The following is a 54,063-nucleotide window of genomic DNA, read 5'->3' as shown; positions in this document are numbered from 1 at the left end:
CCCGCGCATCGATCAGAAGCAGGCACAGATCGGCATCCTTGATGGCCATCTCGGTCTGGGTGCGCATCTCGGCGTCCAGACCGTCCTTCTCGGCATCGTCGTATCCGGCCGTGTCGATCAGCAGCAGGCCCATATCGCCCAACCGGCCACGCGCCTCCCGGCGGTCGCGGGTGACACCCGGCCGGTCGTCGACAATGGCCAGCGGTTTGCCCGCCAAGCGATTGAACAGGGTCGATTTTCCCACATTCGGCCGTCCGACGACGGCGATGCGGGGCAGAAGGTTGGTCATGTCTTGCGCCTATCTCAGCGCGATCAGCCGCGCCTCGTCGGTGAGCACATATACGGTTTCATTGGCAATCACAGGCCCCACGAACACATCGCCGCGCAGGTCCCACTCGCGCATCACGCTGCCGTCATAGGCATTGATCAGCGCCGCGCCGCCATCACTGGACGCGACGAAGAGCCGGCCGCCGGCCAGAACCGGCCCGGTCCAGGCGATGCGGTCGCGCCGCTTGCGCGGGTTCTCGAACAGTTCCAGCTGGGTGATCCAGTACACCTCGCCGGTATGCCGCTCGATGCACACGATCTCCGCTTCCGATGTGGTGACGTAGAGGAAGTCCCCGGCCACGATCGGTGCCGACACGCCGCCCGCAGGCTGGCTCCAGCGCCGCTCTCCGGTGCGCAGGTCAATGCCCGCCAACAGGCCGGAATGGCTCATCGCATAGACCATGTCGTCGACGATGACCGGGCTGCCGGCGACATCATTGATGTCCGACAGCGCCGTCAGGCCACCGGTCCGGGTCAGGCTGTCCGACCAGACCGGGTTGCCGTTCTGCACGCGCAGCGCAATCAGCTCGCCGGACGCGAACGGCGCGACCACGATATCGCCCAGCACCGCCGGGCTCGGAGCCGTGATCAGGCGGGCCGATTCGACAATGCCCTGATAGGTCCACATCACGGTGCCGGTATCGGCTTCCAGGGCCAGCAATTCATTGTCATCGCTCGACACGAAGACCCGGCCGTCCGTCACAGTCGGAGCGCCGTGGAACGGGACCAGCGTGTCGCTGCGCCACACTTCGCTGCCGGTGCCGGCGTCCAGGGCGACCATGTAGTTGAACCCGGAGTGGGCGTAGATGCGGCCGGAATCATAGGCGATGCCGCCGCCGAAGGAATCGCGGTCACGCCGGCTCGGTGGTGCCAGTCGGGCGCCCCAGACACGCACACCGGTATCCGCGTCGCGCGCTTCCACCCGGCCGGTGGCGTCGATGGTGAAGACCTTGCCGTCGGCGATGACCGGGCGGGCATTGAGGCGGCGCTGATTGTTCGAGCCCTCACCGATCCGCTCCTGCCAGATCGGCGCCAGCGAACCGCTGGCCAGGGTGTGCTGCACCGAATTGGTCGGATAGCCGCCCGGCTGCGGCCACACGGTGTTGGCATAGGCGGTCGGCAATTGGACCGGCCCGCGCTCGGCTTCGCCATCAAGGCGCAGGCCCTGCTCGAAATCGAGAATGGAAATCCGGTTCTCGTTCGACACCTCACCTTGATCGGCCTCGTCCTCATTGCCGAAGCCGGGAATGGCGTTAAGCGGGTTGGGAATGTTGGGCACCGACGAACAGGCGGCGAGCGGTGCCAGCGCGGCAGCGGCCAGCAGATTGCGGATACGCATTACATCAATCATTGCCTGTGTCCCCGGCATTGCCTGTGTCCCCGGCCTCATTGCCCTCGTCATCGTCGGCCGCGTTTCCGGCTGCCTCGGTGGTCGCCGGCACGCTTGTCGCGCCCGGCCCGGCCGTCGCGGCATCGGTGGCCGGAACCCCGCCCAGCTGGTCGATTCGGGCCAGGCCTTCCTGGGCCCGGCGACGCAGGCCTTGCGGCGTGTCGAGGGCGAAGCTCAGGAACTGGTATTCGTCCTGCGCGCGCTCCAGATTGCCGGCCTTGAGCGCGGCAGCTGCGATGGTCTCGCGCGCCAGGTAGCGATACGGCGAATTGTCGCCGGCCAGCGGCCGTAGGCGCAATTCGACATCATTGAAGCTCAACTCGTCCCACATCGCCCAGACCGATTTCAGCTCGGCCAGGTCGGACAGGACAATGTCCGAGGTGCGCGCGGCAGCCTGGTCGAACAGGGCCGCGGCTTCCGCGCCATTGCCGGCCTCGAGCGCCAGCGCGCCGCGCTGCATCAGGGCCAGGGCGGGATAGCTGCCGGTGCTGCCCTCGGCCAGCTCCGCAAAACGCGCATCAGCCCGCGCCAGGCGGTCGGCCTCGACAGACGCCATGGCTGCCATGTAGCGGTCCGCGCTGGCCTGCGACTGCGCCGTGCTCCAGCTTCTCCAGCCCTGATACCCGGCGGTGGCGATCACGATGGCTGCGGCCCCTCCGAGGAACCAGGGTCCGTACTGGCGCAGCAGGACCTGGTATTTGTCGCGGCGAAGTTCTTCGTCGACTTCTTCAAAAATATCGACCACGTCGGGCGGGCTCCGTCATTACAAGCGAGGGCCCGCGCGAGCGGGCCGTTTCAGTGTTGCCGGACCCTAGCGCCAGCCGCGCGTAGCGGCAACCAAGCTCAACTGTCCGAACGCTTCAGCGTGTACACTTCGGCAGCGGAGGGAAAGGCCCGTTCGCGCACCTCGTCGGCATAGCGCGCCACCGCGGCCTCGGTGCGCTTGGCCATATCGTCATAGCGTTTGACGAATTTCGGGGTCCAGTCGAACACGCCCAGCATGTCCTGTGTCACCAGGATCTGGCCGTCGCAGGCGGCGGACGCGCCGATGCCGATGGTCGGCACATCGACGGTTTCGGTGATTTCGCGGGCAATGTCCTCGGCGACACCCTCGATGACGATGGCAAAGGCCCCGGCATCGGCGGTGGCGCGGGCCTCGTCGAGGACGCGCTGGCGTTCCGTCTCGGTCCGCCCCTTGGCCTTGTAGCCGCCATCGGCGAGCGCCGCCTGCGGCCGCAGGCCGATATGCCCGATCACCGGGATGGAGCGTTCGGCCATGAAGGCGATGGTGTCGGCGGCATAGGTCCCGCTTTCGATCTTGATCGCCTGGCAGCCGGTCTCCGCCATCACCCGGGCGGCGTTCTCGAACGCCTGCTCGGGCGATTGCTCGTAGGACCCGAACGGCATGTCGACCGCGACCAGGGCCTTGCGCGCGCCGCGCATCACCGCCTGGCCGTGCAGGATCATCATGTCCAGCGTGACGCCGATCGTGCTGTCCAGCCCGTGCACCACCATGCCGACACTGTCGCCGACCAGCAGCAGGTCGCAATGCCGGTCCAGCAGGCGCGCCATCGGCGCGTCATAGGCAGTCAGGCAGACCAGGGGCGCGCCGCCCTTGCGGGCACGGATGTCGGGCGCCGTCAGGCGGCGGGTCTGGGTCTGCACGGACATGTCGCGAACTCCGGAAAACTGTCGGGGCGCAGCCTATCCCAGCTTGTTGCACTGCAAAAGAGACGATCCCGCCCCTGGCCAGCGCGCGCCCGGCTAGGCCAGCCGACGCGGCAGCAGTGTGGCCACGAGGCCCAGCGTGCCGGCCATGGCCAGGGCGATCACGGCTTCCGGCCCCGCCATCTGGGCCGTCTCCGCCCAGAAGTTCTCGCCACCGGGCAGACGCAGACCGCCGAGCAGCCTGATCAGCTGCGAACCGGCCACGGCGGCACCCGCCGCGGCAGCGCCGCCGAGAATCAGGATGCGCTTGTGATCCGGCTGCGCCAGTCGTTGCGCCACAGCGTGACTGAAGGCCCGTGCCTCGCTGTCGCGCTCGAGCGGTCTGGCGGCATCGGCGAAGGCGGCCCGCAAACGGGCGTCGAAGGCATCATCCATGGTCATCAGCTTACCACCTCGGCATCTGCAAAATAAGCCCGGAGCTTGGCGCGGCCCCGGTTGACGTGTGACTTCACCGTACCCAGCGGCATCCCCGTCGCCTCGGCCGCATCGCCGTGCGACAGGCCGCAGGAATAACACAGCACGACGGCGATGCGTTCCTCCTCCTTCAATGTGGCAAGCGCCCGGTCGAGATCAACCACATTGCCCATGTCGCGTGGCGCCTCGCTGTCCTCCACATCACCCTTGAAGCGGTCTAGCATGCGGTCCGAGGATTTGCGTTTGCGGGCCGATTTGAGGAATTCGGTATAGGCGATCGAGCACAGCCACGACTTGAAGCTCCCCGTCCCCCTGAAACTGCCGATCTTCTGGAAGGCGTGCAGGAAGGCATCCTGCGCCAGATCATCGGCCAGCGCGTGATTGCGGCACATGCGCTGCAGCATGGACCGCACCAGGCCCTGGTGTCGCCGGACCAGCTCGCCGAAGGCAGCCGGATTTCCCGTGGCGACGACCAGGGCCGTCAGATCTTCATCTGTCGCGGACATGTCTCAGGCGTTCTCAGACCGCGTCCTTGTCTTTTTTCCCCGTCAGCCCGAAGGCCACCAGGACCAGGCCGATAAAGCCCGGGAAAGCGGCCACGGCCGGCATGATGTAGAGCGGCTCCGGATCGCCTTCGACGGCGGAAATGGCGAAGCCGAGACAGATGAAGGCCACGGCAACGGCGATCAGGATGGCGCCGGCCTTGAGGTCGCCGCGGCTGTCCTTGCGCGGCATGCCCAGCGCCCGGACCGTTTCCGGGGTCAGCGGTTGGCCACTGCGGATCGCCTCCTCGACCACGCCCAGCGTCTTCTGGCGCGTCTTGGCAGCGTTGAATACGGCGATCCAGACGATGGCCACGACCATCAGGAAGGGCGCCAGCGATACGAGCATCACGGAAGTTGGCATGACGTTGTCCTTTGTTCTTCATCGACCACGTGCTCAGGCACGTCTGACCCCTTGATGCACCCCATCCTGGATTTGGATGCAGGCGATCAGCCGATAATCGCGACACCGAACAGGTACATGTGCACATTCATAAGGATCAGGGCGGCCAGCACGCCCAGGATGATGGCGGTCAGGTCACCGCCCCAGCCCTTGATCACCGGCGGCGGCGTCTCGCGCATCCAGGCCGAAATGAAGGTCACCAGCGACCACACGAAGAAGGACCCGAACAGCACCATGGCGTGCAGCTCGCCATTGGCCAGCAAATGCGCCCCGGACCACAGGATGACCCCGGCCAGCATCGGATGGCGCACGGTGTGGCGGATGTGCCCCGGCGCATAGGCGGAGACCAGCAGGATCAGCCCCAGCGGCACCAGCAGGAAGGCGACATGCCGGGTCCAAACCGGGGGGGACCAGATCACCGGACCCGGATGAGCCTGGATCATGCCGAACACGATGAGGGCAAAACCCGCCAGGGTGACCAGCGAGTACAGGCCGCGATACGGCCCCGGACCGAGGCGGTCCAGCAGGGCAGGTCGCACGCCCGGTATGACCCGCACCAGGTGCGGCCCCAGAAACAAGACCAGTCCGGCAATCAGCCAGGCCATGACATCCCCTCCCCCAGGGTCTTCTCGCCCCGACTATAGACGATTCACCGGGCGAGGAAGGTCAAGCGTCAGGGAATCCGGATCCCCGCCGGCAACAGAGCCAGGATGCGGCCCGGCCGCTGCCAGACGGCGTGCAGGAACAGGACCGACCCCACCACCAGCGCCGGCAGCAGCACGCTTTCCACCAGGGCCGGGGCCAGGCTGGCGGCCAGGGCCTGCAGGGCGGGAGCCGACAGCATCAGCGCCAGGAGGGCCAGAACACCGCCGCCAAGCGCCCGGCCCGTCTCCAGCAGGAAGCGGCGCCGGGCGATGAGCGCCATCACCCGTCCGCTGAACACGCGATCACGGTCCGGCACGGGATAGTCGACACTCAGGGCGGCCAGTGAATCAGGCTGCGTCATTGTCATCTCCCAAGATCTCGACCAGGCGGGCCCGCCCCCGGGTCACATGCGATTTTACCGTGCCCAGCGGCAGGTTCAAAATCTCCGCCGCGTCGGCATGCGACCAGCCATTGCCCAGGCACAGGGCGACGGCGGCGCGCTGGGCGGCCGGCAGCTGGGCCAGGGCCTGCTGCATGGCCAGCTGCACCTCGTCGGCGCGATCTGCCCGGTCCGGTCGCTCGACCTGCCAGCTGGTCTCCCGCTGGCGCGCCCGCACCCGGCTGCGGGCCGCTCCCTTGGCCTTGCGCCAGGCAATGGAAAACAGCCAGGCCTTCAACCGGTCCGCCTCCTTCAGCCCGCGCAGCCGGGTCCACGCGGCCAGGAACACGTCCTGGGCAATGTCGTCGGCATCGGCCGGGTCGCCGCACAGCCGCCAGACAAACGCGCGGACCGGTTTCTGGTAGCGGTCCACGATCTGTCCGAAGGCCGCATCCGACCCGGCCCGGGCCGCCGCCACCAGGGCGGCGTCCGAGGCGTCCCCCCGCATCCTCCCCTAGCCGCGCTTGAACAGGCTGGACGCGAGGAAGGCGAGCGACAGCACACCGAGAATGAGGGCGATAAAGTAGAACTCCTCGCCGACATCGGCGATCAGGCCGGTATAGCCGGAATAGGCGAACACGCCGGCCAGACCGGCAAACAGGATGACCAGGAAGGCATTGCCACCCCCGGACTTGCCGGATTCCTCATCACTCCCGCTGTCCCAGTCGCTGTCCTCGTCCTTGTCGAGCGCGGCAACCAGCTCGGCCGGCGGCTCCTTGCCAGAGGCGGCGTAGGACTTGAGCAGCTCGATCTTCGCCTGGGTCCGCTTGTAGCGCATGAAGCTGTTCCAGCCCCCGGCAATGAAGAAGCCCAGCGGAAACAGCAGCCACCAGTAACTCTCGAAAATCTCGGCCATGATCAGTCCTTCCCGTTTCGGCACCCCGTGCGCCGTTCGTGAATAGGTCGCCACCGACCCGGTCTGTGGATGCAGCCCCCGCAAAAAAAGTTCAGCGCCCGACAAAACGGTCGCCCACTGCCCGGGGGGAACCCTGCCAGAAGCCAGTCGTTACTGGAACAGCACCGGCTTGGGAGGATGTTGATATGCCCCTGGACAGACGAGACTTCCTGACCGTCAGCGGTCTGGCCACGCTTGGCGCACTCGCCGCCTGCAAGGAACCACAGGAAACACGCTCTCCGTCGCCCGCCGAGCCTTCCTCCGAACCACCACAGACCGAATCGGCCGTCGAAGCCCTTGATGGCCTGAGCGGCGGTGATGAATGGGATGATGTCCGCCGCCTGTTTTCGATTGAACCCGGCCTCATCGACCTGGGCACATCGGCCGTCACCGCCCACCCGCGCCCGGTCGCCGAAGCCATTGCCGGCCACCGCGACGCCCTCGACAGCCGTCCGACCGCCTACCTCGCCACGGAACGCGACCGCCTCGACCAGGCAGCCCGAAGCGCCGTGGCCAGATATCTCGGCCTGTCCGCCGACGCCGTCACCCTCACCGGCAGCGCCACATTCGCCGCCGGCCTCCTGTTCGACAGCCTGCCGCTGGTTGCCGGCGACGAGATCCTGACCACCAACCGCGAGGACTTCGTCATCCACGAAGCAGCCCGCCTTGCCGCCACCCGGACCGGGGCCAGCCTGCAAGCCGTGGATCTGCCCGACGACCCGAGCGAGCTGCCCGATCCGCTCCTGGTGAGCCGACTGGTGTCCGCAGTTACCCCCCGCACCCGCGTCCTCGCCCTCGGCTGGGTCCATCCCGACACCGGCCTGCGCCTGCCGGTGCGCGCCATCAGCGACGCCATCGCCGAGCTCAACGCCCAACGGGACGACCGGGAGCGTATCCTCGTATGCCTCGACGCCACGCACGGCCTGGGTGTGATCGGTACGAGCTTCGAGGCGCTTGGCTGCGACTATGTCTTCGCCGCCTGCGACCGCTGGCTGTTTGGTCCGCGCGGTACCGGTTTCATCGCCGGTCGCACCTTCGAGCGCCTGCGCCCGCCCTTCCCCAGCGATCTTGATCCGGCGATGCGCAATGCCTGGCGTGCCGGGCAGGCTCCGAGCGGTCCTGTCACGGCGGCCCGCCTCACCCCCGGTGGCACTACCGCCTTCGAACACGTCTGGGCCCTGCCTGCAGCCTTTGCCCTGCACGCCGAGCGCGGCCCGGACCTCATCGCCGAGCGCACGCTCGCCCTCGCCGCCCAGCTCAAGGACGGCCTGCAGGCGATGGAGCACACGCGCCTCTGGTCACCGCTCGAAGCGGAGCGCGGGTCAGGCATCGTCGCCTTCGACATCAACGCCTTCTCACCGGCCAATGTGGTTGGCCGCCTGCGCGAGGAAAACATCATGGCGCTGGTCTCCGCCTCGCGCCGACCTCGCGTCGTGCTCGCCCCCTCGATCCGCAACACCCCGGCCGAGATCGACACCGTGCTCGCCGCCATCCGGGCCCTGCGCGACTGACCGGGAGACCAGCCCGCAGGGCCCGACGGCCCCATCAGAACGGCATCGCCCTCAGGTCCGGCAGCTCGACCTCGATTTCGAGCGACCCGACATCCTCCCCGCGCATGAAGCGGTGCATCGCCTCGGCCACCTGCGGCGAGGTCATGAACAGGTTGTGCCCGGCATGGCGCACCGTCACCGCCGTGACATCCGACAAGCCCGCCACGGCCTCCATCTGGCTTTCCGGATAGGTCCGGCCGTCCAGCGTGCCGGTCAGCACCAGCACCGGAACGTCGCCGTGGGGCCCGGCCCGGAAGTCATCCCCCAGGTCCATGTCGGGCCACAGCCCGGCGAGCTGCGGCATCGGGAAGTTGAGATAGGGGCCGACCGGACTGTCGGCGAGCTGCGCCTCGAACCGGGCCAGCCGGGCCGGACTGATCCCCGACGCCACATCCATCGCGGTCGGCATGGTGCTCATGCTGATTGGCTCGCCCAGGCGCACGAAGCGCTGCAGCATGGCGAGGCTCAGTGACGGATCGCCGGCATCCAGGCTGGCATAAAGCGCCAGCAACAGCCCGGCCCGTTGCGGATCGGCGATCAGAGCGCCGGTCATCTGCTGCACATGATGCTTCTGCAACAGGAAGGGCCGCACCGTGCCATCCGCCTGCGCCACCTCCAGCACCATCGGCTCGGCCTCCAGCAGGTCCTGCACCCGCCGCATCAGGCCCAGAACATCCGGGTAAGCCGCCCGCGCCGCCGGCTGCGAATTGATCGCCGCCTGCAGGCGTTCGAAATAGCCCACCGTGCCGCTCGGCAGCTTGACCGTCTGGTCCAGGCCCTCCACCGACGCCAGGATCACCCGGCCGATCTCCTCCGGCATGGCATCAATCGCCGCCAGGCCGAGATGACTGCCATAGGAAATGCCCCACAGGTTCAGCCGATCCGCGCCCAGATGCTGGCGCAGGTCGGACAGGTCCGCCACGCTCTGCGCCGTGGTGTACCCGGCCAGGTCGATGCCCTGCGCTTCCCAGAAGGCCCGGCAGAAGCGGGCCGCGTCCCGATGCGCCTCGACAGTGCGCGCATAGCTCACGACCTGGTCTTCCGGTATGTAGGTCTGCGACACGCAGCGCGGCAGCGCCGTACTCTCTCCCGTGCCGCGCTGGTCAAAGGCAATCACGTCGCCGTGCTGGCGCATGGCCATGAACAGGGGGAAGCGCGGCCCGCGCGCCGTGCCGCTGCCCGAACCACCCGGCCCGCCGGCTAGGTAGACGATCGGCTGCGCCCCGACAGGCGCCTCGTCCGTGGCCACAAAGCGCACATAGGCCAGCTCGATCTCGCGGCTGGCCGGATCTGCCCGGTTCTCCGGCACGCTCAGCACACCCCGCCAGGCCTCGACCGTCTCCCCGCTCGACGCCTCGAAGAGGAAGGCCTGTTCGCCGGGCAACGGATCCGCCATGCCGGCGCTCGCGCCAAGTCCGAGCATGATCCCCGCGGCACTGCCAGCGATCCGTCTCCGCCATTTTGCGGTCTGTCCCATGAGAATTCCTTTCCTGTTCGTGTCACGCCCCCGGCGCACCGCCAGTGTCGTCGCCCGGCAGGCGCGGCGCCTGCGCCAATCGACCAGTGGCGCTGACTGATCTGCGAATGGCAGGGGCGATCGGCGAACGGCCGGCTATGCTGGACCAATGACACGCCTGTTCTTCTGCCTGCTGCTCGCCGCGATCGGCACCTGCCTCCTGGTCGCCCCGGCCCGCGCCCAGTCACCGCGCTCTATCGACACCCGCGCCGTCCTCGTATGCCCGGTCGCCCCGGGCATCGAAGGCCAGGACTTCAACGCGGACACCTGCGAAGAGCAGCGCTTCTGGGACATCGACCCCCAGGGGCGGCACCTCTGGCTGCGCGCCAATCTCACTCTCGACGAGGCCGTCCTCGCCCAACCCGGACCGCATGGCCTGCACATCACGGCCAAGGCGTCCTCCGAAGTCTGGTTCAATGGCGAACGGCTCGGGAACAATGGCGAGCCTGGCCCCAGCCGTACCAGCGAGATTCCCGGCCGCATGGACAGCGTCTTTCATGTGCCGCGCGACCTCCTGCGCGCCGGCGACAACGAGATCGTCCTGCGCCTGTCCGCCCACCACGGCTGGTTCGACCTCGCCTCGCCTCTGCACAGGGTCTTCCTGGGGCCCTATGACAGCCCGACGACCCAGCTAATGCGCGTCTACTGGCCCAGCCTGGTTACCTTCGGCGTGTTCGTCATCGGCGTGGTGTTCTTCGGCGTCACGGCGTGGCGCCGCGAGGAGCGTGCCGCCTCGGCCTGGCTGGCCCTCGCCAGCGGCTGTGCCGCGCTCCAGCTCTCGGCCGAAGTCGTGCGCGGCCTGTGGGCCTATCCCTATCCGATGCACGAAGTCCGCCTCGGCCTGATCCTCATCTTCGCCTTTGGCTTCGGGCTCAGCCTGCTCGGCTATCTCCTGGTCCGCTCCGCCGGCCTTGCTCCGCGCCCCATCGCCCTGCGCCTGGCCGCCATCGCCACGCTCGCCGTCAGCGCCGCCATCCTGACCCCAGGCTTTGACGGCAAGACCGGCTATGTCCTGCTCACCTGGCTGGGTGCGGCACTGGCCTGGAGCCTGGTCTGGGCGTGGCAGCGCAAGCCCGGCGCCCGCCTGTCGGTGATCGCCCTCGCCGGCGTCCTCGCCGTGGCAACGATTTTCCCGAACCTGTTCATCGACCGGCATTTCTACTACGCCGCCGCAGCCCTGCTCCTGGTCCTGTTCCAGGGCCAGGCCCGCAGCCTGGTCGCCGAGCGCCGCCAGCGGGCGCTGGCAACCCGGCGCGCCGACCGTCTCGAGGCGGCGCTGGCCCGGGCCCGTCAGGCCGAGGCCCCGGCCCGCCTGCAGCTGATCAGCGCCGGCCGCGTCGACTATGTCGCCACTGACGCCATCGTCCAGCTCAAGGCCGCCGGCGATTATGTCGAGCTGCACGGCGTTTCCGGTGAGCCGCGCCTCTACACGGCCTCGCTTGGCGGTCTCGAGAGTGAACTCCCGGCCACCTTCCTGCGCGTGCACCGCTCGCACATCGTCAATACGGCTTTCGTGAAAGCGCTGGAGCGCGATCCCGGCGGTGGTGGTCGCCTGCGCCTGACCAACGGCACGACCTGCCCGGTCAGCCGCCGCATCCTGCCCCGCGTGCGCAACGCGCTCGCCGAGACCTGACCGGGGTCAATAATGCGGCGGTGGCGCGTTGTGTGGTGCCGGAGCCTGCGATTCCAGGCTTTCCACCCGGTCGAGGAAGCGCCGCAGCCGCGCCGTCAGCGCCTCGATCTCACCCTGCTGACGCGTCACCACGTCATTGAGTTCGCTCAACAGCAGGTCCTGGTGCGCCAGGTGTTCCTCGAGCGCGTCGATGCGCGCGCGCTGTTCGTCGATCATCGCCCTATTCCCACTCGATCGTTCCCGGCGGCTTCGACGTCACGTCATAGACCACCCGGTTGACGCCGCGGCATTCATTGATGATGCGCGTCGCCACGCGGCCGAGGAAATCGTGGTCGAAGGGATAGTAATCCGCCGTCATGCCGTCGACCGAGGTCACCGCCCTCAGCGCCAGAACGTGGTCATAGGTCCGCTCATCGCCCATCACCCCGACCGTGCGCACCGGCAGCAGCACCGAGAAGGCCTGCCAGATCTCGTCATACAGGCCGGCCTTGCGGATCTCCTCGATGTAGAGACTATCCGCCTTGCGCAGGATGTCCGCCTTCTCGCGCGTCACCGCGCCGGGGATGCGGATGGCCAGGCCCGGTCCCGGGAAGGGATGGCGACCGACAAAGGCTTCCGGCAGGCCGAGCTCGCGGCCGAGCGCCCGCACCTCGTCCTTGAACAGCTCGCGCAGCGGCTCGACCAGGCCCATATTCATGCGCTCCGGCAGGCCGCCGACATTGTGGTGCGACTTGATCGTCACCGACGGTCCGCCATCGAAGCTCACGCTTTCGATGACGTCCGGATACAGCGTGCCCTGGGCCAGGAAGTCGGCACCGCCGGCCTCCTTCGCCTTCTCGTCGAACACGTCGATGAACAGCCTGCCGATGGTCTTGCGCTTGACCTCCGGGTCCTCGACCCCCTCGAGGGCATCGAGGAAGAGGTCACCGGCCTCGGCGTGCACCAGCGGGATGTTGTAGTGCTCCTTGAACAGGGTCACCACCTCGTCCGCCTCGCCCAGCCGCATCAGCCCGGTATCGACGAAGACGCAGGTCAGCTGGTCGCCGATGGCCTCGTGCAACAGCACCGCGACGACCGAGCTGTCGACGCCGCCGGACAGGCCGCAGATCACCTTCTTGTCGCCGACCTGGGCGCGCACCTTAGCGATCGCCTCGTCCTTGAACGAGGCCATCGACCAGTCGCCCTTGAAGCCGGCAATGGTGTGGGTGAAATTCTTCAGCAGCGCCGCCCCGCGCGGCGTGTGCACGACCTCCGGGTGGAACTGCACGCCGTAGAAACGGCGGCTCTCGTCGGCAATCGCCGCATAGGGCGCATTGCCCGACTTGGCGATCACCTCGAAGCCCTCCGGCAGCGCCGCGACCCGGTCGCCATGGCTCATCCACACCCGCTCGACCGTGCCGACCGGCCCGAAGCCTTCAAACAGCGGACTGTCCTTTGTGATCGAGATGTCGGCACGGCCGAACTCGCGCTCGTCCGAGCTCTCGACGCGCCCGCCCAGCTGCGCGCACATGGTCTGCTCGCCATAGCAGATGCCCAGCACCGGCAGACCGCGCTCGAACACCGAAGCGTCGGCGCGCGGGGAATTGTCCCAGTGCGTGGAATGCGGCGAACCGGACAGGATGATCGCCTTGGGATCGTACTCGTCGATGAAGGCGGCGTCGGCGCGGTTGTACGGATGCACCTCGCAATACACCCCGCTCTCGCGCACCCGGCGCGCAATCAGCTGCGTCACCTGGCTGCCGAAATCGATGATCAGCAGGCGTTCGTGGTTGTCGAGGACGATATCGTCAGTCATGCGCAAAATCGCCTGCCACCGCAGGCGTCCCGTGGGTCTGGACAGGGGAAGGGGCCGAGATTCGTTTCAGCATGGGGCCGGATAGCGCGGAATGCGCGTCAAGGCTAGGGCGTTTGCCGGGCGGGTGGGCTCCCTCGCCGCTCGATCTCCGGCTCGGCAGTCACACCCTCGCCATCTGCTCCGCTGGACCAAGATCGAATGACCAACTCCACCACGCCAGCCACTTCTCTCACCACCGATACAAAAAACGGGCCCACCGCGCCCGCACCTGCCCATTCATCTCTTGCCGAGATATCGCCTCAGGGGGCTTTCCAACTCAAGGGTGAAACCGCTTAGCGGCGGCTGCGCCGCCCTTGACTTGGAAAGCCCCCTGAGGCCCGCTGGCCGACAAGAGATCAATGGCCCTCCCCGCGCCTCAGCGCGCGTTTCCTACTACCAGTTGTCATCCCGGCCGCATGGCCCGCGCAGGCGGGCCGGAGGGCCGGGACCTATACGCTCGGTCTCTATCCAGCTCGCGCCGCCATCAGACACCGGGTTGATGGGTCCCGGACTTGCGCCCCGCATGCGCGGGGCATCCATCCGGGATGACACATCATCGGGGCACGATTACGGGCGCTCACCTCCCCGCAAACCCGATACGCCACACCCCGCCCCATTTCCGCCACATATTACCACCCGGTAATCTATTGAAGTTGTTTAACATTCCCGCCATGCACCCCCTCTCCCCGAAGCGTAGAACCCAAGCGGGACATGCGAGGGGATCCGGATGCTGCAGCTGGCCACACAACCACCCATCTTCATCGGCGGCGCACCGCGCTCCGGCACCACGCTGCTGCGTGCCATCATCAATGCCAGCCGCACCATTACCTGCGGCCCGGAACTGCGCGTCGTACCGGCCCTGTGCCAGCTCGCCGAACAGATCGAAGCCCGCCACCTGCCGGTCCTGGAGCACAGCTACGGCCTCGACCGCGACGCCCTGCACGCCAGCTTCGCCCGCTCGGTCGATGCCTTCCTGGCGCCGCTGCGCCGCCCCGGCGCACGGGTCGCCGAGAAGACGCCGGCCAACATCCTCCACTTCCGCCAGCTGCGCGCGCTCTTCCCCGGCAGCCCGCTGATCGCCATGGTGCGCGACGGGCGCGACGTCGTCGCCTCGCTCTTGTCGATGGACTGGACCGACGCCGCCACCGGCCGCCGCATGGACATCTGCACCGACCCGGCCGCCGCGGCCCGGCTGTGGGTCGCGAGCGTCGAGGCCGGCGCCGCCCTGCAACACGACCCGGCCTTCCTGGAGGTGCGCTACGAAGCTCTGGTCAACCGGCCACGCGACACCATAACCCGCCTGTTCGATGCCCTGGGCGAACCCGCCGACAGCGTCGCAGCGGCCCTCGAGCACTGGCGCCATTTCCGTCCCGAGGCCGGCCAGTCAGAGAGCAGTGCCGCCCGCGTCGCCCAACCCCTCGACGCCCGCGCCCTGGGCCGCTGGCAACGCGATCTCAGCGCCCAGCAGATCGCTGTCGTCGAACGCATCGCCGGACCGCAACTGGCTGCCCTCGGCTATGTCTGAGGCCGCCACCCCCGAGGACACCGCCCCCGATGCCACCGGCCCGGACGAGACCGGCCCGGCGCGCGGCCGCAATCTCGTCTTCGCCGGCGGCTGCCCGCGCTCGGGCCTGACATTACTGCGCCGTCTGCTCGACGCCCACAGCCGCATACATTGCGGCCCCGATACCGGACTGCCGCCGGCCATCGCCCTGCAATGGCAGCATTTCGCCCGCGGCCTCGGCGATCTGCACGCCCGTGATTTCGGTCTCCAAGCCGAGGCGGTGCGCGACACCATGGCCCGCCTGATGACGGATCTGATCGCTGCCCCGCTGCAGACCCGGCCCGACCACCGCCTGGTCGAGAAGACCAGCCTCAACATTACCGCCTTCGAAGCCCTCGCCCGCCTCCTGCCCGAGGCGCGCTTCCTCCACGTCGTGCGCGATGGCCGCGATGTCGCCCATTCCCTGCTGGAGCGCGACTGGCGCGACGCCCAGGGCCGTGCCTTTGCGCATGTCTGCCGTCCCGACGCAGCCTTCAAGTACTGGTCCGACTTGACCGCGATCGGCCTGCGTGCGGAACAGGCCATCGGCCCCGACCGGGTGCTGCGCGTCCGCTTCGAGGACCTGGTCCGCCGCCCCAAGGCCAGCCTGACCGAGATCACCCGCTTCCTCGGCCTGCGTTACGAACCGGCCCAGCTGCACTTCGCCCGTCGCCCGATCCACCTCGCCGGCCTCGAGCCCGACAGCCAGCCCTGGCTCGACCGTCCCCTCACCGCCAAACGCATCGGCCGTGGCAGCGTGTTGCCCCCACCGCCTGACACCGCCCGCCTCCTCGCCGAACTGGGTTATGCCAATCGAGCAAAGTCACCCGCGAAGGTTTGATCCCACACAAGAAGAGCGGACGCACGCGCGCCCCCTGAGGCCCGCTGGCCGACAAGAGATCAATGGTTCTTTCCGCGCACGGGCGCCTTGATCCCACCAGCCCCCCAGCAAAACCGACAGACCAGTCCCCGCCTCTATCCGTTTCCCCCGCCTTCATGGCGGGGCCTTCAATCCTCACCTCACCCCCAATGCCAGCCGCCCCTCACACGCAAATGATCCGAGGCCCTGCCGCAAAGGCGGGGAAAACAGGGGGCCGCCACCCCACCGTGGTTATCGTTCCGCCGCCCCACAATTCCCAAGCATGCCCAATCATATCCCCGGACAGACCCCGGCGGATTTTGCTCGCGATAAAAATTACAAGCATCTGATTTCGTTACAGAACGTGCAAAAAGAAACGGGGATATCGCAAAAGATATCCCCGTTTTCGCAAACCGTCGCTGGAAGCCCGTCGGCGATCAGCCCTTGGCCCGCTCCATCACGCAGACATAGAACCCGTCCGTATCCGTGCGGTGCGGCGTCAGCTGGATGGCCCCATGCGCCTCGACACACGGCGCCAGCGCCTCGGCGGCACCGGCCGCCAGCTTGCCGGTATTGGCCAGCACGTCGAGCACCGGCACCGGCTTGTACTCGGGATGCGCTTCGAGAAAGGCGCTGACCCGGTCGGTGTTCTCCTCCGGCAGCACCGAGCAGGTCACATAGACCAGCCGACCGCCCGGCTTCACATATCTCTGGCCGCGCTCCAGCACCGTGTCCTGCTCGCGCTGGCGCACTTCCAGCGCCGTCTCCCGCAGGCGCCATTTGGCGTCTGGCCGCCGCCGCCAGGTCCCGGTTCCGGTGCATGGCGCGTCGAGAAACACCACATCCATTTTGCCAAGAAAGTCGCCTAATGCATTGTCTTCCTTGCCGTCATGGACCTGAACATTGCGCACGTCGGCGCGTTTCAGGCGCGGCCAGATGGCGCGCAGGCGGCGCCAGTCGAGATCCCAGGCATGCACCTGGCCGGCATTGTCCATCAACGCCGACAGGGCCAGCGTCTTGCCCCCGGCGCCGGCGCAATAATCCAGCACCTGCAAGCCCGGACGTGCATCCGAAGCGAGCGCCGCGATCTGCGAACCGATGTCCTGCACTTCGACCCAGCCCTTGCCATAGGCCGGAATGCTTTCCGCCGAAGCCGACTTGCCGCGCGGATCGCGCTGCGGGATGCGAAGACCGAATGTCGTGAAAGGCGATTCGACCGCGCTCTTCAGTTTCGACGATACCTCTTTGAAAGCCCTGGCAAATTCGACCTTGGCCTCATTCACCCGCAGATCCACCGGCGCGCGCGAGGACAGGGCCTGCCCCTCTGCCGCCGCGGCCTCGCCGAAAGCCCGCGTGAAGCTCGGCTCGAGCCATTCGGGAATGTCCGCCTGGACGTGCAGGGGCGCGTCGCTAATGTCGCGGGTCAGCCCGGCCCGCTCGGCTTCGCTGAGCTTTTCCGGGGCGTGGTCATCGCCCTCGAACAGGGCGTCGATCTCGTCCGCCGACAGGCCCCACTTGCGCCCGACCGTTCCGAGCGCCAGCGCCCGCGCGCTGTCATCCTGCATGGCATGACCGACCGAGGCCTGGTGGCGCAACGCATCGAGCACCAGTCCGCCGATCCAGGCGCGATCACCCGACCCGGCAAAGCGGTGCGCCTTGCCCCAGTCGCGCACGGCGTCCTTCACCGGCTGGTGCTGGCGTTGCAGGGTGTCAAGAATCTCGATCGCCGCCGCGATCCGGGCCCCGTCTCTCATGTCATTGTCCTTTCGCTCCGCCCGTGGCGGCGGCTTTACTTCGGCCGCGCGCCGCCATGGCTGGCGGCCAGCTGGCGACAGATCGCCTTGGGGTCGGTCAGGATGCGTCGGCCGCTCACCATTTCGGTCTCGACATGCGCCTCGCTGTCGTCGGCGAGGATCAGCGTCGGCGCGTTCTGGTTATCCTCGTCCAGCAGGGCGACGATTTCCGGCCGCGGCCGCGCCGCCTCGACACGCACCACCGTGATGGCATCGCCCCAGTGCGGATTGAGCCGGAGCGCGCCTTCCATGGTGCAGCAATCGGCGCACAGCCAGGGGCCGCCATCGGCATCGTCCCAGATGCCGGTGAGCAGGAAGAGGATGTCCTTGCCGGTGTCGATGGGGGGCTGGACCTGCATCAGCTCGTGGTCGGGTAGTTGGGCGCTTCGCGCGTGATCTTGACGTCGTGGACGTGGCTCTCGCGCAGGCCGGCATTGGTGATGCGCACAAATTGCGCCCGCTCATGCAGGTCGGCAATGGTGCGCGACCCGGTATAGCCCATGGCGGCGCGCAGGCCGCCGACCATCTGGTGCAGGATCGGCCCGACCGCGCCCTTGTACGGGACCTGCCCCTCAATGCCTTCCGGAACCAGCTTCATGCGCTCGGTATCCTTCTGGAAATAGCGGTCGGCCGAACCGGCCGCCATGGCGCCCAGCGAGCCCATGCCGCGATAGGATTTGTAGGACCGGCCCTGGTACAGGAAGACCTCGCCGGGTGCTTCCTCGGTACCCGCCAGCAGGGACCCGACCATCACCGCGTCGGCCCCGGCGGCGATCGCCTTGGCCATGTCGCCGGAGAACTTGATGCCGCCATCGGCGATGATGGTGACATCGCTGTCGCCGGCGGCGCGGCGCGCATCCATGATCGCGGTCAGCTGCGGCACACCGACCCCGGCGACGATGCGCGTGGTGCAGATCGAGCCCGGCCCGATACCGACCTTGATCGAATCGGCGCCGGCATCGATGAGCGCCTTGGCGCCCTCATAGGTGGCCACATTGCCGGCAATGATGCGGGCCGTGCCGGAGGCCTGCTTGACCCGGCGCACCTGGTCGAGCACCGATTGGCTCTGGCCGTGCGCGGTATCGATGACGACAATGTCGACACCGGCATCGATGAGCGCCTCGGCGCGCTCGAAACCACTGTCGCCAACGGTCGTCGCGGCGGCACAGCGCAGCCGCCCTTCGCTGTCCTTGGCGGCCATCGGATGGGCCTGGGCCTTCTCCATGTCCTTGACCGTGATCAGGCCGATGCAGCGCTCCTGGTCGTCGACCACCAGCACCCGCTCGATGCGGTGCTTGTGCAGCTTGGCCCGGGCCTCTTCCTGGGACGCCCCTTCGCGCACCGTGACCACGTCGCGGGTCATCAGGTTGCCGATCTTCTCATTGGGATCGTCGGCGAAGCGCACATCGCGATTGGTGATGATGCCGACCAGCTTGCCCGGGCGGGCATTGGTGGCGCCCTCGACGACCGGGATGCCGGAAATCCGGTGCTGCTGGATCAGCGCCCGCAGGTCGGCCAGCGTCGCGTCCGGCGAGATGGTCACGGGATTGACCACCATGCCGCTCTCGAAGCGCTTCACGCGACGCACTTCCTCGGCCTGCTCGGCGATCGTCAGGTTTCTGTGAATGACCGCAAGCCCGCCGGCCTGGGCCATGGCGATCGCCATGCCGGCTTCAGACACCGTGTCCATGGCCGCGGCCAGCATCGGAATCTTCAGCTCGACACCCGGCGCTATGCGGGTCGAGACATTGGCGTCGGCGGGTAAAACTTCAGACGGGCCCGGTTGCAAGAGCACGTCATCGAAGGTGAGACCTTCGCGAATCTCCATGGGAGACTCCTCATCGCTGCTTGCGGCGCGGCTATAGGCGGGAATCGGGGGGCTGGCAAGGGGGCAAGCAGTGACCGGCGCGGAACACCGCCCGCCCCTTCGCGTTGCAAAGAGGACGCAGCAAAAAGAGGAGCCACCCCATGGGCAATCCCGCCAAGGAAAAGAAGCTCACCGACGACAAGGAAAAGCTCAAGACGGTGCCCGAGGATGTCGGCGCCGAAGCCGAGCCCGACACGGGCCAGCCCGGTCATACCCGCCAGGAACAGCTGGAAACGCCGTCGACACTCGGCGAGAAGGGCCGCACCGGCACACCGTCCAGCTCGGGTGGCGATCTGGCCCGCGACATCGGCACGCGCGACGAGAAGAAGCGCGCCATAGAACGCCCGGCTGGTGCCACGCGCGTCCAGGGCGCCGACGAGAAGATCGACTAGGTCACCGCAACGACCCGCCTGAGCGGCCGCGCCGGCCTACTCGCCCGACCGGAACCGGTTGGTGATCGGGTAGCGCCGGTCGCGGCCGAAATTCTTCGGTCCGATCTTGACCCCGGGCGGGGCCTGGCGGCGCTTGTACTCGGCCCGGTTGAGCAGGCCCTCGATCCGCAGCACCGTCTCGCGGTCATAGCCTTCCGCGACCAGTTCCCGCACCGACTTTTCCTCTTCCACCAGGGCGTAGAGGATGGTGTCGAGCACGTCATAGGGCGGCAGGCTGTCCTGGTCGGTCTGGTCCTCGCGCAGTTCAGCAGACGGCGGCTTGGTGATGATGCGCTCGGGGATGACATTGCCGGCCGGTCCGAGGCCAGGCGGTGAATTGAGGCCATTGCGCCACCAGGCCAGTTCGAACACCTCGGTCTTGTAGATGTCCTTGAGGGCGTTATAGCCGCCATTCATGTCGCCGTAGAGCGTGGCGTAACCCACCGCCATCTCCGACTTGTTGCCAGTCGACAGCACCATCGGGCCGAACTTGTTGGACAGCGCCATCAACACCACACCGCGCGAACGCGACTGCAGGTTCTCTTCTGTCGTGTCCGGCTCGGTGCCGCGAAACGTCGGGGACAGAATGTCACTGAAGGCCCCGATCGCCGGCTCGACATCGATGATGTCATAGCGGATCCCGAGCGCCTCGGCACAGGCCTTGGCGTCCTCCAGGCTCTCCTGGCTGGTATAGCGCGACGGCATCATCACCGCCCATACCCGCTCCGCCCCGAGAGCATCGGTGGCGATGGCCGCGCTGATGGCGCTGTCGATCCCGCCGGACATGCCCAGCACGACGCCCGGGAACCCGGCCTTGTCGACGTAATCGCGCAGCGCCAGCACCATGGCCCGCCAATCGGCCTCCAGTCCCGACACGACGCCGCGCTTGGCCCCGCCTCCGGAGCGCCAGCCCTGCGTCGTACGCACCCATTCAGCGCAATCCAGGGCCTCCTCGAAGGCCGGCAGGCGCTGAGCCTCCTTGCCGTCACTGTCGAGCGAGAAGCTCGCCCCGTCGAACACCAATTCGTCCTGGCCGCCGACCTGGTTGACGAAGATCAGGGCGCGCGGCGATTTCCAGGCATCGAACCAGGGCCGGAAAGCGCCCTGGCGCTCGCGCTCTATGGTGCGCCGCCAGGGCGAACCATTGAGCGAGATCATCATTTCGGCACCCTGATCGATCAGCGCCTTGGGCACGGCTTCGGTCCACAGATCCTCGCAGATCGGCAGACCCAGCCTGATGCCCCGCCATTTGACGATTTCCGGCAGCGGTCCGGGCTCGAACACCCGCTTCTCGTCGAACACCGCGTAATTCGGCAGGTCGTGCTTGAACCGGAGCGCCACGAGGTGGCCGTCATCGATCAGCGCCACCGCATTGTGCAGCCGGGTCCCCTGGCGCCAGGGCAGGCCGACCAGGATGGCCGGCGCGTCCTTGGTTTCCGGGATCAGGCTCTCAAGCGCCTTGCGGCAAGCCTCGACCGCCGACGGCTTGAGCACAAGGTCTTCGGGCGGGTAGCCGAGCAGAAACATCTCCGGAAACACGACGAGGTCGGCACAGCGCGCCCGGCCCTCGCTGTGCGCTGCGCGCACCTTGGCTAGATTGCCGGCGATATCCCCGACGACGGGGTTGAGCTGGGCGGTCAGAATGGAGATACGGCTGGTCATGACAGCGGCTTAGACCGGCCCGCCCGGCACGGCAAGAGGCTCAGCTCCCGTACACGCGCGCCCCGTCGATGGCCCGCGCGGCGTCCAGCGCCCGCAGTCCGGCGATCCCCGGGACCGCCACCGGCGCCCCGTCCAGGACCGAGGCGATAAAGGCCTCGACATTGGCGCCCAGGGAATCCTTGGCGCTCGGATCCTCGGCGAAATCGGGATTGAGATCGAACGGCGTGGTGTTTTCAAACGTCTTGGCGATGAAGTCGATGTCCAGCACGCCTTCCTCGTATTCGATCCGCATCTTGCGATCGCGCTCATGGTGCACACGGCTCGACACCAGCTCGGCGACACAGCCATTGTCGAAGGTCAGCGTGGCGTGGGCCACGTCCGGCTCGCCACTGCGGCCCGCCTCCGTGCGGCCTTTGACATCCTTGACCGCCGCGCCGGCCAGGGCGATGGCCAGGTCAAGATCATGCACCATCAGGTCGAGCGTCACGGAGACATCGAGATTGCGGTCCGAGGCCGGCCCCATGCGACGCGCTTCGATCCGCCTGGGTTTGGCGGGCACGCGGAACAGGCCCATGGCGTTGAACACGAAACGCTCCTGATGACCGACCTGGAGGATGCAGCCCTTCGAGGAGGCCAGCGCGATCAGCTCGCGCGCTTCCTCGACCGTCGAGGCAATCGGCTTTTCCACCAGAACATGCTTGCCATTGGCCAGCGCCGTGGCGGCCGCCTCGAAATGGTGTACCGCGGGGCTCGCCACTGTGACCACGTCGACCTCGCTGATCAGCTTGGCCAGATTGTCATAGGCGGCTGCATCATGCTTGGCGGCGAGATTTCTTGCCCGGTCACCGGTCGGCTCATAGACGCCGACCAGCTCGGTGCGGGGATTGGCCGCATACTTGGCCGCGTGGAAGCCGCCGAAAACGCCTGCACCCACCACGCCGGCCCGCAAAATCCTGTCACTCATGATCATCGGCTCTCTGTCTTGGTCGCGGGGTCAATAGCGGTCCGGGCGAAGCGATCAAGCTCAGCTTGCATCACCTCTTGTTTCAAACGCGCGCGGCATGGCGGCTCGACGCCGTACCGATTCATCGAACCATAGCATGGCGATTTGGTGACTTCCCCGCGTGAACTGCCAATTCGCTTGATCCCATGCCAACCCGCTTTACCATGCCCGATCAGGGACAAGGGGCCAGAATGACCACACAGACAGACTCGGGACATGAGGCGGGTGGCAGTGTCGCCCGACGGGACGCGCTCGACGGCGTAACCCTGGCCGCCTTCGATGTCGACATGCGCATTTTCCGCACCATGTGGCATTCCCTCGTCCACACCCCGCGCGTGGCCCTGGCGGCCATCCAGGGCGATTTCACGACCTATCTGTCGCCGGTGCGCGTCTTTGTCGCCCTGTTCAGCTTCCAGTTCCTGATTGCCGCCCTGTTCGGCATGCCTCTGACCATGGGGCTCGAACACCTCACCAACGACGTGGCAAGCGACGAGACCGCGGCCTGGCTGGCCGGCGGCCTGGACGCCGATGGGAACATTCCGGACGCGGACGCGGTCAACACGACACTGGAGAACTGGAACTCGATCCTGATCTGGCCGCTCACCGTGCTGGCCTCCCTGCCCTTCCTGCTCCTGTTGAAGCTGTACAAGCCCTCCCTGCCCTTCTGGGCCCACGTCCAGATGTACCTGGTGCCGAGCAATGCCAGCTATGTCCTGCTCATCGCGCTGATGCCGCTGGCCCTGCTCGATTTGGGCTTCCTGGCGCTCGGTCTGGCCTTGTCGCTGTTGCTCTACCTTGTCGTCCTGGGCCGGCTGATCGGGCGATTCTACAGTCGCACCCGGCTCGGCGCGACGCTGCGCCTGCTCGGGCTGATCCTCCTGCTTCCGGTCACGCTGGCCATCAGCACCGCGGGCCAGTTCATCACCACCCACCTCATCCTCGAAAACCAGTACGGCCTGTCGATGATCGGCCTGATCGAGGCCAACCTAGGAGACTCCGATGAAATCGCGTGAAGTCCACCTGAAATCCTACCTGAAGGGCGAGCCCAAGCCGGAAAATTTCGAGCTTCTCGAGGCCGAGATCGGCTCCCCCGGCGACGGCGAGGTCCTGGTCAAGAACCTCTACATTTCCGTTGACCCGTACATGCGTGGCCGCATGAGCGGCATCAAGACCTATGTCGACCCCTTCCGTCTGGACGCCCCGATGGAAGGCGGCGCCGTCGGCGAGGTCATCGAAAGCAAATTCGATGGTCTCAAGCCGGGCGACCACGTCAATTCCATGTTCGGCTGGCGCGAGGCCTACACGGCGCCCGGCAAGCTGGTGCAGAAGATAGATACCAGCCTGCTGCCGCCGCAGGCCTATCTCGGCATCGCCGGTCTGACCGGCATGACCGCCTATGTCGGCCTCAAGCGCATGATCGATCTCAAGGAGGGCGAGACCCTGTGGATGTCCGCTGGCGCCGGCGCCGTCGGCTCGGCCGGCATCCAGTTCGCCAAGGCCATGGGAGCGAATGTCATCGCCACCGCCGGCGGCCGGGAAAAGTGCGACTTCGTCAAGTCGATCGGCGCCGACGAAGCGGTCGACTACAAGGCCGAGGACGACCTCACCGCCGCCATCCAGAAGGCCGCCCCGAAGGGTATCCACGCCTATTTCGAGAATGTCGGTGGCGACCATTTCACCGCCGCCCTGGCCAATCTGAAACAGTATGGCCGGATTGCCTGCTGCGGCATGATCCAGCGCTACAATGATGCGGAACCGGCCCAGATCACCGACAACCTGACCTTCATCGTCGGCAAGTCGCTCAAGATCCAGGGTTTCATCGTCACCGACCACATGGACATTCTCGGCGATTTCATCAGCGATCTGGGAGCCTGGATGCAGGCCGGCAAGATCCAGCCGGCCGAGACCGTCAAGGACGGCATAGAGAATGCCACCGGCGCCTTCGCCGGCCTGTTCTCCGGTGAGAACACCGGCAAGATGCTGGTGAAGATCTGACCATGGGCGGCGACGGCAAGTCGGACCTCGAAGCGATCAGCGAGGACGCGCTGGGTTTCAACCTGCGCAGCCTGCGTACCCTGCGCGATCTCGTCATCCGGCCAGCGGCCGTGATGCACGCCTATGCGGCGGGGGACCGGGAGACCTACACCCCGGCCCTGCGCATCTGGCTCGGTCTGTTGGGTCTGCAATTCTTCTTCGCCGTGTTCAGCGGCGGCTATGGCGGCTTGATGACCCGCGAGATCGAGCAGGAGCCCGAACAGGCAATGGCCGGCCTGCTGGCCGAGGTCGGTGTCGATGCTGCCGCCTTTGCCGACCGGATGGGCGAGATCATGAGCTTTCTGCAGGCCCCGGTAGTCGGCCTGTTCACCGCCCTGACCATTTTCCTGCTCGGGGTCTGGAACCGGGAGCTGACCCGGACCGCACGCTTCAATATCGCTTTTGCCATCCTGTCGGGCGGGTCGGTCGTCGGGCTCTTCTTAGCGCCTGTCGCCGTGCTCAATCCCGGTGCCGCCGCATTCGCACTCCCCCTGATCGGCCTCGCCTATTTCATAACCTTCTATCGGGGCGGCCAGGGTTTGCTCGCGAGCACCCGGACCGGTGCGGCGGTGCGAGGTCTGGTGCACAGCAGCGTGACGCTGGCCCTGGTCTTGCTGGCCGGTGCCGTGGTCGGCATGGTGTCAGTCACGATCGCCATTTTCACTCTGGCTGACGTGACCGTGTGATGACCGAGCTGGTGACCCGCCTGCAGGAGCGGGGACGCGACCATCTCCCCGGTCTTCTCGGCCTCGAGCTGACCGCCGCCTCGAACGAGGCTATCGAGGCCCGGCTCCCGGTCACCGAACAGGTGATGGCCCCGAATGGGTTTCTCCATGCCGCCAGCGTGGTCGGCCTGCTCGATACGCTGTGCGGCTACGGCACGATGGCCAATCTGCCGGAGGGGGCCAGCGGCTTCACCACCATCGAACTGAAGTCAAACTTTCTCGGAACGGCTCGCGAGGGTGTGGTGCTCGGACGATCCACCCCGGTTCACCGCGGCCGCTCGACCCAGGTCTGGGATGCCCGGGCCTGGCGCGAGAGCGATGGCCAGACGATCGCCCTGTTTCGCTGCACGCAAATGGTGCTGTGGCCGAAGCCGGCCTGACCCGAGCCTAGTCGCGCCGGCTCAACCGACCCAGCGTCCAGCCGCCGACAATCGCCGCGAACAGGGGCGACATCATCTCGCCGGCACCGACCGTGTAGGCCAGCCCGTAGGCCGCCAGCGCCGCCGCAAGTGCGAAGGGCAGCATGCGAATCGGTAGATTGCGCGTGGTGGCGTTAGGAGGCGGTTCACCCTGATACATGCCTTGCAGGGTACGCAATTCAGGGGCCGAAGCCCAGTTTTCCCCGATTTCCGGCAGAAAATGCAGTAAATCGGCGCCGATTCACCTGTTGTGTCTTGCAATGAGGGAGCGTTGTCGGCCTTGATGGTGCGTCAACGAACACGTGGCAGCCGGCCGGGCGCGATGACCGTGCCTGCCGGACCACGACAACTGGGGGGAACCCTATGAACAAGTCTGATCTTGCCAAAGCCGTCAGCGATAAGACCGGCCTGTCCCGCACCCAAGCGGGCGAAGCCGTCGACTCGGCGATCGAAGCCATCATTTCTTCGGTCAAAGAGAATGACAGCGTGCAGCTGGCCGGTTTCGGCACCTTCTACGCCAAGCACCGCGAAGCTCGCGAAGTCCGCAATCCGCGCACTGGCGAAAAGATGATGTCCAAAGCCAAGACCCAGGCGGCTTTCCGCCCGGCCGCGGCCCTGAAAGACATCTAATCAGACCTTCAGGTTCTGAAACGAGAACGCCGCCCGGAGAAATCCGGGCGGCGTTTTCTGTTGGCGGGCCTGATGAAACGCGAAGAAGCGCTACTCCGCCGCGTCGGCGGCCGAATTGTTGGCCCGCACCCGCTTCAGCGATTCCGCGATGCGGAAGGCCATGTCGAGAGCCTGGTCGGCATTGAGGCGCGGGTCGCAATGCGTGTGGTAGCGCGATGCCAGATCGGCCTCGGTCACCGTCTTGGCGCCGCCGACGCATTCGGTGACATCACGGCCGGTCATCTCGAAATGCACCCCGCCAGGATAGGCACCCTCGGAATAGAGCACGTCCATGAAGCCTTCCAGCTCGGTCAGGATGCGGTCAAAATCGCGCGTCTTGTAGCCCGAGCCCGTCTTCATCGTATTGCCGTGCATCGGGTCGGACGACCACACCACCTTGCGCCCGGCCGACGTCACCGCGCGCGCCAGCGCCGGCAGGCGCTCGCGCACCGTGTCGGCCCCCATGCGCACGATCAGCACCAGGCGCCCGGCCTCGTTGTCCGGATTGAGCGCGTCGATCAGGGAGAGCAGCTCGTCGGCCTCGATGGTCGGTCCGCACTTGACCCCGACCGGATTTGAGATCCCGCGCGCATACTCGACATGGGCGCCGCTCAGCTGGCGTGTCCGCTCGCCGGTCCAGATCATGTGGGCCGAGGTGGCGTACCACTGCCCGGTATTCGGATCGCGCCGCGTCAGCGCCTCCTCGAACGGCAGGTGCAAGGCTTCGTGGCTGGTGAAGAAATCGACCGCCTCAAGCGACGGGGCATTGTCGCGGCCGATGCCGCACGCCTTCATGAAATCCAGCGCTTCGGAAATCCGCGTCGCGGTCTCCGCATAGCGCTCGCCGGCCGGGCTGTCGGCGACAAAATCCTGGGTCCACTGGTGGACGTTCTGCAGGTCGGCATATCCCCCCGAGGCGAATGCACGCAGCAGGTTGAGGGTCGAGGCCGACTGGTCATAGGCGCGCAACAGGCGCTGCGGGTCCGGCTCGCGCGCCTCGGCGGTGAATTCCGGCCCGTTGACGCTGTCGCCGCGATAGCTCGGAAGGCTGACCCCGTCGATGGTCTCGATATTGGAGGAGCGTGGCTTGGCGAACTGGCCGGCAATGCGCCCCACCTTCACCACCGGTTTGGTGGCGGCAAAGGTCAGCACCACGGCCATCTGCAACAGCACGCGGAAAGTATCGCGCACGCCTTCGGTGGAGAATTCCTTGAAGCTCTCGGCGCAGTCACCGCCCTGCAGTAGGAAGGCACGCCCCTCTGACACCTCGGCCAGCTGGCGCCGCAGCTTGCGCGCCTCGCCGGCGAACACCAGGGCCGGCCGGTTGGCCAGCTCGGCCAGCGCCCGCTCGAGCGCCGCCTCGTCCTTGTAGGTGGGCATCTGCTCGACCGGCTTTGAACGCCAGGAATTCGGGGACCAGCTCATTTACTCGGCATCTCTCAGTTCGGGCGGAATCCATTTTTCCTTCATCGTCACCAGTTCTTCCGCACTGGTGGGATGGACCGCACAGGCGGCATCGTATTGCGCCTTGGTCAGGCCTGCCTTCACGGCAATCCCGGCCAGCTGGATCATCTCCGGCGCGTCGGGGCCGACAATATGCACGCCAATGACGCGCTCTGTCTCGCCATCGACCACCAGCTTCATCAGCATGCGGCTGGCCTCGCCGGACAACGACAGCTTCATCGGCCGGAAATCGGTCTTGTAGATGTCGACCTTGTCGAACCGCTTGCGCGCTTCCTGCTCGCTCAGCCCGACCGTCCCGACCGGAGGCTGGGTAAACACCGCCGAGGCGATATTGTCGTGATCATAGCTCGTCTTCTCGCCGCCATACAGGGTGCGCGCCACGGCAGCCCCCTCGCGGATCGCCACCGGCGTCAGATTGACCCGGTTGGTGACGTCACCGACGGCATAGATGTGGTCGACACTGGTCTGCGAAAATTCATCGACGCGTATGGCGCCCTGCTCGTCGATTTCCACGCCGGCCGTTTCCAGCCCCAGCTCCGCCGTGTGCGGCTTGCGGCCGATGGCGAACATCACCGCATCGGTCTCCACCTTGTTGCCATTGGACAGGTGTACACACTTGCGTCCGTCGGTTTCCTCGATCTTCTCGAATACGGCGTGGGTGATGACCCTGACGCCGGCCCGCACCATCTCCTCGTGGACATGGGCCCGCACATCGTCGTCAAAGCCGTTGAGCACGGTATTGCCGCGATAGACCAGGCACACATCGACGCCCAGCCCGGCAAATATCTGGGCGAACTCGCAGGCGATGTAACCGCCGCCGGCGATCACGATGTGCTCCGGCAGCTCCTCGAGGTGAAACGCCTCGTTGGAGGTGATGGCCAGTTCATGGCCCTCGAGGTCCTGCGGCACCGACGGTGCTCCGCCGACCGCGACCAGGATGTGCTTTGCCGTCACCGTGCGGTCTTCCTTGACCAGGCGCAGCGTGTGCGCGTCCTCGAACACGGCCCGGTCGTCGATGATGTCGACTCCGGAATTGTCCATGTTGCGCTGGTAGATGCCCGACAGGCGATCGATTTCGGCATCCTTGGCCGCGATCAGCTTGGACCAGCTGAACTCGCTGTTCCCGACCGTCCAGCCATAGCTTTCCGCCAGCTTGAAGCTCTTGGGGAATTCCGAGGCATAGACGAGCAGCTTCTTGGGCACGCACCCGCGGATCACGCAGGTTCCGCCGACGCGGTACTCTTCGGCCACCGCGACCCGCTTGGCGCCATACTGCTTGGCCATGCGTGCCGCCCGCACCCCGCCCGAGCCGGCTCCGATGACGAAGAGGTCGTAGTCGTATTTCTCGGTCATGAGGCTGGTCCTGCTGCCGTGCGCTGGTTTTTAATCCCTGGAGTCCAGATAGGCCTGCACCCGCGGCATTGCACGTTGTGCAACTGCCATTCCCCAGTTTTCGCCCATCCGGGCCGACGCCTGCATCACATCCGGCATTTTTTCCATCAGGGAGCGCCCGAGTGGCGTGTCATAGAATTCCACCGCGGCACGAAGCTCCGCTTCGGTGAAACTATCCGCATAGACACCGATAATCCCGTCGCGCAGTTCGGGCTCGCTGGCCTGGAACTCCTCAACCAGAATGCCAACGAGGTCATCGAGCTGGTCGCTGGTGAGGGTTGGATCGGCCGCCAGGATCTGTTGCCGCATGACCGGCACCATCAGGTCGACCATGTCCATCGCCAATCCGGCCGCACCGACCTGCTCGGCCATGCGCTCCGCGAGCTCCCGGCGATCATCGGCGACGACCGGGGCAGCGGCCAATCCGCCGGCAAGGGCCACAGCCAGTGTGGCGCCACGCAAAAATCTGAACATGGGTTTCGCTACCCCCTCGCTTACAATTCCATCACCCGCGCTTCATTGTCCTCGCCGACAATCACCACCCGGGCGATGTCGATGAAAAGGCCGTGCTCGACCACGCCGGGGATGTGGCGCAACAGCGCGTCGGCCGCATTCGGGTCGGGCAGGTTCACACAGGCACAATCGAGAATGAAATGCCCGCCGTCGGTGAGGTATGGTTCCAGCCCGTCGCCCTTGCGGCGGAGCTGCACGTCCGGCCGCATCACCCCGGCCTTGGAAAGCGCCTGGTAGATCTGCCGCGCCGTAATCGAGAAGCCGAACGGATCGACCTCGACCGGCAGCGGGAACTTGCCAAGCGAGGAGACCAGCTTGCTCTCGTCGACCATGACCACCATCAGGTCGGAAGCCGCGGCGATGATCTTCTCGCGCAGCAGGCAGCCACCGCCGCCCTTGATCAGGCGGAACTGGCCGTCGACCTCGTCGGCCCCGTCAATGGTCACTGACAACCGGTCGACATGATCGACCTCGATCAGCGGCACGCCGTTCTCGCGCGCCACCTGGGCGGTGCGCTGCGACGTGGCCACGCCCCGCACATCGAGCCCGTCCTTGATCTTCTCGCCCAGCAGGCGGAGGAAAATCTCGGCGGTCGAGCCGGAGCCGAGGCCCAGGGTCATGCCGCTTTCGACATAGTCGAGAGCGGCCGCTGCGGCGTGAGCCTTCTGACGATCGGCACTCATGAATCCACCCCTCCCAGCAGGACGTATTTGAGCTCGGTGAACTCCTCCACGCCCCATTTGCCGCCTTCGCGACCAATGCCCGACTGCTTCATGCCGCCGAACGGGGTCGAGGCCGAGCCGACCATCGGCGCATTGACGCCCACCATACCGAATTCGACGCCTTCCGACAGCCGGTGCACCCGGTTGATATCGCGCGTGTAGACATAGGCCGCCAGCCCATACGGCGTGGCGTTGGCGAAACGGATGATCTCGGCCTCGTCCTCGATCCGGTAGAGCGAGGCCACCGGCCCGAAAATTTCGCCACAGGCAATGTCGTGATCCGCCGCCGCGCCCTCGATCAGGGTTGGCGCATAGAAGGCCCCGCCCAGCTCGTCCTCGAGCGAGCGGCCACCGGCCACGATCCGGGCGCCCTGGTCACGCGTCCGCTCGACCAGACCGGCAATGCGGCGTACCGCCTCGCGGTGGATCAGCGGGCCAACTTCGACGCCTTTCTCGAATCCGTCGCCGACCTTGAGCCTGGCGATCCGCGCTTCCAGCGCCGCGCTCAGCGCGTCGGCAATACCGGGCTGGACGATGATCCGGTTGGCCGACACGCAGGTCTGCCCGGCAGCGCGGAATTTCGACGCCACAACGCCATCCGCCGCAGCCTCGACATCGGCATCGTCCATGATGATGAAAGGCGCATTGCCACCCAGCTCCAGGGCCACGCGCTTCACCCCCTTGGCGGCCTGCCCCATGAGCAGCTTGCCGACTTCCGTCGAGCCGGTGAAACCGACCATGCGGACCGCGTCGGCGCCGGTCAGTTCCGGACCGATCTCGGTCGGCTCGCCACACACGACGTTGAACACGCCGTCGGGGATTCCGGCGCGCTTCGCCAGCTCGGCCAGGGCCAGCGCCGACAGCGGCGTGTCCTCGGCCGGCTTGACCACGATGGTGCAGCCCGCCGCCATCGCCGGAGCGCACTTGCGGGTGATCATGGCAACCGGGAAGTTCCACGGCGTGATGCACCCGACCACCCCGACCGGCTGGCGGATGGTCCAGCCGCGCGTGCCCGGGAAGGGCGTCGCCAGCGTTTCGCCGTGAATGCGCTTGGCCTCTTCCGCCGACCATTCGACGAAGCTGGCCCCGTACACCACCTCGCCATGGGCCTCGCGGTGGACCTTGCCCATTTCCAGCGTGATCAGGGTGGCCAGGTCGGCCGCATTCTCCAGGATCAGCGCATGCCAGCGCATCAGAATCTTGGCGCGCTCGAACGGCGACACGGTCTTCCAGCTTTCGAACGCCTTGCTGGCGGCTGCTATGGCGGTGCGAGCGCCGGCAGCCCCGACGTCGGCGATGTCGGCTAGATGAGCGTCATTGGCCGGGTTGGTCACGGCAAAGCGCTTTTCGGCGCCCATCCACTCGCCATCCACGAAACTGTCCGTCCGCCACAGCGACGGATCGGTCAGGCGGTCCTTGGCACTCATCTCGCTCATTCCTTTTCGGCCTTGGCGGCCTGCTTGCGGGTCCGGAAACTGTTGGCCCAGCCCGACTTCGACACCTGGCGGGCACGACCCAGCACCAGCGCGTCGGGTTCGACATCACGGGTCACCACCGTGCCGGTCGCCGTGAAGGCGCCCTCGCCCACCGTCACCGGCGCCACCAGGCAGGTATTGGAGCCGATGAAGGCCCCGGCCCCGATCACCGTTCTGTGCTTGTCATAGCCGTCGTAATTGCAGGTGATGGTCCCGGCTCCGATATTGGCCCCGGCACCGATCTCGGCATCACCCAGATAGGTCAGGTGAGACACCTTGGCGCCCTCGCCCAGCCGGGTCTTCTTGATCTCGACGAAATTTCCGACCTTCGATCCTGCGCCCAGTTCCGCCCCGGGGCGCAATCGGGCAAACGGCCCCACTGAAGCGCCGGCTTTCACATGCGCGCCTTCCAGATGGGAGAAAGCGTGGATCACCACGTCCTCTTCCACCGTGACCCCCGGCCCGAACACCACATGGGGCTCGACCACGACGTCCCGGGCAATCAGCGTATCGTGTGACAGGAACACGGTCTCGGGAGCCTGCAACGTCACCCCGTCGCCCATCAGTTCGTTCCGGCGGCGGGTCTGGAAGGCGGCCTCGGCGGCAGCCAGGTCCTGACGCGAATTGACGCCCAGCATCTCTTCCGTCTCGCCGGTCACCACCGCCGCCCGGAGACCGCGGGCGCGGGCCAGACCGATAATGTCGGTCAGATAGTATTCTCCGTTGGCATTATCGTTGCCGACCTCGCCCAGCAGGTCGAAAAGCAGGTCGGTGCGTGCTGCCAGGACGCCGGAATTGACCAGCTTTACCGCCCGCTCGTCCGCCGAGGCATCCTTGAATTCGACGATCCGCTCGAGGTCGCCCTCGGCATTGACGATGAGGCGGCCATAGGCAGCCGGGTCGTCCGGTTCAAAGCCCAGCACCGCCACCGCCGCACCGTCGTCCAGGGCTGCAAAGACGCGCTCCACCGTCTCCGGCCGGATCAGCGGCGTATCGGCATACAGCACAATGGCCTGGTCGCTGTCAGCTCCCACCGCCTCGCGGGCCGCCAGAACGGCGTGCCCGGTGCCCAGCGGCGGATCCTGCAGCGCGGTCCGGCAGCCCAGTGCCTCGGCCGCGTCCTTCACCGCCGGCGAATGCGCGCCATACACCGTTACCTTGCTGGTCGCGCCGGTCTGCTCGGCCAGGTCCACCGCCCAGTCCAGCATCGGCCGGCCGCCCACCGGGTGCAGCACTTTCACCGTCTTGGACTTCATCCTCGTGCCCTGGCCGGCAGCTAGGATGATGGCGGCGCGCGAGTGAGGCATGAGGGCTTCCTTGTCTCTGCGGGCCTCTCTTCGTTGAGAGACGCCCTGCGTCACAGAATCGGCAGGCTGCGATGACGGCGCTATAGCCTATCGCACGAGGGCAGGTAAGCATGCATCCTGCGCGTTGCTAGCGGAAAGGCTTGTTTTGATGCTGGATAGTACCGAGGCCGCCCTGTTTGACGGCGCCGCCATTGCCTTCGATCTCGACGGCACACTGGTCGACACAGCGCCCGACCTGGTGCGGGCGCTCAATGCGGTGACCGCGCCGCACGGCGTGCCGGAAATCCCGGTCGGTGATGTCCGCATGATGGTCGGGCGCGGCGCCCGTGCCCTGATCGAGCGCGCCTTTGCCCGTCATGAGCGCCCGCTCGAGGCAGGGCTGACGGACCAGCTCGTCGAGCGCTTCATCGACATCTATCGCGACGACGTGGCGGCGCGCAGCCTGCCCTTTGCCGGAGTTGAACCGACCCTGGCCTGGATGTGCGAACGCGGGGCCGTCCTGTCAGTGTGCACCAACAAGCCATCGGTCCTGGCCGACCTGCTTCTGTCGCAACTGGGTCTTGAGGGGTATTTTGCCCGTATCATCGGGCCCGAACGCACGGCGGCCAAGAAGCCGGCGGCGGATCACCTGCACGATGCCCTGGGCCGTGGCTATGCCCGCGCGGCCCTGGTGGGCGACAGCCTGCCGGATGTCGAGTCGGCGCGTGCCGCCGGCCTGCCCTGCATCGTGATGAGCTATGGCTACAGTGAAAACCCGGCCGACTCGCTGGGAGCCGACCGGGTTATTCATGCATTCTCGGATGTACCGCGCACGCTTGCCAGTGTGTGGCAGGCGCCTGCATCCTCTCGCGCCTGATCAGGCGGTACGGCGCTCGCGACCCGTGTCGTTGGCCGGCCGGGTCGGCATGCCGTTGACGAGGTTGGAACGCACGTCGGTGCGCGCAGAGCGCATGGCCGGCATGAAGCCGGCGTCGACGAGATCAACAGAAACGTCGTAGCCGCGCTCGGCCCAATAGGCTTCGATGCGCGCTTTGAGACGACGGGCACCTTCCGGTGTGCAAAGGTCGTTAGACATGACAAATCCTCTAACTCGGCCGGAGCTGTCCCCGGGCCGGGAATTGCTTCCAATCGGATGATTGACGGGGACAGGCTCTAAAGCCGCACTCCCAACGTGGGGGAGGCTGATATATGGAGCGAACGCATATGACGAGGGAAAGCTGGCGTGGCAAGTTGTCGCACCCCCGGAACCGTTCGGCTGCAAGTCGACAACGCAATCCTGTTGACCCCTGAAAAAGCGGTGCTTATACGAGCGCCTTCCGGAATACCGGGCGATTAGCTCAGCGGGAGAGCACCTCGTTCACACCGAGGGGGTCACTGGTTCAATCCCAGTATCGCCCACCATTTCCAGTTTTCCTCAGATCGATCTCGGGCCCGGTGCGACGATTCGCGCCCGCCTCTGCCTGCGTGAATCTGAATTCACGGCTTGCGAAACATTCTCAAAAATGACACAGGTGCGGCCACAAACCCGAGATCAGGTGTGCCATGAAATCCGTACCTTGCCTTGCTTCCGCCCTCGCCCTTGTCCTGACTGCGTGCTCGCAGCCCGCTCCGACGCCGACCGAAACGACGGAGAGCCCGGCCGCACCAGCCAATGCCGAACCGCGCGAGGTCAATATCTACAGCGCGCGCCATTATCCCAGTGACGCCGCGGTCTACGCCGCCTTTACGGATGCCACAGGTATCGAGGTCAATCTGATCGAGGCCGGCGGCGACCAGCTCATCGAGCGTATCCGCGCCGACGGGGCCCGCAGCCCTGCGGATGTCATCATCACAGTCGATGCCGCCCGCCTGCACCGCGCCGAGGAGGCCGGCCTGTTCGCCGCGTCCGACTTCTCCAACCTCGGCAATACGATCAACGGCAACCTGATCGATCCGGACGGCTATTGGGTGTCCTTCGCCAAGCGTGCCCGGGTCATCGCCGTATCGAACGACCGCGTGGAGCCGGGCAGCATCACCAGCTACGCCGACCTTGCCGACCCGCGCTGGGATGACCGCATCTGCGTGCGTGGCTCGGGCAATGCCTACAACCAGTCGCTTCTGGCCTCGATCATCGCCCATGAAGGCGAAGCGGCGGCGGAAGCCTGGGCCGGCGCCATCGTCGCCAACATGGCGCGCCCGCCGCAGGGCGGTGACCGCACGCAGATCCACGGCGTTGCCGCCGGCGATTGCGACATCGCCATCGTCAACCACTATTACTACGCCATGATGGCGGCCTCCGACGAAGCTGCCGACCAGGCCGCCGCCAATGCCGTCCGCCTGGTCTTCCCGGACCAGGACGGCCGCGGCACCCACATCAACGTGTCGGGCGCCGGCGTTGCCGCCAATGCCCCGCATCCGGATGAGGCCCGGGCCTTCATCGCCTTCCTCCTGGAGCCGGAAACCCAGCGCCTGTTCGCCGAGATGAGCAATGAGATCCCGGTCACCGATGCCGCCTGGGAGAATCCGGTACTGGCCGACATGCTGCCCTTCTCGGAGGACAAGCTGAACGTCTCCGAACTGGGCGATCACAACGCCACCGCCCAGCGCATCTTCGACCGCGTCGGCTGGCAGTGATTGGCGAGGCGTGAGCCGGTGAGCACAGTGGCGTGAGCACACGACAGCGATCCCGCTGGCTGCCGGACCGCGCGACGGCCCTGGCCATCCTGGCGGCGCTGATCTGCGCTGCCCCGGTGTTTGCCGTCGCCTGGATGGCGGTCAGCGGCGAGAGTGGTGATTACCTGCGCCATCTCGCCTCCACCCGCCTGCCCGCCTACCTGCTCAATTCGGCCGTGGTGGCGCTGGTCGGCGCGCTTGGTGCCGGCCTGATCGGCACCGGGCTCGGCTGGCTCATCGCCCGCACCGAGTTTCCCGGCCGTGCGGCGCTCAGCTGGATCCTCATCCTGCCGCTGGCCATCCCCGCCTATGTCGCAGCCTACGCCTGGCTCGACCTCAGCCAGGCCGGCGGCGCGCTGCACACGGCGACAAACGGCGTTTTCCCGACCATACGCGGGGCCTGGGGCGCCGGCATGATGTTCGCCCTTGTCCTCTACCCCTATGTCTATCTGCTCGCCCGTGACACCTTCTCGGGCCAGTCTGCGGATGCCTACAATGCCGCCCGCACACTCGGCGCCGGTCCGGTGTCCGCCTTCCTGCGCACCTCCTTGCCGATGGCCCGTCCGGCCATCGCCTCCGGAGTGGCCTTGGTCATCATGGAAAGCCTGGCCGATTACGGCACGGTTTCACATCTGGGCGCGCCAACCCTGTCGATCGGCCTGATCCGTGCCTGGAGCGGGGCCGGATCGCTGGTTGACGCGGCCCGCCTGTCGGTGGTCCTGGTCGCCATTGCCATCATCGTCTTCGGCCTCGAACGGGCCCAGCGCCGGCGCGGTCGCAGTGTCAACGCCGCCGGCCGCCACAAGCCGTCGCCGCGCCACGAGCTGCGCGGCATCTGGGCCATCCTGGCGCCTGTCCTCGCCGCCCTGCCTCTCATGCTCGGTCTCGCCGTTCCGATGTTGCGCCTCGGCTTCCTGGCCCTGCGCACCGACGCTGCCAGTGGCCTCATGGCGGCGAGCTGGCACAGCTTCCTCCTGGCGGCCGTCAGCGCCGTCCTGGCCGCCCTGCTCGGCCTGGCGACCGCCTACGCCCTGCGCACCCGGACGCCGGTCGCCGTGCTCGCCGCGCGGGCCGCCGGCCTCGGCTACGCCGTACCGGGCGCCGTCGCCGCGGTCGGCGTGATCGCCATCCTGTCAGGCACCCAGGCCATGCTCGACCCGGCCTGGCAGCGCCTCACCGGAGCGGTCTTTCCGGTCCTGCTGACCGGCAGTGCCGCAGCCCTCGTCTTCGCCTATCTGTCGCGCTTCGCCGCCGCCGCCATCAGCCCGGCGGAAGCCGCCCTGATGCGCGTCACACCCGCCCTCGACGGCGCCGCCCGCACCCTGGGCGCCAGCCGTGCCGAAACCGTGCGCCGCATCCACTGGCCGCTCATCGCCGCCGGGGTCTCGTCCGCCGGCCTGCTGGTCTTCGTCGAAGTGCTCAAGGAATTGCCGGCCACAATGATCCTGCGCCCGTTCAACTTCGACACCCTGGCCATCATTGCCCACAACTACGCCAGCGACGAACGCCTCGGCGAGGCCGCCCTGCCTTCGCTCCTGATCACACTGGTCGCCCTGCTTCCCATGGTCTTCGTGGCCCGCTACCTGTCGCGACGGCAGGAGGCCGGGGAGGCAAGATGAGCGAGCGTGCAACCATATTGAGCATCCAGGGTGCGGAACGGCGCTACAATTCCGCCCATGTCGCGCTAAACGGCGCCAGCCTGGACCTGCATGCCGGCCGCATCACCGCCCTGCTCGGCCCCTCGGGCAGCGGCAAGTCCACACTGTTGCGCGCCATTGCCGGCCTTGAGCGCCTCGACGGCGGCACCATCGCCCTTGGCCATACCGTGTGGAGCGACCGGCGCACCCATCTGCCACCGGAACGCCGCAAGGTCGGCATGGTGTTCCAGGACTACGCCCTCTTCCCGCACCTGTCCGCCCTCGCGAATGTCGCCTTCGGCCTGAGCGGCAGTGACGCCAGGACGCGCGCCATGGCCCAGCTGGAAGCCGCCGAGCTGGCCCACAAGGCCAGGGCCTACCCACACGAATTGTCCGGTGGCGAGCAGCAGCGCGTGGCCCTTGCCCGCGCGCTCGCTCCCGAACCCGCCGTGGTCCTCCTCGACGAGCCCTTTTCCGGTCTCGACCGACGCCTGCGCGGTGAACTGCGCGACCGCACTGTCGACGTGTTGCGCGCCGCCGGCACGACGGCCCTCATGGTCACCCACGACTCCGACGAGGCCATGGCCGTGGCCGACGAACTGGCCCTCATGGACCAGGGCCGCATCATCCAGACCGGCCTGCCGGAAGACGTGTGGATGCATCCGGGCAGCGCCGTCGCGGCGCGCCTGCTTGGTGATGTGGAAATGGTCAGCACCCGGGTCGCGGGCGGCCGGGCCGAAACGCCGTTCGGTGCCGTTGAAACACCGGGCTTCAAAGACGGCGACAAGGTCGACATCCTGATCCGCCCGCGCGGCCTCAGCTTGTCGGCCGACACGGACGGCTCTTTCACCGTGACCCGCCGCCGCTCCGCGGGGACGCATCTTGTGATCAGTTTCCAGGGCCACGACGAGCGCCTGTGGACCGCGCATGCACAATCGCCCTCACCGATTGGCGAGGGCGATCAAGTCTGCGTGGTGCTGGATCCGGTCTTCACCACCGTGGTGGCGGGTTAGCCATTGTCAGCCCCGCTTCGGCCGTTTTAGGCTCGGCGAAGGGGAACCAAGACAATGTCCGTACTCAGTGATCTCAAATACAATTTTGCCAATCTGACCAATTTTCGCGGGCGCGACAGCCGGGACCGTTTCTGGCCCTTTGCTGGGCTGATCCTGCTGTTGGGCTATTTCGGGTCGATGCTGGCCATGATCCCGCAAATGACTGAATTCATGGTCCAGGCCTTCCTCACTCCTCCGGACGCCCCAGCCGATGTCCTGCCGCTGTTTTCCGGTCTCATGCGCGGCATGGCGCTGGTCTCGGCCCTGACAGTGGCGTCGCTGGCGGCGGCGGTGACACGACGCCTGCGGGACCGCGGCGTGTCGAAAGCCTGGGGTGTGGTCCCCGCCATCCTCGTATTCACCGGTATGGCCGTCATGTACACGCTCTTCCGGCAGGCCCTCGTCGGCGAGCCGGACATGACCCTGTTTACCCTGGGCATGGCCAACAACCTGATCTACCTGGCCGCCTTCGCGGCGCTCTTCCTGCAACTCGCGGGGAACAGCAAAAAGGCGCCGCAGACCCGTTGAGACCGAGACAAAGCCGACCCACCGGACAGCAAAAACCCCCGCCGGTTTCGACGGGGGTTTTTTCATTCGGTCAGCACCAGCGCGCCTACTTCGCGGCGCGCTTCTCCTCGATCCGGGCACGGGCGATCTCGTCGGCGATGATGTTGGACGGACGGCCCTCGTTTTCCGACTGGTCGAGGATTTCGCCCAGGGTCTTTTCCAGACCGATCAACTTGCCCTTGACCCATTCAGGATTGAAGTCGCCGGCGATCTCGCCCATCACATTGATGATGCCGCCGGCATTGAGCACATAATCCGGCGCATAGATCTTGCCGCGCTTGAGGATGGCTTCGCCCATGTCGCGGGTGGCCAGCTGGTTGTTGGCGGCACCGGCAATGATCTTGGCCTTGATCCGGTCAATGGTCTCCGGGTTGATCACCGAGCCCAGGGCGCACGGCGCGAACACGTCGACGTCCTGGTCGTAGATCTCGTCGAGGCCGACAATGGTGGCGCCGTGCTCGTCCCGGATCTTCTCCATGCCGGCCTGGTTGATATCAGTGATGAAGAGCTCGGCGCCCGCCTTGGCGAGGTGACCGCACAGATAGGCACCGACATGGCCGGCCGCGCCCTGGACGGCGATCTTGACGCCTTCCAGGCTCGACTTGCCCAGGCCCTTTTCAACGCACACGCGGATGCCGCGGAACACGCCCTCGGCGGTGACCGGTGACGGGTCACCCGAGGCGTCTTCGCCTTCCGGCAGACCGACCACGTGCTTGGTCGAGGCGCGGACCGCCATCATGTCGTCCGGCGACACGCCGACATCTTCAGCCGTGATGTACAGGCCACCCAGGCTTTCCACCGCGCGACCGAAGGCCTCGAACAGGGCGCGCCGGTCGAAATCGCCTTCCGGCTTCATGATCACCGACTTGCCGCCACCGATCGGCAGGTCCGCCATGATGTTCTTGTAGCTCATGCCCTGGGACAGGCGCAGCACGTCATTGAGGGCCGCGTTGGAGTCCGCATACGTCCACATGCGACACCCGCCGCAGGCCGGACCGCTCGCCGTCGAGTGCACACCGATGATCGCCTTCAGGCCGGTGGCTTCATCCGTGGCGAACAGGATGCGCTCATGATTGTCATAGGACGCGTGCTCGAAAACGCTCATGACGGTCATTACCTTGTTTTGCAGGGGCAGCCGCGAGGGCTGCAGGATCGGGCGTCGAGATACCCGCTCAGGCAGCCGCGCACAAGCGTTGGAAGACAGCCCGATTGGCCTTCAACCTAACAATTCTTTTATGCGGCAGCGCAGCATCGGCAGGATTTCCGAGGCGAACCAAGGATTGCGCTTGAGCCAGGCATTATTGCGCCAGGACGGATGCGGCAGCGGGAGAAAGTCCGGACCGTAGTCGGCCGCGTGCCGGACCGTCTCGGTCATCGTCTTGTGCATGCGCGAAGCGAGATGGAATTTCTGGGCGTACAGTCCGACCAGCAGGGTGAGGCCGAGCTGTGGCAGCTGCTCGCGCACCGCCGACTGCCAGAGCGGCGCGCACTCCTTGCGCGGCGGCAAATCGCCCCCGGTGGCGTCGAGCCCGGGAAAACAGTAGCCCATAGGGGAAATGGCCACTTTCGCGGCGTCGTAGAACACGTCCGGCCCGATCCCGAGCCAATCGCGCAGGCGGTCGCCGGACGGATCGGTGAAAGGCTGGCCGGACTTGTGCACCCTGGTGCCGGGCGCCTGGCCGACAATCAGGACACGCGCCGTTTTGCTGGCCTGGATGACCGGGCGCGGCTCGTGGGGCAGTTTTCCTGCGCACACCCGGCAAGCCCGGATGTCGCGCAGCAGCGTATCAATATCCGGGGCGGCCAATCCGGTAGACACCCTTGAACGTGTCGGGATCCTCGACCGGCTTGCCCTTGCGCAGGATCACCACCTTGCCCTGCTTGGCCAGCCGGATGGCGGCCTGCCGGACATGGCCGAATTTGCGCTTGTGGCGTTCCGCGTCGACGGCACGCGCCGCATCGGCGGGCGCGATCGAGCGGCCTTGTGGACATGCGGCCACCAATTTCAGGATGGCCTCTTCGACGGGATCGTTTTGTGCGCTATCGGTCATGTCCTCCCTTTAGGCCGTTCGGGCCGTCTCCGCCAGAGGTCCCATGCGCCGCGATCACCGCCCCTACTGGATGCACGCCCTCTGGGAGCGCTTCGAGAACCGCTGGGCCCGCCACTTCCTGCTGCCGCACTTCGACGCCATAGGCCGCAAGCCCAAGATCGTCCAGCCCTGGCATGTCGAGGTGTTCGGCCCCAACATCACCGCCGGCCACCACCTGCACGTCGTCGCCAACCGTGCCACCCCTGTCCGCCTGACCGTGTGGTCGCCGCAGGAACGCCCCGGCACGATCACCCTCGGCGACGCCGTCTTCCTGTCCGGCGGCACCCGCCTCCTCGCCGCTGGCGAGATCACCATCGGCGACGCCGCCCTGATCGCCCATGGCGTGGTCATCAGCGATTGCGACTGGCACGGCCTCTACAACCGCGTCGACCCGGCCCCGCCCTTCAAGCCCGTGCGCATCGGCAAGAATGTCTGGATTGGTGATGGCGCCTTCATCGGCAAGGGCGTCACCATCGGCCACCACGCCGTCATCGGCGCCCGCGCCGTCATTACCCGCGACGTCCCCGCCCACGCCGTCATGGCCGGCAACCCCGCCCGCGAAATCAAACGCCTCGACCCCGGAACCCCCATGAAAACCCGCCTCGACCTGTTCGACGGGACGCCGGCATTGGAGCGCTTCTTCGACCAGGCGTATCGCGATCAGCTGGCGCGGAATTCGACGTTGGGCTGGTTGAGATCGCGGCTGTTCCCGCGGCGGGGGGATTAGAAGAGGAAAACGACAAGTAGTGAACTAATACCGACTTAACCACGGGACAATGGTAACTTTCAATGAAATATACCCGATCATTTAAACTCGCACCTGCAATTATTCTATTGGCATTAATTTTGTCGGGTTGCCCCCCCAAAGATGATAGGCTTTGGTTCCGAGATGTTGCCAATGGCGGCCTTCTGTTTCAGTACGGGGAAATAAGCCTTCTTGAGGAAGACCGGTCATTTCCATACAATCCATGCCCCTCCGACCAACTTGAAATCTGTTTCAATACTTTGATTCCGATCTACATCCCATTTGATATTGATCTATTAGTCAGTACATATCTAGACAGAAGCTGCATTGAGCGGACCGAAAGATGCGGAATGCAAATCGAAGGGGTGGGGGTCTATTACGTGACGCACGCGGTCTCACCTGCAAACTACACCTTGGAATGTGTCGGTTGCCGGTCCGACACGTCTGTACTTTATGGCTTTGTCGATGGGGCACTAATGTCAATCTTGATACTTGGTCGAGACGGGACCAGCCGCGTACTAGTGAGAACTGAGGCTCGGACAATCATTGAGTAACCGGGACCTACTCCGTGTTACGAAGGCAATAGGTGGTGACAAATAACCAACCAGATCGCCTTCAGGCATCGCGCCCAGCGGAGAAACAACAATCGCATGCCAGCCAGCGGGCCTCAGTCAGGCGTTGAATGGGGTGGTGCGGGCGCGACACGGCCCGCTTTTATTGCTCCGATGCAAAGCGAATCCAGCTCCCCACTTTCCGTCATCCCACGGTGCCGCAAAGCGGCATCCGGGGGACCTCAGCTAACAAGGCGACGGAAAGAGCGAGGTGATCGCGGCTGGCCTGTTGGGTGAGGTCCCCCGGACCGCCACTACGCGGCGACCGCGGGATGACGATGGTGAGACAAGCAAAACAACCGGTCAGCGCGGAGCAAACCCCTTCTCCCCGGGGAGAAGGTGGCCCGAAGGGCCGGATGAGGGGGAAGACACCGCCCTCTCAGGATAGCGCCCGCAGCACAAAAACCCTCTCCAGACACACCCACGAAAAAGGGCCGCCCCATCGGGACGGCCCTGATCCGCTTCACCGCTTCAATCAGTCTTCCAGATCGAGCAGCGTCTCCCAATCCAGATCGGCCGCCGGCGGTTCGCCGCCCGGGCCGGTCAGGTAATGCTCCAGCCAGTTGAGCTGGCGGTGGGCATAGTCGAACTGGGCCGCCGCCATGCGGTTGCCATGGCCCTCGCCCGGATACAGCACCAGGCGCACCGGCGCGTCGCCGGTCTGCTTGAGGTAGCGGTACAGGATGAAGGATTGCGACGGGTCGACCCGCGTGTCCGCCTCGCCGTGCATGATCAGGGTCGGCGTGGTCGAGCCGGCGGCGTTGTAGCTGGGGCTTTTCTCCAGGTACATCTGCCAGTCATCCCACGGGTTGGTCACGAAGTGAACGTCGACCATCTCCACGGGGATTTCCGTCGTCCCGTGAAAGGAGATCAGGTCCGTCAGCGCCACGAAGGGCACCGAGGCCGCGAAATGCTCGGAGGCGATGGTGGCGCCCCAGGCCGAGGCGAAGCCGCCATAGGAGCCGCCGGTAATGCCCACCTTGTCGCGGTTCACCAGGCCTTCCTCGACGAGGTAGTCGATGCCGTCGAGCAAATCGTGGAACTCGTCACCCGGCGCGTCGGCATGGTCGAGGCGGATGAAGTCAGCCCCGCGACCCGTCGAGCCCCGGTAGTTCGGGTAGAGCACGGCCATGCCGCGTCCGGCGGCGATGTGGCCCGGCCGGCTGTAGCCGGTCATCCAGCCATTGGTGTCATTGCCTTCCGGACCACCGTGCACGGTCATGATCAGCGGCCAGCCGCCCTCCGGGGCGCGGCCGCGCGGCGTGATCAGCACGCCCTCAATCTCGACCCCGTCCCGCGCGGCATAGCGGATCACCCGCTGTTCGCCGAAGGCGATGTCGTCGAGCCACTCATTGTGCGTGGTCCAGCGCTGCGCCGCACCGCCGGCCTCGGCCACGTAGAGCTCGTTCGGATGCTCGGCCGCGTCCGCGACCATGGCCATGCGGCCCGAGTCGGCGCTGTAGGACAGGGAGTGCGCGACGATGCCATCATGCATGTCGCGGCTGATCTCGCTGCCGTCCGGCGCATAGGTGACGATGCCGCTGGCCGTGCTGGCGTGCACCAGGGCGACCAGGTTTCCGTCCGCCGTCCAGTCGAAGGCCTGCACGTGCTGCTCGGCATCGCCGGCAATGATCGTGAAGTCGCCACTGTCGACGTCGGCGATGTGCAGCGTGCCGGCAATCGAGTCGGCCCGGTCGACCGCGGCCAGGAAGGCAAAGCTCTCCCCGTCCGGCGAGAAAACACCGCCGCCGGTCTTGCCCGGCGTCTCGATCACCGCCTCGACCGAGCCGTCACCGGCATCGACGATGTGCCAGCGCTGGCTCATCATGGCGTCGTCGACCAGCGCCGTTGGCGCCAGGGTGACGGCCAACATGCGGCCGTTCGGCGCAATCGCCATGTCGCTGGCATGACCCGGCAGGTCGAGCCGCGTGGCCTCGCCGCCCTCGCTGTGCAGGCCGACCCGCCAGACATGGGTGAATTCCTCGTCTTCCTCGTAGACCCGGGCCCGGAAGCCGCGATCTGCGAGCTCCTCGACCATCGGGTCGGCCTCTTCCTGGGCGAGGATGTAGAGCGTGCCGTCAGCGGCGAAGGCATAGCTGGAAATGCCGGCATCGTGTTCGAACACGCGACGCGCCTCGCCGCCGCCCAGGCCGATCTCGTAGAGCGCGGTGTGGTCGTCATCGCCGCGCCGGCTCAGGAAGGTCACGGCATGGCCGGCCGGATGCCAGCCCACGCTGCCGATGGAATGCTCACTGCCGATGAAACGGGTGCCCTCATTGGCAGCCCCGGCAATGAACAGCTCACGCATCGAAGTGCCGTCATCTTCGCCCTCAACCACATTGCGTGGCGTGGAGACGGTGTAGGCGACACGCGCGCCGTCCGGCGAGATTTCGGCCGAGCTCACCGATTGCAGTTCGAACAGGTCGGCGATTTCCAGCGGACGCTCGTCCTGGGCCCAGGCCGGCAGCGTCACCGCCAGCGCGGCGCCGGTTGCGATTAGATATCTCATGAAACTCCCCAATCAGCGGGGGTGTCCTCTCCCTCGGGACACCGTTGCAGGGGAGATTAGGTCAGGACGGAGCGATTTCGAAGCCCGTGCGTGAGCGCTCTGCAGTTGTCGGCCCCTAGAGCCCGAACACCCCGCCCGGAAGCGCGCCCACGGCCGCGCCGGTCATCAGGGTGGCAAGCGTACCGGAGATCAGCGCCTTGGGCGCCAGCTCCAGAATGTCCGCCCGCCGCGTCGGGGCGATCGCCACCAGGCCGCCGGTGAGGATGCCGACGGAGGAGAAATTGGCGAAGCCGCACAGCGCATAGGTCATGATCAGGCCGGTGCGCGGGCTCAGCTCGTCGCCGACCTGGGCCAGACGGTCATAGGCATAGACCTCGTTGAGCGCCGTCTTCAGACCCATCAGCGAGCCCGCCTGGGTCGCCTCGCCCCACGGGATGCCGGCCAGCCAGACGATCGGCGCGAACAGCCAGCCGAGGATGCGGTCCACCGAAAGCGGCGCCCCGAACATCTCCGGCAGCGTGCCCAGCAGCACGTTGACCAGCGCCACCAGGGCGGTGAACACGAGCAGCATGAAAATGATGTTGAAATAGAGGCGCATGCCGTCCGAGACACCGGTGGTCAGCGCGTCCATGGACGAGTGATAGATGTTCTGCGTCACCTTCTCCTTGGCCAGCTCGGCCTCGGGCACCGGCTCGGCCGGCATCATCAGGCGCGACAGCAGCACCGCGGCCGGCACCGAGATCAGCGAGGCGGTGAAGATATGCCCGGCGGCGCCGTCGATGACGCCGGAGAGCTGGCTGACATACAGCGCCATCACCGAGCCGGCGACGGTCGAGAATCCGACCGTCATGATCAGGAACAGGTCGGCCCGCGTCATGTCCGGCAGGCGCGGCCGGATCAGCACCGGACTTTCCGTCATGCCGAGGAAGATGTTGGCGGCCGCACCGAGGCTGGCCGAGCCGGACAGGTTGAGCAGGCGGCGGAAGGCAGCGGCAAAGCCGCGCACGAGGAATTCCAGGATACGCCAGCGCCACAGCAGGGCCGACAGGGCCGACAGGACGATGACCATGGGCAGGGCCTGGAAGGCGAAGATGAACAGGCCGCCGGCGGTGTCCGGATTGATCTCGAAGGGCGCTGGCGAGCCGGCCAGATAGCCGAACACGAACTGCGCGCCTTCATTGGTCACTTCCTGCAGCACCGCGACCACGCCGGTCAGCGATTCCAGGAAGGCGCGGAACGGGGCCAGGGTGTAGAGCAGCCAGGCGATCAGCAATTGCAGGCCGATGGCGCCCAGTAGCAACTTGACCGGCACCGATTTGCGCGGTCCCAGCAGCCAGGCCAGGCCGGCCAGGGCAAACAGGCCCACAAAGCTGCGCAGCTGCAGCAGGATGTCGTCCATTTCGTCCCCCGGCACCGGAAAGGCGGGACCATATTCCGCCGCCCCCCGCGGCGGCAAGCGCTTGCCACAACGCGCAGCAGCCGGAATGCTGGACCGCATGGTTCGAACACCCGTCAAAACGCCCTGTGTCCAGGTTTGCTTCGTTGATCCGAAAGCGCAAATCTGCGTCGGCTGCTTTCGCACCATGACCGAGCTGGGGCGCTGGACGCATTACAGCGACGCCGAGCGCGACACCATCATGGCCGAGCTGCCGTCCCGCGAGGCGGCCTTCCAGGCCAGCCGCAAGACCGGGGGGAAACCGACATGAGAGCGATTCTCGGCCGGGCCGCCCTGCCGCTGCTGATCCTGGCCCTGCTCGGGCTCGGCCTGCGCTTCATAACCGACGCCTGGTGGACCACCCTGCCACCGGTCACCCGTCTGACCTTCATCGGTCTGGTCCTGGCCCTGCTGGGCCTGGCCCTGGTTGCCGCCGCCTTGGCTCCGGACCGCACCCCCCACCGCAATCTCGTCGCCTGGGGGGCCGTGGCGGCCTCGATCGGCGGTGTCATCATTCTCGACAAGGACCATGCGGACTGGCGCTACCAGCAGGTCTGGGGCGCCGCGCCCGACCTGTCGGCGGCCACATTCACTTTCGGCGATGCCACGCGTCTCAGCGACGGGTCCATCGTGCTGGACCGGAAGTTCGACGGCCACTTCTACATCGACGCCGACATCAACGGCGCCGTCATCACCTTCCTGGTCGACACCGGTGCCACTGGCGTCGCCCTCAGCCTGGAGGATGCGCGCCAGGCCGGCATCCGCACCGACCGGCTGGACTATTCGCTGCAGACGCGGACCGCAGCCGGGCTGTCGCGCGCCGCCCCGGTCACCATACGCTCGCTCAACCTGGCCGGCCGGCGCTTCGACAATGTCCCCGCCCACGTGCTCACCGGCGGTGACCAGTCCCTGCTCGGAATGAGTGTTCTGGAACGCTTCGAATCGATCGAGATTCGCCGTGACCAGCTGATCCTTCGCTCCTAGGCCTGGCCGCCCAACCACGCCTCGCGGATCAGCATTACGCCGACGACGATCAGGCCGACGGCAAAGAAGCGCTTGAGCTTGCGCTCGGGCAGGCGGTGGGCCAGCCGGGCGCCGACCGGGGCGACGAAGAAGGCGCTGCCGGCCAGCAGGGCAAAGCCCGGCCCGTTCACATAGCCCAGCGACCAGGGCACGTCCTGCTGGCCCCAGCCATTGGCGATGAAGCCGAGCGCGCCCGGCACGCCGATGGCGACACCGAACACGGCCGCCGTGGCCACGGCGCGGTGGATGGTCTTGCCGCACAGGGTCATCAGCGTCACCCCGAAGACGCCGCCGCCAATCCCCATCAGCGCCGACAGCAGGCCGATCAAATTGCCCAGGCCGACGCGCGCCAGCCCGCCCGGCAGCTCGTCGCGCAAGCGCCAGTCGGGACGGCCGAAGAAGAATTGCAGCGACAGGACCAGCGCCATGCCGCCGAACAGGCCGGTCAGCACGCGGCCCGGCACCAGGTGCGCCACCACCGAGCCGATCAGCGTGCCGGTGACGATCCACGGCACCCAGGCCCGCAGGACGGCGAAATCCACCGCGTCATGCTTGGCGTGCGCGCTGACCGAGCGCAGCGAGGTGGCCACAATGACGGCCAGCGAGGTTCCGACCGCGACATGCATGATGCGGTCGCCCTCATAGCCCAGTGAGGTGAAGGCGTAATACATGGCCGGCACCATGACGACGCCGCCGCCAATGCCGAACAGGCCGGCGATCAGGCCGGCCAGCGCCCCGGTCGCCGCCATGGCCAGAACCAGGACAGCAATATCGGCCATCAGGCCGCCTCGCCGCGGCTGACGACTTCGTCGAGGGCCGCGTCGACGACCTCCAGCCCGGCCCCCTTGCGGGGGGCGCGTTCGGACAGCACCCGGCGCCAGTGGCGGGCGCCCGGCTGGCCGGCAAACAGACCCAACATGTGGCGCGTGATGTCGTGCAGGCGGGCACCGCGAGCCAGCTGGTCGGAGATGTAGGGTCGGAAGGCGTCGATGGCGTCGAGGCGGCTGGCCACCGGGTCTTCGCCGCCGAACACCCGGCTGTCCGCCTCGGCCAGGATCCAGGGCGTGTGGTAAGCCGCGCGGCCGATCATCATGCCGTCCAGACCGGCGCTCGCCTCCAGCCCGTGCGCGATGTCCTCTAGGCCCCCATTGAGAATGATCTCGAGCTCGGGGCGCTCTGTCTTGAGCTGGTGCACGAGGGCGTAATCGAGAGGTGGAATGGTGCGGTTTTCCTTCGGGCTCAGCCCCTTGAGCCAGGCCTTGCGCGCATGCACGGCGAAACTCGTCACACCGGCCTCCGCCACCATCTCGACGAAACCGAACAGCGCCGCCTTTGGGTCCTGGTCATCGACACCGATCCGGCACTTCACCGTCACCGGGACCTCGACCGCGTTCTGCATCGCCTTGACGCAATCGGCAACCAGCTCCGGCTCGCGCATCAGGCAGGCCCCGAAACGGCCTGACTGGACCCGGTCGGAGGGGCAGCCCACATTGAGATTGACCTCGCAATAGCCGAACGCCTCGGCAATGCCGGCCGCCTTGGCCAGGTCCGCCGGGTCCGACCCGCCAAGCTGGATGGCCACCGGATGCTCCTCGGCGCGAAACCCGATCAGGCGCTCGCGTTCGCCATGGATCACCGCCTGGTCAACGGCCATTTCGGTGTACAACAGGGCCCGCCGCGTCAGCACACGATGGAAGGCCCGGCAATGCCGGTCGGTCCAGTCCATCATCGGAGCCACTGAGAGGCGGCGGTCGGGGGTCTCGGGTGCAGTCATGGGCGCCACATAGCGTGCCCGGCCCGATCTGCCAATTCGCCCGTTCGCACCCGCCGTGTTTCGTATATTGATATTTATGCATATATGCACATATTAGGGGAAACGCAGAATCGCCCGGGTCTCCGGTGCGATGCCGGACCGGAGAACCAGTATGCCCACCGAATTCACGCCCTTCCTGTCGCTCATAGGCGGCCTGATGATCGGCCTCAGCGCTGTCCTGCTGATGGCCGGCACCGGCCGTATCGCGGGGATCAGCGGCCTGACCTCGCGCCTCCTCAAGAGCGATTGCGGACCCAGCGACCGCAGCCTGTCCCTGACCTTCCTGGTCGGCCTTCTCCTCGCCGCCCCGATCGGCCTGCTGGTGACCGGCCAGTGGCCGCAGCAGACCGTGTCCGACAACCTGCCCCTGATGGCCGTGGCCGGCCTGCTGGTCGGCTTCGGCTCGGTGTTCGGTAATGGCTGCACCTCCGGCCATGGCGTGTGCGGTATCTCGCGCGGCTCAGCTCGTTCGCTGGTCGCCACCGCCGTCTTCATGCTCACCGCCATCCTCACCGTCCTCGTGCAACGACACCTGATCAGCGCCTAGGAGTGCTTTGATGAAACACCTTCTCGTTCTGGCCGCCGGCCTGCTCTTCGGTTTCGGCCTCATCATTTCCGGCATGGCCAATCCCGCCAAGGTCCTCAACTTCCTGGACATCTTCGGCACGTGGGACCCCAGCCTCGCCTTCGTCATGGGTGGCGCCATCGCGGTCACCGCACCCGGCTTCTTCCTGTTGCGCCGTTCGGCCCGCCGCCCCCTGTTTGCCAACACGTTCCAGTGGCCGACCCGCAAGGACCTGGATGCCCGCCTGATCTCCGGCGCCGCCCTGTTCGGCCTCGGCTGGGGGCTGGCCGGCTTCTGCCCCGGCCCGGCCCTGACCGCGCTGCCGATGGCCGCTCCGGGCACGCTGGTCTTCGTACCCCTGATGCTGGCCGGCATGTTCATCGCCGCCCGCGCCGACACCCTGCGGCCCGTGAAAGCGTCGATCCCACCGGGCTCAGGCAAGGCCTGATCCGGCGCCGCCGACCCGTTTCAAAATGCCACTACCCCGTTCACCGACTTTCAATCCTGTCGTGATTGACTGTCGGATGAAGAGGGAGACCCCGATGGCAAAGGCAATTTTTCACAAGCACCAGCGCGTCTACGTGCGGCCGGTGGGAACATGGGCCCTGATCGAGCAGGTCAAGCCGCACTGGGTGAAGGACGTCGAGGAACCCGTACGAATATATTATGACTGCGGTCTGGGCCGCGACTTCGTCGCCGACGAGCTGTCGGCCGAGCAGGCATCGGCCGTCGAGGGCGGCGAATGGCGCGTGCTCCGGGCCCGCAACAAATGGCAATCGGCAGACGAGTGCGCGCACCACCCTCACCCGGGAACCTTTCCCGTTGTGGTCACCGAATCGATGGACTGGGGCGGCTGGCGCGTGCCGGCCGCGGAATACGATCGCGACCCGCAACGCATTGAAACTCAAGCCCGTCTTATCGCGAACAGCGTGCGCCTTCTCGGCTTTGCCGAACGCTTGCGCGATTTTGCCGAACAGGAAGGCGACCTGCCGGAAGCCCTGAACCAGCTGGTTCGCCAGGCCAAGGACGTGTTGCGCGAGGTCGAACTCCAGCCTGGTCCGGCCGGCGCCGGCAAAGCCCGCGACGCGGCTTGATCGCAATCCGAGAGCCAGACCGGCTCAAAAATCCTCTTAAAGCGCTCCTAACGATTAGAGCGCATTGCTAGCCAAAGTATCTAGAAGCTTTCTGGGCGACCCTGATGTCCCTGACTGAACAGCGCAACCGCTTCCTTTCCTTCGCCTTTGCGTCGTCCGATGTGCTCATCGAGACCGACCGCGATGGCAAGGTCTCCTATGCCGCCGGCGCAGTTGCGACACTGGGAACGCCCGAGCTGGAGGGCAAGGGCGAGGATCTGGCGCAGCGTCTGGACCGGACCTCACGCCCGGTCTTCATGGCCCTGTGCAAGCGCGTGCGCCCGGGCCGCCGCCTCGGCCCGTCCCGCGTGACCGTCAACGGGCGGGCCGCCAAGCTGTCCGGATGGACGCTCGGCAACGACGAGCAGGTGTGCTGGTCCCTCTCCTTCGACAGCGCCCACCAGCCAGAGGAACTCGATCCCCAGGCCTTCGAACGGGCCGCCGAGAAATCGATCGCGGAGGCACGCGAAGCCGGCGTCAAGATGGCGATGTCGGTGATGCGTATCGAGTGCGACGACGAGATCGAGCGCCTGATCGGCGAAGAGCAGGCGGAGCGCCTGTTCCAGTCCATCGCCGCTTCATGCGCCAATGCCGTCGGTTCCACCGGCGTGGCCCGCCAGATCGATGGCCGCCGCACCGCCCTCATCCACGACCGCAAGTGTGATCTGGCCAAGCTGGCCAAGGAGGTCGACCAGACCTTGGCCGACTTCAGTATCGACCCGGGCCGGGCCCGCATCGAATCGGTCGCGGACAGCCCCGACCTCGACCCGGCCACCGCCGTCCAGGCCTTCATCCATGCCGTCAACGAGGCCGCCGACAGCGAAGCCGTGCTCGACATTGCCAGCCTGCACGAAGTGGCCGACCGGCTGATGGCCGAGACCCAGCGCCGCATGCAGGAATTGCGCACCACCATCGCCGGCCGCGTGATCGAGCCCTATGCCCAGCCCATCATCGATCTGAAGACCGGCAAGGTGCACCATTACGAATTGCTGCTTCGCCTGCCCGGCGGCAAACCGGTCGAGGAGAGCGTCGGTTTCGCAGAAAGCACGGGCATCATCTACGAGATCGACTATGCGATGACCGAGATCGCGGCCGCCTTCCTGCGCGAGGACTATGACCGTCCCGCTCTGGCCGTGAACCTGTCCGGGCGCTCGCTGACCAATATCAACTGGGGCAAGCGCTTCCTGAAGCTGCTGGCCGACCTCAAGATCGACCGCAAGCGCCTTAGCTTCGAGCTGACCGAAACGGCCTCGGTCAAGAACACCACCGCAGCGAACAAGATTCTCGACAAGATCCGCGAGCGCGGCCACAAGGTCTGCCTCGACGACTTCGGTGCCGGCGCCGCGGGCTTCCACTATCTGCGCGATTTCCCCGCCGACATCGTCAAGATCGACGGTGCCTATGTGCGCAATGTGAAGCGTTCGGAACGTGACACTATCCTGCTGACAGGTATGATAGATCTGTGCAAGAAGCTGGGCGCCGAGACGGTCGCCGAGATGATCGAAACCGAGCAACAGGCCAAGCTGATGGCCTCTATGGGGATCACCTATGGTCAGGGTTACTATTTCGGTAAGCCTGTTCCGCTTAAAATGCTCGCCGATCCGAAATTCAGCGCGAATCGAGCCGCGTAAGCCCAAGGTAAACGACCCATGGCGGTAGACCTCAGCCGAGTAAAGCTGCTCATTGTCGACGACAATGGCTACATGCTGACGATCTTGAGAACGATCCTGCACGGCTTTGGTATCAAGCAAATCTTCGAATCCAAGGATCCGGCCGACGCGTTCGACATGGTCCGTTCGGACGCTGTCGACATCATCATCACCGACTTCCAGATGGATATCCTCGACGGGCTCGATTTCGTCCGTCTGGTCCGCACCGCCGATGACAGTCCCAATCCGCTGGTGCCGATCATCATGCTCAGCGCCTATTCGGAGAAGTCCAAGGTTATGCAGGCGCGCGATGCCGGGGTCACAGAGTTCTGCTGCAAGCCCATCACCGCCAAGGAAATGTTCGCCAAGATCGCCGCGGTGATCAATGAGCCGCGACCGTTTATCCGCAACAAGTCCTATTTCGGCCCCGACCGGCGCCGCGCCGACCCGGAAACCGCGACCTACAAGGGTCCGGAGCGCCGCAAAAGCCGTCAGAAAGCCGCCGCGGCAGCCGCCGAGAGCGACGGCGACGCCGATGTCGCCTGATGCGGCCCGGCAACCATGATCGCTGGTCGACATGACCAGACGACACACCGTAGTTTAGCGCCATGAATCAGATGCGCTTCGATACGCGCCCGACGTCCGGCTCTGCCTCGCGGGCTCCCTACGGGAGTACCGAGGCGAAACCGCGTTCACCGGGCCGCATGCGTCAGTCCGGCGCCATCTGGATCATCCTGGCCGTCATCCTGTTCACCATCGCCTATGGCGGCATCCTCCTGGTCAAGATCCAGCAGGAACGGGCCACCCTGGTGACCGAGGCGGAACGCTCCCAGGCCAATGCCGCGGGCTACCTCGCCGAACGCGTCAGCGCGCGCATCGCCGAGGCGCGCTACGCCCTGTCCTTCGCCAGCGCCGACTTGGCCGACGCCCCGGTCGACCGGATCGAGGAAGTCGCCCTCACCCGCCTCGAGGCGATCGCGCAGTCGGATCTGGTCAGTGCCATCGCCCTGCTCCTGCCGGATGGCCGCACGCTGCCGAACACCGGCAGCAGCGCCGATCTGCGGCCGCTCGGCGGTCTGGCACTCGACGCGCCATCCGGTCTGGCTGCATCCATCACCGAGGACGGTGCCCCCGGTCTTGTGCTCGCTGTCCCGGTGCAGCTGCGCGACGGCACGGTCGGCGCCTTTGTGGCGCGACTGGACAGCGAACAGGTCCTGCCCGACTGGGGCAGCGACCGCGTCGTCGCCCTCGCCAACGCCGATGGCAGCATGCTGTCGATCCGCCCGCAGATGAACAGTGTCCGACCCGGAACACCCCTGGCCCAACGCTTCGGTCTCGAACCCGCCGTTGTCGATCGCCTCGCCGACGGCGGAGGTGGCGCCACCTCC

General features: G+C 66.4%; 57 protein-coding genes, 1 tRNA gene and 1 pseudogene (1 of these 59 running past the window's edge). 25 read left to right on the top strand and 34 right to left on the bottom strand.

Annotation, left to right across the window (positions count from 1 at the left end; all coding sequences use genetic code 11):
* The 11 genes from der to ACXYMR_RS07060 all read right to left on the bottom strand — a co-directional run.
* A protein-coding gene (der, locus tag ACXYMR_RS07110) for a ribosome biogenesis GTPase Der (protein WP_458942111.1) crosses the window boundary here: on the bottom strand, positions 1-289 show its 5' end (the start). It extends 1,214 nt beyond the left edge of the window; 289 of the gene's 1,503 nt are visible here — the first part of the coding sequence; the start codon lies at positions 287-289; its stop codon lies off the left edge, out of view.
* 9 nt (positions 290-298) lie between these two features.
* The gene (locus ACXYMR_RS07105) at positions 299-1,678 is read right to left on the bottom strand and encodes a PQQ-like beta-propeller repeat protein (protein ID WP_458942110.1); all 1,380 of its coding nucleotides are present in this window, start codon (positions 1,676-1,678) and stop codon (positions 299-301) included.
* Positions 1,671-2,462 carry a tetratricopeptide repeat protein gene (locus ACXYMR_RS07100; protein WP_458942109.1) on the bottom strand — a complete coding sequence of 264 codons (792 nt, stop codon included), beginning with the start codon at positions 2,460-2,462 and terminating at the stop codon, positions 1,671-1,673. Before ACXYMR_RS07100 ends, ACXYMR_RS07105 begins: the two co-directional genes overlap by 8 nt.
* 98 nt (positions 2,463-2,560) lie before the next feature.
* Positions 2,561-3,388 (bottom strand): 3-methyl-2-oxobutanoate hydroxymethyltransferase, encoded by an 828-nt coding sequence (gene panB / locus ACXYMR_RS07095; RefSeq protein ID WP_458942108.1) that lies wholly within the window; start codon positions 3,386-3,388, stop codon positions 2,561-2,563.
* A gap of 93 nt (positions 3,389-3,481) precedes the next feature.
* Positions 3,482-3,826 carry a hypothetical protein gene (locus ACXYMR_RS07090; RefSeq protein WP_458942107.1) on the bottom strand — a complete coding sequence of 115 codons (345 nt, stop codon included), beginning with the start codon at positions 3,824-3,826 and terminating at the stop codon, positions 3,482-3,484.
* Entirely contained in the window at positions 3,826-4,365 is a 540-nt protein-coding gene (locus tag ACXYMR_RS07085; protein WP_458942105.1) for an RNA polymerase sigma factor, read from the bottom strand. The genes ACXYMR_RS07090 and ACXYMR_RS07085 overlap by 1 nt, the downstream gene beginning before the upstream one ends.
* 13 nt (positions 4,366-4,378) lie before the next feature.
* Positions 4,379-4,765 carry a DUF6249 domain-containing protein gene (locus ACXYMR_RS07080; protein ID WP_458942103.1) on the bottom strand — a complete coding sequence of 129 codons (387 nt, stop codon included), beginning with the start codon at positions 4,763-4,765 and terminating at the stop codon, positions 4,379-4,381.
* A gap of 86 nt (positions 4,766-4,851) precedes the next feature.
* Positions 4,852-5,409, bottom strand: coding sequence for an NnrU family protein (locus ACXYMR_RS07075; RefSeq protein ID WP_458942102.1), 558 nt, complete (start codon positions 5,407-5,409; stop codon positions 4,852-4,854).
* Between the two features lie 68 nt (positions 5,410-5,477).
* Complete coding sequence (locus ACXYMR_RS07070) at positions 5,478-5,810, bottom strand: hypothetical protein (protein WP_458942100.1); 333 nt, start codon at positions 5,808-5,810, stop codon at positions 5,478-5,480.
* Entirely contained in the window at positions 5,797-6,336 is a 540-nt protein-coding gene (locus tag ACXYMR_RS07065; RefSeq protein WP_458942099.1) for an RNA polymerase sigma factor, read from the bottom strand. The genes ACXYMR_RS07070 and ACXYMR_RS07065 overlap by 14 nt, the downstream gene beginning before the upstream one ends.
* A gap of 6 nt (positions 6,337-6,342) precedes the next feature.
* On the bottom strand, positions 6,343-6,744 hold the full coding sequence (locus ACXYMR_RS07060) for a hypothetical protein (RefSeq protein ID WP_458942098.1): 402 nt from the start codon (positions 6,742-6,744) through the stop codon (positions 6,343-6,345).
* Between the two features lie 185 nt (positions 6,745-6,929).
* On the opposite strand from ACXYMR_RS07060, the gene ACXYMR_RS07055 reads away from it, so the two are divergent.
* The gene (locus ACXYMR_RS07055; RefSeq protein ID WP_458942097.1) at positions 6,930-8,294 is read left to right on the top strand and encodes an aminotransferase class V-fold PLP-dependent enzyme; all 1,365 of its coding nucleotides are present in this window, start codon (positions 6,930-6,932) and stop codon (positions 8,292-8,294) included.
* Positions 8,295-8,328: 34 nt separating this feature from the next.
* Here ACXYMR_RS07055 and ACXYMR_RS07050 read toward each other — a convergent pair whose 3' ends face one another.
* Positions 8,329-9,810 carry an alpha/beta fold hydrolase gene (locus ACXYMR_RS07050; protein ID WP_458942096.1) on the bottom strand — a complete coding sequence of 494 codons (1,482 nt, stop codon included), beginning with the start codon at positions 9,808-9,810 and terminating at the stop codon, positions 8,329-8,331.
* Positions 9,811-9,958: 148 nt separating this feature from the next.
* Between ACXYMR_RS07050 and ACXYMR_RS07045 the strand changes: the two genes are divergently transcribed.
* Positions 9,959-11,482: a LytR/AlgR family response regulator transcription factor gene (locus ACXYMR_RS07045; protein WP_458942094.1), complete on the top strand. Its 1,524-nt coding sequence runs from the start codon at positions 9,959-9,961 to the stop codon at positions 11,480-11,482.
* Positions 11,483-11,488: 6 nt separating this feature from the next.
* On the opposite strand, the gene ACXYMR_RS07040 is transcribed toward ACXYMR_RS07045, so the two are convergent.
* On the bottom strand, positions 11,489-11,698 hold the full coding sequence (locus ACXYMR_RS07040; protein WP_458942092.1) for a SlyX family protein: 210 nt from the start codon (positions 11,696-11,698) through the stop codon (positions 11,489-11,491).
* A gap of 4 nt (positions 11,699-11,702) precedes the next feature.
* On the bottom strand, positions 11,703-13,277 hold the full coding sequence (gene guaA, locus ACXYMR_RS07035) for a glutamine-hydrolyzing GMP synthase (protein ID WP_458942091.1): 1,575 nt from the start codon (positions 13,275-13,277) through the stop codon (positions 11,703-11,705).
* Between the two features lie 766 nt (positions 13,278-14,043).
* On the opposite strand from guaA, the gene ACXYMR_RS07030 reads away from it, so the two are divergent.
* Together ACXYMR_RS07030 and ACXYMR_RS07025 are read left to right on the top strand one after the other, a co-directional pair.
* A complete protein-coding gene (locus tag ACXYMR_RS07030) occupies positions 14,044-14,841 on the top strand; it encodes a sulfotransferase family protein (RefSeq protein ID WP_458942090.1) in 798 nt (265 codons plus the stop codon).
* Entirely contained in the window at positions 14,834-15,700 is an 867-nt protein-coding gene (locus ACXYMR_RS07025) for a sulfotransferase family protein (RefSeq protein ID WP_458942089.1), read from the top strand. Before ACXYMR_RS07030 ends, ACXYMR_RS07025 begins: the two co-directional genes overlap by 8 nt.
* Positions 15,701-16,155: 455 nt before the next feature.
* On the opposite strand, the gene ACXYMR_RS07020 is transcribed toward ACXYMR_RS07025, so the two are convergent.
* From ACXYMR_RS07020 to guaB, 3 genes are read right to left on the bottom strand one after another with little or no spacing between them, the layout of a single operon-like run.
* Positions 16,156-17,472, bottom strand: a complete 1,317-nt coding sequence (locus ACXYMR_RS07020) for an RsmB/NOP family class I SAM-dependent RNA methyltransferase (RefSeq protein WP_458942087.1) — start codon at positions 17,470-17,472, stop codon at positions 16,156-16,158.
* A 35-nt stretch (positions 17,473-17,507) separates the two neighbouring features.
* Positions 17,508-17,870, bottom strand: a complete 363-nt coding sequence (locus tag ACXYMR_RS07015) for a DUF3088 domain-containing protein (protein ID WP_458942085.1) — start codon at positions 17,868-17,870, stop codon at positions 17,508-17,510.
* Positions 17,870-19,339 carry an IMP dehydrogenase gene (gene guaB / locus ACXYMR_RS07010; protein ID WP_458942083.1) on the bottom strand — a complete coding sequence of 490 codons (1,470 nt, stop codon included), beginning with the start codon at positions 19,337-19,339 and terminating at the stop codon, positions 17,870-17,872. Before guaB ends, ACXYMR_RS07015 begins: the two co-directional genes overlap by 1 nt.
* A 140-nt stretch (positions 19,340-19,479) precedes the next feature.
* Between guaB and ACXYMR_RS07005 the strand changes: the two genes are divergently transcribed.
* Positions 19,480-19,770: a hypothetical protein gene (locus ACXYMR_RS07005; protein ID WP_458942081.1), complete on the top strand. Its 291-nt coding sequence runs from the start codon at positions 19,480-19,482 to the stop codon at positions 19,768-19,770.
* A 36-nt stretch (positions 19,771-19,806) separates the two neighbouring features.
* Here the strand turns inward: ACXYMR_RS07005 and ACXYMR_RS07000 are convergent, their stop codons facing one another.
* Positions 19,807-21,471 carry an NAD+ synthase gene (locus ACXYMR_RS07000; protein ID WP_458942080.1) on the bottom strand — a complete coding sequence of 555 codons (1,665 nt, stop codon included), beginning with the start codon at positions 21,469-21,471 and terminating at the stop codon, positions 19,807-19,809.
* Between the two features lie 40 nt (positions 21,472-21,511).
* A complete protein-coding gene (locus ACXYMR_RS06995) occupies positions 21,512-22,435 on the bottom strand; it encodes a Gfo/Idh/MocA family protein (protein ID WP_458942078.1) in 924 nt (307 codons plus the stop codon).
* Positions 22,436-22,665: 230 nt separating this feature from the next.
* Between ACXYMR_RS06995 and ACXYMR_RS06990 the strand changes: the two genes are divergently transcribed.
* Genes ACXYMR_RS06990 through ACXYMR_RS06975 form a run of 4 tightly spaced genes read left to right on the top strand, consistent with a single transcriptional unit; the run spans position 22,666 to position 25,613 of the window.
* Positions 22,666-23,487: a hypothetical protein gene (locus ACXYMR_RS06990; RefSeq protein WP_458942076.1), complete on the top strand. Its 822-nt coding sequence runs from the start codon at positions 22,666-22,668 to the stop codon at positions 23,485-23,487.
* The gene (locus ACXYMR_RS06985) at positions 23,474-24,469 is read left to right on the top strand and encodes an NADP-dependent oxidoreductase (protein ID WP_458942075.1); all 996 of its coding nucleotides are present in this window, start codon (positions 23,474-23,476) and stop codon (positions 24,467-24,469) included. The genes ACXYMR_RS06990 and ACXYMR_RS06985 overlap by 14 nt, the downstream gene beginning before the upstream one ends.
* Before the next feature lie 2 nt (positions 24,470-24,471).
* Complete coding sequence (locus ACXYMR_RS06980) at positions 24,472-25,194, top strand: DUF3667 domain-containing protein (protein ID WP_458942073.1); 723 nt, start codon at positions 24,472-24,474, stop codon at positions 25,192-25,194.
* On the top strand, positions 25,194-25,613 hold the full coding sequence (locus tag ACXYMR_RS06975) for a PaaI family thioesterase (RefSeq protein ID WP_458942072.1): 420 nt from the start codon (positions 25,194-25,196) through the stop codon (positions 25,611-25,613). Before ACXYMR_RS06980 ends, ACXYMR_RS06975 begins: the two co-directional genes overlap by 1 nt.
* Positions 25,614-25,620: 7 nt before the next feature.
* Here the strand turns inward: ACXYMR_RS06975 and ACXYMR_RS06970 are convergent, their stop codons facing one another.
* Positions 25,621-25,830, bottom strand: a complete 210-nt coding sequence (locus ACXYMR_RS06970; protein WP_458942070.1) for a hypothetical protein — start codon at positions 25,828-25,830, stop codon at positions 25,621-25,623.
* A gap of 185 nt (positions 25,831-26,015) precedes the next feature.
* On the opposite strand from ACXYMR_RS06970, the gene ACXYMR_RS06965 reads away from it, so the two are divergent.
* Positions 26,016-26,282 carry an HU family DNA-binding protein gene (locus tag ACXYMR_RS06965; protein WP_458942068.1) on the top strand — a complete coding sequence of 89 codons (267 nt, stop codon included), beginning with the start codon at positions 26,016-26,018 and terminating at the stop codon, positions 26,280-26,282.
* A 90-nt stretch (positions 26,283-26,372) separates the two neighbouring features.
* On the opposite strand, the gene ACXYMR_RS06960 is transcribed toward ACXYMR_RS06965, so the two are convergent.
* The 6 genes from ACXYMR_RS06960 to glmU are packed head-to-tail and all read right to left on the bottom strand — an operon-like array spanning position 26,373 to position 33,194.
* On the bottom strand, positions 26,373-27,746 hold the full coding sequence (locus ACXYMR_RS06960) for a class II 3-deoxy-7-phosphoheptulonate synthase (RefSeq protein ID WP_458942066.1): 1,374 nt from the start codon (positions 27,744-27,746) through the stop codon (positions 26,373-26,375).
* Positions 27,747-29,138: a glutathione-disulfide reductase gene (gor, locus tag ACXYMR_RS06955; RefSeq protein ID WP_458942064.1), complete on the bottom strand. Its 1,392-nt coding sequence runs from the start codon at positions 29,136-29,138 to the stop codon at positions 27,747-27,749.
* A gap of 30 nt (positions 29,139-29,168) precedes the next feature.
* Positions 29,169-29,651, bottom strand: a complete 483-nt coding sequence (locus tag ACXYMR_RS06950) for a DUF2059 domain-containing protein (RefSeq protein ID WP_458942062.1) — start codon at positions 29,649-29,651, stop codon at positions 29,169-29,171.
* A 20-nt stretch (positions 29,652-29,671) separates the two neighbouring features.
* On the bottom strand, positions 29,672-30,373 hold the full coding sequence (gene rpiA / locus ACXYMR_RS06945) for a ribose-5-phosphate isomerase RpiA (RefSeq protein WP_458942060.1): 702 nt from the start codon (positions 30,371-30,373) through the stop codon (positions 29,672-29,674).
* Positions 30,370-31,839, bottom strand: a complete 1,470-nt coding sequence (locus ACXYMR_RS06940) for an NAD-dependent succinate-semialdehyde dehydrogenase (protein WP_458942517.1) — start codon at positions 31,837-31,839, stop codon at positions 30,370-30,372. The genes rpiA and ACXYMR_RS06940 overlap by 4 nt, the downstream gene beginning before the upstream one ends.
* A gap of 5 nt (positions 31,840-31,844) precedes the next feature.
* Positions 31,845-33,194: a bifunctional UDP-N-acetylglucosamine diphosphorylase/glucosamine-1-phosphate N-acetyltransferase GlmU gene (gene glmU, locus ACXYMR_RS06935; protein ID WP_458942059.1), complete on the bottom strand. Its 1,350-nt coding sequence runs from the start codon at positions 33,192-33,194 to the stop codon at positions 31,845-31,847.
* Between the two features lie 148 nt (positions 33,195-33,342).
* On the opposite strand from glmU, the gene ACXYMR_RS06930 reads away from it, so the two are divergent.
* Positions 33,343-34,050: an HAD hydrolase-like protein gene (locus ACXYMR_RS06930; protein ID WP_458942058.1), complete on the top strand. Its 708-nt coding sequence runs from the start codon at positions 33,343-33,345 to the stop codon at positions 34,048-34,050.
* On the opposite strand, the gene ACXYMR_RS06925 is transcribed toward ACXYMR_RS06930, so the two are convergent.
* Positions 34,051-34,269: a phosphoglycolate phosphatase gene (locus ACXYMR_RS06925; protein ID WP_138513255.1), complete on the bottom strand. Its 219-nt coding sequence runs from the start codon at positions 34,267-34,269 to the stop codon at positions 34,051-34,053.
* A gap of 251 nt (positions 34,270-34,520) precedes the next feature.
* On the opposite strand from ACXYMR_RS06925, the gene ACXYMR_RS06920 reads away from it, so the two are divergent.
* The 5 genes from ACXYMR_RS06920 (at position 34,521) to ACXYMR_RS06900 (ending at position 39,063) form a co-directional block, all read left to right on the top strand.
* Positions 34,521-34,595: transfer RNA gene (locus ACXYMR_RS06920), tRNA-Val, on the top strand.
* Positions 34,596-34,736: 141 nt separating this feature from the next.
* A complete protein-coding gene (locus ACXYMR_RS06915) occupies positions 34,737-35,807 on the top strand; it encodes an extracellular solute-binding protein (RefSeq protein WP_458942057.1) in 1,071 nt (356 codons plus the stop codon).
* Positions 35,808-35,839: 32 nt separating this feature from the next.
* Positions 35,840-37,465: an ABC transporter permease gene (locus ACXYMR_RS06910; protein ID WP_458942056.1), complete on the top strand. Its 1,626-nt coding sequence runs from the start codon at positions 35,840-35,842 to the stop codon at positions 37,463-37,465.
* Positions 37,462-38,496: an ABC transporter ATP-binding protein gene (locus ACXYMR_RS06905; protein ID WP_458942055.1), complete on the top strand. Its 1,035-nt coding sequence runs from the start codon at positions 37,462-37,464 to the stop codon at positions 38,494-38,496. Before ACXYMR_RS06910 ends, ACXYMR_RS06905 begins: the two co-directional genes overlap by 4 nt.
* A 54-nt stretch (positions 38,497-38,550) precedes the next feature.
* Positions 38,551-39,063 (top strand): DUF805 domain-containing protein, encoded by a 513-nt coding sequence (locus tag ACXYMR_RS06900; RefSeq protein WP_458942054.1) that lies wholly within the window; start codon positions 38,551-38,553, stop codon positions 39,061-39,063.
* Between the two features lie 85 nt (positions 39,064-39,148).
* Here the strand turns inward: ACXYMR_RS06900 and ACXYMR_RS06895 are convergent, their stop codons facing one another.
* From ACXYMR_RS06895 to ACXYMR_RS06885, 3 genes are all read right to left on the bottom strand, one after another.
* Positions 39,149-40,207 carry a Leu/Phe/Val dehydrogenase gene (locus tag ACXYMR_RS06895; protein WP_458942053.1) on the bottom strand — a complete coding sequence of 353 codons (1,059 nt, stop codon included), beginning with the start codon at positions 40,205-40,207 and terminating at the stop codon, positions 39,149-39,151.
* A 111-nt stretch (positions 40,208-40,318) separates the two neighbouring features.
* The gene (locus ACXYMR_RS06890; RefSeq protein WP_458942052.1) at positions 40,319-40,909 is read right to left on the bottom strand and encodes a uracil-DNA glycosylase family protein; all 591 of its coding nucleotides are present in this window, start codon (positions 40,907-40,909) and stop codon (positions 40,319-40,321) included.
* The gene (locus tag ACXYMR_RS06885) at positions 40,890-41,153 is read right to left on the bottom strand and encodes a DUF3253 domain-containing protein (protein ID WP_458942051.1); all 264 of its coding nucleotides are present in this window, start codon (positions 41,151-41,153) and stop codon (positions 40,890-40,892) included. The genes ACXYMR_RS06890 and ACXYMR_RS06885 overlap by 20 nt, the downstream gene beginning before the upstream one ends.
* A 43-nt stretch (positions 41,154-41,196) precedes the next feature.
* On the opposite strand from ACXYMR_RS06885, the gene ACXYMR_RS06880 reads away from it, so the two are divergent.
* The gene (locus tag ACXYMR_RS06880) at positions 41,197-41,919 is read left to right on the top strand and encodes an acyltransferase (RefSeq protein ID WP_458942050.1); all 723 of its coding nucleotides are present in this window, start codon (positions 41,197-41,199) and stop codon (positions 41,917-41,919) included.
* Positions 41,920-43,023: 1,104 nt separating this feature from the next.
* On the opposite strand, the gene ACXYMR_RS06875 is transcribed toward ACXYMR_RS06880, so the two are convergent.
* Both ACXYMR_RS06875 and ACXYMR_RS06870 read right to left on the bottom strand, forming a co-directional pair.
* A complete protein-coding gene (locus ACXYMR_RS06875) occupies positions 43,024-45,057 on the bottom strand; it encodes a S9 family peptidase (protein ID WP_458942049.1) in 2,034 nt (677 codons plus the stop codon).
* A 115-nt stretch (positions 45,058-45,172) separates the two neighbouring features.
* Positions 45,173-46,456, bottom strand: a complete 1,284-nt coding sequence (locus ACXYMR_RS06870; RefSeq protein ID WP_458942048.1) for a NupC/NupG family nucleoside CNT transporter — start codon at positions 46,454-46,456, stop codon at positions 45,173-45,175.
* Between the two features lie 97 nt (positions 46,457-46,553).
* On the opposite strand from ACXYMR_RS06870, the gene ACXYMR_RS06865 reads away from it, so the two are divergent.
* Both ACXYMR_RS06865 and ACXYMR_RS06860 read left to right on the top strand, forming a co-directional pair.
* Complete coding sequence (locus ACXYMR_RS06865; RefSeq protein ID WP_458942047.1) at positions 46,554-46,763, top strand: DUF1289 domain-containing protein; 210 nt, start codon at positions 46,554-46,556, stop codon at positions 46,761-46,763.
* Positions 46,760-47,476, top strand: coding sequence for a retropepsin-like aspartic protease family protein (locus tag ACXYMR_RS06860; protein WP_458942046.1), 717 nt, complete (start codon positions 46,760-46,762; stop codon positions 47,474-47,476). Before ACXYMR_RS06865 ends, ACXYMR_RS06860 begins: the two co-directional genes overlap by 4 nt.
* On the opposite strand, the gene ACXYMR_RS06855 is transcribed toward ACXYMR_RS06860, so the two are convergent.
* A complete protein-coding gene (locus ACXYMR_RS06855) occupies positions 47,473-48,294 on the bottom strand; it encodes a sulfite exporter TauE/SafE family protein (RefSeq protein WP_458942045.1) in 822 nt (273 codons plus the stop codon). The genes ACXYMR_RS06860 and ACXYMR_RS06855 overlap by 4 nt on opposite strands.
* A complete protein-coding gene (gene dusA, locus ACXYMR_RS06850; protein ID WP_458942044.1) occupies positions 48,294-49,289 on the bottom strand; it encodes a tRNA dihydrouridine(20/20a) synthase DusA in 996 nt (331 codons plus the stop codon). Before dusA ends, ACXYMR_RS06855 begins: the two co-directional genes overlap by 1 nt.
* A 151-nt stretch (positions 49,290-49,440) precedes the next feature.
* On the opposite strand from dusA, the gene ACXYMR_RS06845 reads away from it, so the two are divergent.
* From ACXYMR_RS06845 to ACXYMR_RS06820, 6 genes and pseudogenes are all read left to right on the top strand, one after another.
* Complete coding sequence (locus ACXYMR_RS06845; RefSeq protein ID WP_458942043.1) at positions 49,441-49,875, top strand: YeeE/YedE family protein; 435 nt, start codon at positions 49,441-49,443, stop codon at positions 49,873-49,875.
* Between the two features lie 10 nt (positions 49,876-49,885).
* Positions 49,886-50,341 carry a DUF6691 family protein gene (locus ACXYMR_RS06840; protein WP_458942042.1) on the top strand — a complete coding sequence of 152 codons (456 nt, stop codon included), beginning with the start codon at positions 49,886-49,888 and terminating at the stop codon, positions 50,339-50,341.
* A gap of 94 nt (positions 50,342-50,435) precedes the next feature.
* Positions 50,436-50,987: a hypothetical protein gene (locus ACXYMR_RS06835; protein ID WP_458942041.1), complete on the top strand. Its 552-nt coding sequence runs from the start codon at positions 50,436-50,438 to the stop codon at positions 50,985-50,987.
* Between the two features lie 104 nt (positions 50,988-51,091).
* Positions 51,092-52,657, top strand: a complete 1,566-nt coding sequence (locus ACXYMR_RS06830) for an EAL domain-containing protein (protein WP_458942040.1) — start codon at positions 51,092-51,094, stop codon at positions 52,655-52,657.
* Positions 52,658-52,675: 18 nt separating this feature from the next.
* Positions 52,676-53,221, top strand: coding sequence for a response regulator (locus ACXYMR_RS06825; protein ID WP_458942039.1), 546 nt, complete (start codon positions 52,676-52,678; stop codon positions 53,219-53,221).
* A gap of 62 nt (positions 53,222-53,283) precedes the next feature.
* A pseudogene (locus tag ACXYMR_RS06820) lies at positions 53,284-54,063 on the top strand (PAS domain-containing sensor histidine kinase); the annotation flags it as partial.

It is taken from the genome of Maricaulis sp. CAU 1757 (genome assembly GCF_054482675.1).
Note: the sequence above shows the minus strand (reverse complement) of the source record. Positions and strands in the feature narration are given on the sequence as shown.

What these genes read in the sequence shown, in the direction of transcription:
- ACXYMR_RS07065 (WP_458942099.1), bottom strand. Translation starts at nt 6,336, where the DNA reads ATGCGGGGGGACGCCTCGGACGCCGCCCTGGTGGCGGCGGCCCGGGCC.
- ACXYMR_RS06885 (WP_458942051.1), bottom strand. Translation starts at nt 41,153, where the DNA reads ATGACCGATAGCGCACAAAACGATCCCGTCGAAGAGGCCATCCTGAAA.
- ACXYMR_RS06975 (WP_458942072.1), top strand. Translation starts at nt 25,194, where the DNA reads ATGACCGAGCTGGTGACCCGCCTGCAGGAGCGGGGACGCGACCATCTC.
- ACXYMR_RS07025 (WP_458942089.1), top strand. Translation starts at nt 14,834, where the DNA reads ATGTCTGAGGCCGCCACCCCCGAGGACACCGCCCCCGATGCCACCGGC.
- gor (WP_458942064.1), bottom strand. Translation starts at nt 29,138, where the DNA reads ATGACCGAGAAATACGACTACGACCTCTTCGTCATCGGAGCCGGCTCG.
- ACXYMR_RS07060 (WP_458942098.1), bottom strand. Translation starts at nt 6,744, where the DNA reads ATGGCCGAGATTTTCGAGAGTTACTGGTGGCTGCTGTTTCCGCTGGGC.
- panB (WP_458942108.1), bottom strand. Translation starts at nt 3,388, where the DNA reads ATGTCCGTGCAGACCCAGACCCGCCGCCTGACGGCGCCCGACATCCGT.
- dusA (WP_458942044.1), bottom strand. Translation starts at nt 49,289, where the DNA reads ATGACTGCACCCGAGACCCCCGACCGCCGCCTCTCAGTGGCTCCGATG.
- ACXYMR_RS06835 (WP_458942041.1), top strand. Translation starts at nt 50,436, where the DNA reads ATGGCAAAGGCAATTTTTCACAAGCACCAGCGCGTCTACGTGCGGCCG.
- ACXYMR_RS06840 (WP_458942042.1), top strand. Translation starts at nt 49,886, where the DNA reads ATGAAACACCTTCTCGTTCTGGCCGCCGGCCTGCTCTTCGGTTTCGGC.
- ACXYMR_RS07005 (WP_458942081.1), top strand. Translation starts at nt 19,480, where the DNA reads ATGGGCAATCCCGCCAAGGAAAAGAAGCTCACCGACGACAAGGAAAAG.
- ACXYMR_RS07040 (WP_458942092.1), bottom strand. Translation starts at nt 11,698, where the DNA reads ATGATCGACGAACAGCGCGCGCGCATCGACGCGCTCGAGGAACACCTG.
- ACXYMR_RS06855 (WP_458942045.1), bottom strand. Translation starts at nt 48,294, where the DNA reads ATGGCCGATATTGCTGTCCTGGTTCTGGCCATGGCGGCGACCGGGGCG.
- ACXYMR_RS07070 (WP_458942100.1), bottom strand. Translation starts at nt 5,810, where the DNA reads ATGACGCAGCCTGATTCACTGGCCGCCCTGAGTGTCGACTATCCCGTG.
- rpiA (WP_458942060.1), bottom strand. Translation starts at nt 30,373, where the DNA reads ATGAGTGCCGATCGTCAGAAGGCTCACGCCGCAGCGGCCGCTCTCGAC.
- ACXYMR_RS06845 (WP_458942043.1), top strand. Translation starts at nt 49,441, where the DNA reads ATGCCCACCGAATTCACGCCCTTCCTGTCGCTCATAGGCGGCCTGATG.
- ACXYMR_RS06915 (WP_458942057.1), top strand. Translation starts at nt 34,737, where the DNA reads ATGAAATCCGTACCTTGCCTTGCTTCCGCCCTCGCCCTTGTCCTGACT.
- ACXYMR_RS07050 (WP_458942096.1), bottom strand. Translation starts at nt 9,810, where the DNA reads ATGGGACAGACCGCAAAATGGCGGAGACGGATCGCTGGCAGTGCCGCG.
- glmU (WP_458942059.1), bottom strand. Translation starts at nt 33,194, where the DNA reads ATGCCTCACTCGCGCGCCGCCATCATCCTAGCTGCCGGCCAGGGCACG.
- ACXYMR_RS07055 (WP_458942097.1), top strand. Translation starts at nt 6,930, where the DNA reads ATGCCCCTGGACAGACGAGACTTCCTGACCGTCAGCGGTCTGGCCACG.
- ACXYMR_RS06995 (WP_458942078.1), bottom strand. Translation starts at nt 22,435, where the DNA reads ATGAGTGACAGGATTTTGCGGGCCGGCGTGGTGGGTGCAGGCGTTTTC.
- ACXYMR_RS06965 (WP_458942068.1), top strand. Translation starts at nt 26,016, where the DNA reads ATGAACAAGTCTGATCTTGCCAAAGCCGTCAGCGATAAGACCGGCCTG.
- ACXYMR_RS06875 (WP_458942049.1), bottom strand. Translation starts at nt 45,057, where the DNA reads ATGAGATATCTAATCGCAACCGGCGCCGCGCTGGCGGTGACGCTGCCG.
- ACXYMR_RS07015 (WP_458942085.1), bottom strand. Translation starts at nt 17,870, where the DNA reads ATGCAGGTCCAGCCCCCCATCGACACCGGCAAGGACATCCTCTTCCTG.
- ACXYMR_RS07090 (WP_458942107.1), bottom strand. Translation starts at nt 3,826, where the DNA reads ATGACCATGGATGATGCCTTCGACGCCCGTTTGCGGGCCGCCTTCGCC.
- ACXYMR_RS06895 (WP_458942053.1), bottom strand. Translation starts at nt 40,207, where the DNA reads ATGAGCGTTTTCGAGCACGCGTCCTATGACAATCATGAGCGCATCCTG.
- ACXYMR_RS06865 (WP_458942047.1), top strand. Translation starts at nt 46,554, where the DNA reads ATGGTTCGAACACCCGTCAAAACGCCCTGTGTCCAGGTTTGCTTCGTT.
- ACXYMR_RS06925 (WP_138513255.1), bottom strand. Translation starts at nt 34,269, where the DNA reads ATGTCTAACGACCTTTGCACACCGGAAGGTGCCCGTCGTCTCAAAGCG.
- ACXYMR_RS06860 (WP_458942046.1), top strand. Translation starts at nt 46,760, where the DNA reads ATGAGAGCGATTCTCGGCCGGGCCGCCCTGCCGCTGCTGATCCTGGCC.
- ACXYMR_RS07105 (WP_458942110.1), bottom strand. Translation starts at nt 1,678, where the DNA reads ATGATTGATGTAATGCGTATCCGCAATCTGCTGGCCGCTGCCGCGCTG.
- guaB (WP_458942083.1), bottom strand. Translation starts at nt 19,339, where the DNA reads ATGGAGATTCGCGAAGGTCTCACCTTCGATGACGTGCTCTTGCAACCG.
- ACXYMR_RS07085 (WP_458942105.1), bottom strand. Translation starts at nt 4,365, where the DNA reads ATGTCCGCGACAGATGAAGATCTGACGGCCCTGGTCGTCGCCACGGGA.
- ACXYMR_RS06825 (WP_458942039.1), top strand. Translation starts at nt 52,676, where the DNA reads ATGGCGGTAGACCTCAGCCGAGTAAAGCTGCTCATTGTCGACGACAAT.
- ACXYMR_RS07080 (WP_458942103.1), bottom strand. Translation starts at nt 4,765, where the DNA reads ATGCCAACTTCCGTGATGCTCGTATCGCTGGCGCCCTTCCTGATGGTC.
- ACXYMR_RS06950 (WP_458942062.1), bottom strand. Translation starts at nt 29,651, where the DNA reads ATGTTCAGATTTTTGCGTGGCGCCACACTGGCTGTGGCCCTTGCCGGC.
- ACXYMR_RS06985 (WP_458942075.1), top strand. Translation starts at nt 23,474, where the DNA reads ATGAAATCGCGTGAAGTCCACCTGAAATCCTACCTGAAGGGCGAGCCC.
- ACXYMR_RS06900 (WP_458942054.1), top strand. Translation starts at nt 38,551, where the DNA reads ATGTCCGTACTCAGTGATCTCAAATACAATTTTGCCAATCTGACCAAT.
- ACXYMR_RS07075 (WP_458942102.1), bottom strand. Translation starts at nt 5,409, where the DNA reads ATGGCCTGGCTGATTGCCGGACTGGTCTTGTTTCTGGGGCCGCACCTG.
- ACXYMR_RS06830 (WP_458942040.1), top strand. Translation starts at nt 51,092, where the DNA reads ATGTCCCTGACTGAACAGCGCAACCGCTTCCTTTCCTTCGCCTTTGCG.
- ACXYMR_RS06980 (WP_458942073.1), top strand. Translation starts at nt 24,472, where the DNA reads ATGGGCGGCGACGGCAAGTCGGACCTCGAAGCGATCAGCGAGGACGCG.
- guaA (WP_458942091.1), bottom strand. Translation starts at nt 13,277, where the DNA reads ATGACTGACGATATCGTCCTCGACAACCACGAACGCCTGCTGATCATC.
- ACXYMR_RS07045 (WP_458942094.1), top strand. Translation starts at nt 9,959, where the DNA reads ATGACACGCCTGTTCTTCTGCCTGCTGCTCGCCGCGATCGGCACCTGC.
- ACXYMR_RS06960 (WP_458942066.1), bottom strand. Translation starts at nt 27,746, where the DNA reads ATGAGCTGGTCCCCGAATTCCTGGCGTTCAAAGCCGGTCGAGCAGATG.
- ACXYMR_RS06930 (WP_458942058.1), top strand. Translation starts at nt 33,343, where the DNA reads ATGCTGGATAGTACCGAGGCCGCCCTGTTTGACGGCGCCGCCATTGCC.
- ACXYMR_RS06940 (WP_458942517.1), bottom strand. Translation starts at nt 31,839, where the DNA reads ATGAGTGCCAAGGACCGCCTGACCGATCCGTCGCTGTGGCGGACGGAC.
- ACXYMR_RS06905 (WP_458942055.1), top strand. Translation starts at nt 37,462, where the DNA reads ATGAGCGAGCGTGCAACCATATTGAGCATCCAGGGTGCGGAACGGCGC.
- ACXYMR_RS07030 (WP_458942090.1), top strand. Translation starts at nt 14,044, where the DNA reads ATGCTGCAGCTGGCCACACAACCACCCATCTTCATCGGCGGCGCACCG.
- ACXYMR_RS07020 (WP_458942087.1), bottom strand. Translation starts at nt 17,472, where the DNA reads ATGAGAGACGGGGCCCGGATCGCGGCGGCGATCGAGATTCTTGACACC.
- ACXYMR_RS06990 (WP_458942076.1), top strand. Translation starts at nt 22,666, where the DNA reads ATGACCACACAGACAGACTCGGGACATGAGGCGGGTGGCAGTGTCGCC.
- ACXYMR_RS06880 (WP_458942050.1), top strand. Translation starts at nt 41,197, where the DNA reads ATGCGCCGCGATCACCGCCCCTACTGGATGCACGCCCTCTGGGAGCGC.
- ACXYMR_RS07000 (WP_458942080.1), bottom strand. Translation starts at nt 21,471, where the DNA reads ATGACCAGCCGTATCTCCATTCTGACCGCCCAGCTCAACCCCGTCGTC.
- ACXYMR_RS06870 (WP_458942048.1), bottom strand. Translation starts at nt 46,456, where the DNA reads ATGGACGACATCCTGCTGCAGCTGCGCAGCTTTGTGGGCCTGTTTGCC.